Genomic DNA, 57,671 nt, shown 5'->3' with positions numbered 1-57,671 from the left:
CGCCGGGCAGCCAGATGTTGGTCAGCTCGACGATGATGCCGATGATCAGCGAACCGACCAGGGCCCCGAAGGCCGTGCCGAGGCCGCCGAGGGTGACGGCGGCGAAGATCAGCAGCAGGATCTGCAGGCCGGTCATCCAGTTGACGCCGTTGAGCACGAGGCCGAGCATGACGCCCGAGAGGCCGGCCAGGCCGGCGGCCAGCGTCCAGACCAGGCGGATGATGCGGTCGACGTCGATGCCCGAGGCCGCGGCGAGGGCCGGGTTGTCCGACACGGCGCGGGTGGCGCGGCCGGTGCGGGTCTTCAGCAGGAACAGTCCCGTGCCGACCAGCACGACCACCGAGATCGCCATGGCGACGTACGACTGGACGGTCAGGGTCACGCCGAGGAAGTCGACGGTGGTCGGGTTGTCGCGGTCGATGCGCACGGTGCCGGCGCCGTAGAAGTACTGGAATGCGTACTGCAGGGCGATCGAGAGGCCGATGGTCACGATCATCAGCTGGGTGAGGCTGAGTCGGCGCTTCCGCAGCGGTTTCCAGATCGCGAGGTCCTGCAGGTAGCCCGTCGCCGCACAGATCACCGTGCTGAGCACCGCGGCCAGGATCAGCGGCACCCCGATCGAGGTGAACGAGTAGGCCAGCAGACCGCCGAGGGTCACCTGCTCGCCGTGCGAGAAGCTGCTGAGGCCCGTCGTGCCGTAGATCAGCGACAGGCCGATGGCGGCGAGGGCGAGCAGCAGGCCGAGCCGGATGCCCGAGGCGAACTGCTGCGCGAAGCGGTCCCAGTTGAAGCTCGACGCGGTCGCGGCGCCGCTCGTGGCGCCTTCCTCGGCGGTGAGGGCGAACAGGGCGCTCGCCGTGGCGCCGAGGTTCACGGTCACGGTGCGCTCGGCGTTGTCGGCGTTCACCAGGAACTGGCCGTCGGGCAGGGTGTCCTGGTCGACCGTCACGGTGTAGCTGCCGGCCTCGGTCACCGCGATGCTCCACCGACCGGTGTCGTCGGTGGTCGCGGTCTGCTCGTCGCCGGTCGCGTTCGTCGCGATCACGTCGACGCCCGAGGCGGGCTCCCGCTCGCTGTCGTTGATCGTTCCCTGGATGCAGCCGGTCGTCGCGTCGGTGGTGCAGGCGGCGGCCGCGGCGTGGGCGGCCGTCGGGGCGAAGGCCCCCATGAAGGTCGCCAGGAGTCCGAGCAGTACGGCGGAGGCCGTCACGATCAGGGACTGCCGCAGCCGTGGCCGCGACGCGATGGTCGTCGAGAGTCTCACAAAACCTCCTGGTGGGAAGCGCCCCGTCGAGATTCGGGCGGTCTCGTTCTGCTCCCGGGGCGTCGTCGTCGCTGACAGTAACTCCGCTGAGTGTCGAGCATGTTTCAGGTGCGCGACGGAGTGGAGTCGGTACAGAATCCCCCATGTCGAGCGAGAATCACGAATCTTCCGTGTGTCGGATCGGTAACGGTGCCGTTCCGTTGCGTCCCGGGGGGCCGCGCGCGCCTCCTCGGCGATGCGGCGGGTGCGCCGCCGAGAGGAATGCAGGAGGCGCGGGCTGGGTTAATATCGACTACCGGGCTCGACGGCGATCCGGTGCCAACCCACTCACCCTCATCTCGCTCCTTCGAAGGGGACTCATGGACCAGCCGGACCCGTTCGGATTCATCGGACTCACCTACGACGACGTCATGCTGCTTCCGGGCCGCACCGACGTCATCCCGAGCGAGACCGACACCTCGTCGCAGCTCACCAAGCGCATCCGGGTCGCGGTGCCGCTGCTCTCGGCCGCGATGGACACCGTGACCGAGTCGCGCATGGCCATCGCGATGGCGCGCCAGGGCGGCATCGGAATCATCCACCGCAACCTCTCGATCGCCGACCAGGCCGCGCACGTCGACAAGGTCAAGCGCAGCGAGTCGGGCATGATCACCAACCCCGTCACGACGACGCCCGACGCCACGGTGGCCGAGGTCGACGCGCTCTGCGGGCAGTTCCGCGTCTCGGGCCTGCCGGTCGTCGAGGGCGACGGCACGCTGGTCGGCATCATCACCAACCGTGACATGCGATTCGTCTCGCCGTTCGAGATGTCGACGACGCTCGTCCGCGACGTCATGACGAAGGCGCCGCTGATCACCGCGCCCGAGGGCGTCGACCCCGACTCGGCGATCGCCATCTTCGCGCAGCACAAGATCGAGAAGCTTCCCCTGGTCGACGAGGCCGGGCACCTGCGCGGCCTCATCACCGTCAAGGACTTCGACAAGAGCGAGAAGTACCCCGACGCCACGAAGGACGACGAGGGCCGCCTGCGGGTCGGCGCCGCGATCGGCTTCTTCGGCGACGCGTGGGAGCGCGCCAGCGCCCTGCGCGACGCGGGGGTCGACGTGCTCGTGGTCGACACCGCCAACGGCGAGAGCTCGGGCGAGCTCGACATGATCCGTCGCATCAAGGCCGACCCGAGCTTCGCGCACATCGACGTCATCGGCGGCAACGTCGCCACGCGCAGCGGCGCCCAGGCCCTGATCGAGGCCGGCGCCGACGCCATCAAGGTCGGCGTGGGTCCGGGCTCCATCTGCACCACCCGCGTCGTCGCGGGCGTCGGCGTGCCCCAGGTCACGGCGGTCTACGAGGCGTCCCTCGCCGCTCGCGAGGCCGGCGTCCCGGTCATCGCCGACGGTGGGCTGCAGTACTCGGGCGACATCGCCAAGGCCCTGGTGGCCGGCGCCGACACGGTCATGCTCGGTTCGCTGCTCGCCGGCTGCGACGAGAGCCCGGGCGACCTGGTCTTCGTCAACGGCAAGCAGTTCAAGAACTACCGCGGCATGGGCTCGCTGGGTGCGATGCAGACGCGCGGCAAGAACACGTCGTACTCGAAGGACCGCTACTTCCAGGCCGACGTGCCGAGCGACGACAAGCTCATCCCCGAGGGCGTCGAGGGTCAGGTGCCCTACCGCGGCGCGCTCAACAACGTCGTGTACCAGCTCAGCGGTGGTCTCCGTCAGTCGATGTTCTACGTCGGGGGTCGCACCGTGGCCGAGCTCAAGGCGAACGGCAAGTTCGTCCGCATCACCGCCGCCGGCCTGAAGGAGAGCCACCCGCACGACCTGCAGATGGTCGTCGAGGCCCCCAACTACCGCCGGTGATGCCGCCGGGCCGGGGGCGCGACCCCCGGCTCCGGTAGGGTGGCACGGTGACTGAGGTAGAGATCGGCGTCTCCAAGCGAGCCCGCCGCGCGTACGCGTTCGACGACATCGCCATCGTTCCGAGCCGGCGTACGCGCGACCCGCGCGACGTCTCGGTCGGGTGGTCGATCGACGCGTTCCAGTTCGAGTCGCCGGTCATCGCCGCGCCCATGGACTCGGTGGTCAGTCCGGCCACGGCCATCCGCATCGGCCAGCTCGGCGGCCTCGGCGTCCTCGACCTCGAGGGCGTCTGGACGCGCTACGACGACCCCGAGCAGGTGCTGGCCGAGATCCGCGAGCTCTCCGACGACGACTCGGTCGCCCGCATGCAAGAGATCTACAGCGAGCCGATCAAGCCCGAGCTCGTCCGCGACCGCCTCGCCGAGATCCGCGCCGCCGGGGTCACCGTCGCCGGCGCCCTCAGCCCCCAGCGCACACAAGACCTGTACCAGACGGTCGTCGACGCCGGCGTCGACCTCTTCGTCATCCGGGGCACGACGGTCAGCGCCGAGCACGTCGCGAAGAACAGCGAGCCGCTGAACCTCAAGAAGTTCATCTACGAGCTCGACGTCCCCGTCATCGTCGGTGGCGCCTCGACCTATACGGCCGCCCTGCACCTGATGCGCACCGGTGCCGCCGGCGTCCTCGTCGGGTTCGGGGGCGGCGCAGCCAGCACGACCCGCGCCTCCTTGGGCATCCACGCTCCCATGGCGAGCGCCGTGGCCGACGTGGCGGGCGCGCGCCGCGACTACCTCGACGAGTCGGGCGGGCGCTACGTCCACGTCATCGCCGACGGGGGCCTGGGCACCTCGGGCGACCTGGTCAAGGCCATCGCCTGCGGCGCGGACGCCGTCATGCTGGGTGCCGCGCTGGCCCGGGCCGACGACGTGCCCGGCGGTGGTTACCACTGGGGCGCCGAGGCGCACCACCCCGAACTGCCCCGCGGTCGACGCATGCACGTGGGCACCATCGGCTCGCTCGAGAAGATCCTCTACGGTCCCGCCACGACGGTCGACGGCACGTCGAACATCATGGGCGCGCTGCGTCGTTCGATGGCGACCACCGGCTACAGCGATCTGAAGGAGTTCCAGCGCGTCGAGGTGGTTGTGGCCCCCTACCAGCCTCACTAGCGTTTGATGGGGTGGTCCGGTCGAGAGACCGGGCCGACCGAATCCAACGATGGAGGCTCGCATGGCCAAGTCCGCGTCCGTTTCGCTCTCCACGAAGCTCGGCCCCGACGAACGGGCCGCAGCCGTCGAGGCGTTGAAGACGAAAGAACTCGACATCCTCGTGATCGGGGGTGGCATCGTCGGTGCGGGTTCCGCGCTCGACGCCGTGACCCGTGGGTTGAGCGTCGGCATCGTCGAGGCCCGTGACTGGGGCTCCGGCACGTCGAGTCGCTCGTCGAAGCTCGTGCACGGTGGCATCCGCTACCTCGAGCAACTGAACTTCCGTCTCGTGCGCGAGGCACTGATCGAGCGTGGCTTGCTGCTGCAACGCCTGGCACCGCACCTGGTGAAGCCCGTGCGGTTCCTCTACCCGCTCAGCAAGCCGGTCTACGAGCGGTTCTACATCGGTGCCGGCATGGCGCTCTACGACATCTTCAGCTGGACCGGTGGTCGCCCGCCCGGCGTCCCCCACCACCGTCACCTCACCAAGACGCAGGTGCTCCGCGCCATCCCGAGCCTGTCGAAGGACGCGGTGGTCGGCGGCCTCACCTACTACGACGCCCAGGTCGACGACGCCCGGTACGTCTCGTCGTTGGTGCGCACCGCCTCGAGCTACGGCGCACACGCGGCGAGCCGCATCCGGGTCGAGGGCTTCGTCAAGGTGGGCGAGCGGGTCGTCGGCGTGAAGGCGCACGACTACCAGACCGGCGAGCACTTCGAGATCCGCGCCAAGCAGGTCGTCAACGCGACCGGCGTCTGGACGGACGACACGCAGGCCATGGTCGGCGAGCGGGGTCAGTTCAAGGTGCGGGCGTCGAAGGGCGTGCACCTCGTGGTGCCGCGCGACCGCATCCACTCCGACATGGGCATGATCTTCCGCACCGAGAAGAGCGTCCTGTTCGTCATCCCGTGGGGCCGTCACTGGCTCGTCGGCACGACCGACACCGACTGGGACCTCGACAAGGCCCACCCCGCGGCCACGGCGGCCGACATCGACTACATCCTCGAGCACGTCAACAAGGTCATGGCCGTGCCGCTCACCCGGGCCGACGTCGAGGGCGTCTACGCCGGTCTGCGTCCGCTGCTGGCGGGCGAGTCCGACCAGACGTCGAAGCTCTCGCGCGAGCACATCGTCGCCCACACCGTGCCGGGCCTCGTCGTCGTGGCCGGCGGCAAGTGGACGACCTACCGGGTCATGGCCGAGGACGCCATCGACGAGGCCGTCGCGGCCCTCGACGGCCGCATCCCGTCGAGCACCACGATGGAGATCCCGCTGATCGGCGCCGAGGGGTACCACGCGGCGTGGAACAAGCGCGGCAAGATCGCGAAGGCGTTCGGCGTCCACAAGGTGCGCATCGAGCACCTGCTCAACCGGTACGGCACCACGACGGACGAGATCCTCGATCTCATCCGCGACGACCCGTCGCTCGCCGAGCCCCTCCCCGGGGCCGACGACTACATCCGCGCCGAGGTCGTCTACGCCGCGAGCCACGAGAGCGCCCTGCACCTCGAGGACGTCCTCGCCCGCCGCACCCGCATCTCGATCGAGGCGTGGGACCGGGGTGAGTCCGCCGCGCCCGTCGCCGCCAAGCTGATGGCCGGCGTGCTCGGCTGGAGCGACGACGAGGCCGAGGCCGAGGTGGCGAACTACCTCAAGCGGGTCGCGGCCGAGCGGGCGAGCCAGCTCGAGCCCGACGACGAGTCGGCCGACCGCGTCCGCCTCGAGGCGCCCGACATCACCTTCGGCTTCGACGAGGACGACATGGTCGTCCCCGGTGCCGACCAAGGAGGCGCGCCCAAGCCGGGCGAGGAGGTCACCGAGCCCGCGGGCACGCCGGGCGACGACACCTCGGCGGGCAGCCCGGGCGGCCGCCAGGGCTGATGCCCGGTCGCTCGCGCGACCACCTGCAGGAGGCGCGGTGCCCGTTCGTCGGGCACCGCGCCTCCCGCGGTTCCTCCGTCCGCGGACGCGGGAACACCTGTGGAGGGTGACGGGTTGTCCCCACCGTGAGCAGCCCGGCTGCCGCGGCCGAACCCGCCGCTAGGCTGAGACGACTGCCCCCGAGTCCACTGGAGACGAACCATGGTTGACGTGCGTCGAGTCAAGCTCCCCGGCGTGGGTGTGCTGCACACCTTCATCACCGACGACGGCGGCAAGTGCGGTGTCATCACGCACCGCTCGGGTCACAGCGACCTCATCACGTTCAGCGACGACGTCGACGGCGACCACGTCAAGAAGGTCTCGCTGCGCCTCAGCGAAGACGAGGCGCACACGCTCGCCGAACTGCTCGGCGGCACGCGCATCACCGAGTCGCTCTCGGCCCTCGACCAGATCCCCGGCCTCAGCATCGACTGGTTCACGGTCGACTACGACGACCACATCGCCGGTCAGCCGCTCGGCGACCTCGGCGCCAAGGGCGTCGTCGGCCTGACCGTCGTTGCGGTCGTCCGGGGCGACGCGGCCAACCCGGCGCCGTCGGGCGACTTCAAGGTGTTCCCCGGTGACACGCTCGTCGTGGCCGGTTCACCCGAGAAGGTCGCCAAGGCGTTCTCGTTCTACCGCACGGGCGAGCTCAAGCACCGCTCGCCGGTCGACGCCCCGCCCGGGGGCTAAGCCGATGCACCTGGGTGAAGAGCTGATCGTCCTCGGCATCCTGCTGCTGATCGCGTACGTGCTCGGCCGCGCCGGCAAGCTGATCGGCCTGCCGTCGATCCCGATCTACATGATCGTCGGCCTGCTCGCCAGCACGAACACGGGGTGGTTCCCGCTCAGCTTCGAGTCCGACAACATCGAGTTGATCGCCATCTTCGGGTTGATCCTGTTGCTGTTCAACCTCGGCCTCGAGTTCGACCAAGACGAATTCTTCTCGAACGCGGGGCGGCTCATCGTCTCGGGCGGCAGCTACATCGCCATCAACATGGGCGTCGGGCTGATCTTCGGCTTCATGCTCGGGTGGGGCACGCGCGAGGCGCTGATCATCGCGGGCATGACGGCGACGTCCTCGAGTGCGATCGTCACCAAGCTGCTGATCGAGTTGAACCGCCTGGCGAACCGCGAGACGCCGATGATCCTCGGCGTCACGGTCGTCGAAGACATCTTCATCGCCATCTACCTCGCGATCGTGTCCGTCGTGCTCAGCGGCGAGACCGACCCCGGGCCGGTGATCCTGAAGCTCGGCATCGCCTTCGCGTTCCTCGTCGTGATGTTCGCCGTGGCCCGATGGGGTGGTCGCGTCGTCTCCCGGCTCATGCGCACGCGCGACGACGAACTCTTCACCGTGCTGTTCTTCGGACTGGCCGTGCTCTTCGCCGGCCTCGGCGAGGTGCTCGGGGTGACCGACGCGATCGGCGCGTTCCTCATCGGCCTGATCATCGGGGCCACGAAGTTCCGCAACCGGGTCGAGCAGTTCGCCCTGCCCATGCGCGACGTCTTCGGGGCGTTCTTCTTCCTGAACTTCGGCCTCGGGCTCAACCCGGCCCTGTTCCCGAGCGTGCTCGGCCCCGTGGCCATCGCCGTGGGCATGACCGTGCTGCTCAACGTGGGTGCCGGGCAGTTCGTCGCGTGGCTCAACAAGCTGGGGCCGCAGGCGGGCATCAACACCACGGTCATCCTGGTCAACCGGGGCGAGTTCGCGTTGATCCTGGCGACCCTGTCCGCGGGGGCGGGTCTCGACGAACGGTTGCAGCCCTTCGCCGGCCTGTACGTGCTGATCATGGCGGTGCTCGGGCCGGTCCTCGCCTCGAACAGCGAGCGCATCGGCTCGGTGCTGTTGCGGTCGCGCAAAAAGGCCGAGCGTGCCGAGGCCGAGGCCCGTCGTCTCGAACGCGAGGCGCGCAGCGGTGACGAGATCGCCCTGATGGAGGCCGCCCTCGCCGGTGACGACCTCGACCAGGCCGAGGTCACCGAGGACGACGACGAGCGCGAGACCGAGCGGGTCCGGGCCGGTGCGGCGCGGGCCGCCGCAGGCCGGGTCGACACCACGCGACACGGGGCCGACGGCGACGCCGACGCCGACGACGACCTGGACGACCTCGACGCGATGGACGCCGACGAGGCCCGCATCTGGGCCGAGCAGGCGGGCCAACAGAGCGACCAGCGGGCCACGCGCCGACGCGACCCCGAGTACTGAATCGTTCGCCGTCGTCCCAGCGGGTTCGTGGGCGACGCGAGGTACGATCGCCTCCGTGACCCAGACCGAGCAGCGCCCCGCCCTCCTCGGCGTCGACGGCGAACCGCTGCCCGCGACCATGTGGCACGTCGCCCGTCGACCCCGCTGGATCGCCCTGCTCGGCCTCGCCCTCGTCGTGGCGGCGATCTTCGCCTGGCTCGGGCACTGGCAGATCGAGCGCAGCGTCGAGAGCGTGCAGGTCGTCAACCCCGAGACCGAGACCAGCAAGGTGCTGTCGTCGGTCGCGACCCCGCAGACGCCCTTCGCCGATTCGCTCGGTGCCCAGCGCGTGTCCGTCACCGGTGAGTTCGACCCGGACGACTTCGCCGTCATCGGTGACCGCGTCAACGGTGGCGAGACCGGCTACTGGCTGATCGGCCGTTTCGTCGACGACGCCAACGGCGCCTCGCTGCCCGTGGGGCTCGGCTGGTCCGCGACCCGCGAGGGCGCCGAGGCCGCCGAGCCGTCTGTGGCCGCGACCTCGACCGTCACGGTCGAGGGCCGTTACTTCCCGTCCGAGTCGCCGACCGAGAGCGACTTCGAGAGCGGTGCGCAGACCGTCGTGTCCGTGGCCGCCCTGATCAACGAGTGGCCCGGCTTCGACGGCCAGGTCTACGGCGGCTATGTCGTCTCCGACTCCGCACCCGCGTCGCTGAGCGAGATCGACTCCGCGCCTCCGGCGTCCGACGTGCAGTTCAACTGGCTCAACGTCTTCTACGCGATCGAATGGGTCGTCTTCGCCGGCTTCGCCGTCTTCCTCTGGTTCCGGCTCGTCCGCGACGCGTTCGAGCGCGAGCACGAAGAAGCCGAGGAGGCGCGGGCCGAGGCGGACGCGCGCGGCGCGACTCAGCCGACCCGCGCCTCCTGACCCGCGCCTCCCGACCTGTCGACGTCGACAGGTGCCGTCCTGGCGCAGGGGTGGGCGCGGCTAGAATCGTCCCCATGCCTCTGAAGCCCCGGCAACGCGACATCCCGAAGATCCCGGGTGCCGTCAGGTTCTACAAGATCTCGGCGTACGTCACCGGCGTGATGCTGCTGCTGCTCATCTTCGAGATGCTGTTCAAGTACACGCCCCTGCAGCTCGAGATGCAGCTCGGCGGTCAGGGCGGGTTCCTCGTGCCGGTCGACTCGACCACGGGCTTCAACCTGTCGACCGCGATCCTCATCGCGCACGGTTGGCTCTACGTCGTCTACCTCTTCGCCGACTTCCGTCTCTGGAGCCTGATGCGGTGGCCGTTCTCGCGGTTCTTCCTCATCGCGCTCGGCGGCGTCGTGCCCCTGCTCTCGTTCTTCGTCGAGAGCCACATGACCAAGCTCGCGACGCGGCAGTACGAAGCCCTGACCGCCGAGACCACCCCCACGACCGAGGGAGCCCCCGCGTGACCGACGCACCCGAGACCGCCGAGGCGTCGGCGACGACCGCCGCCACGGCCCCCGCACCGGCCGACCGCGCGCCCGAGACCGCGCAGAGCCCCGTGCTCGTGGTCGACTTCGGCGCCCAGTACGCGCAGCTGATCGCCCGGCGCGTGCGTGAGGCCAACGTCTACAGCGAGATCGTGCCGCACACGATCACCGCGGCCGAGATCGCCGAGAAGAACCCCGTGGGCATCGTGCTCAGCGGCGGTCCGTCGAGCGTCTACGAAGAAGGCGCGCCGAGCATCGACGCGGGCATCTTCGACCTCGACATCCCCGTGCTGGGCATCTGCTACGGCTTCCAGGCCATGGCCAAGGCGCTCGGCGGCGAGGTCTCGCAGACCGGCCAGCGTGAGTACGGCGCCACCGACGTCACGCTCGCCGAGGGCGACAGCACGCTGTTGTCGGGCCAGCCGGCCTCGCAGACGACGTGGATGAGCCACGGCGACTCGGTGTCGAAGGCCCCCGAGGGCTTCGACGTGCTGGCCTCGAGCGCGTCGACCCCCGTCGCCGCGTTCTCGAGCGACGCCCGCAAGCTCTACGGCGTCCAGTGGCACCCCGAGGTCAAGCACTCGTCGTACGGCCAGGCCGTGCTCGAGAACTTCCTGCACCGCGCCGCCGGCATCCCCGCCGACTGGAACAGCGGCAACGTCATCGCCGAGCAGGTCGCCCGCATCCGCGAACAGGTCGGTGACTCTCGCGTCATCTGCGGCCTCTCGGGCGGGGTCGACTCGGCCGTCGCGGCCGCCATCGTCCACGAGGCCGTCGGCGACCAGCTGATCTGCGTCTTCGTCGACCACGGTCTGCTGCGCGCCGACGAGCGTCGTCAGGTCGAAGAGGACTACGTCGCCTCGACCGGTGTGCGACTCGTCACGATCGACGCCGAGCAGCAGTTCCTCGACGCCCTCGCCGGGGTGACCGACCCCGAGCAGAAGCGCAAGATCATCGGCCGAGAGTTCATCCGCAGCTTCGAGGCCGCCGCCGAGGCGCTGGTGCTCGAGGCCGCGGCCGAGGGCGACTCGGCCGTCAAGTTCCTCGTGCAGGGCACCCTCTACCCCGACGTCGTCGAGAGCGGTGGCGGTACGGGCACGGCGAACATCAAGAGCCACCACAACGTGGGCGGCCTGCCCGAAGACCTGCAGTTCGAGCTCGTCGAGCCGCTCCGCACCCTCTTCAAGGACGAGGTTCGGGCCATCGGGCGTGAGCTCGGTCTGCCCGAGGTCATCGTCGGGCGTCAGCCGTTCCCCGGCCCCGGTCTCGGCATCCGCATCGTGGGCGAGGTGACGCACGAGCGACTCGAGTTGCTGCGTGCGGCCGACGCGATCGCGCGGGCCGAGTTGACCGCGGCCGGCCTGGACGACGAGATCTGGCAGTGCCCCGTGGTGTTGCTCGCCGACGTCCGCTCGGTGGGTGTGCAGGGCGACGGTCGTACGTACGGTCACCCGATCGTGCTGCGTCCGGTGTCGTCCGAAGACGCGATGACGGCCGACTGGACGCGTCTGCCCTACGACGTGCTGGCCCGCATCTCGAACCGCATCACGAACGAGGTGGACGGCGTCAACCGCGTCGTGCTCGACGTCACCTCCAAGCCCCCGGGAACGATCGAATGGGAATGACCGGGCTGTTTTCGATGCGAAGCATCGAGCCCGGTCATTCCGGGGGAGCCTGCGACCCCGGTGCCCACCAGTAGCCGCGAACGCGAAGTGAGGGAGACCTCCCGCGAAGCGCAGTGACGCGAAACCCCCTCCGGCAGACACCTGCCCGAGGGGGTTTCGTCGTCTCCGCGGGATGTCGTCGTTCCTGGATCTCGGCGTGGTCTCGGGCCAGGGTACGAACGAGCGGGCAGAACGTGCTCTTCATCTGCCCACGAGCAGCACCTTCTGCCCCCTCGGCCATCGACCCCCACCCCCTCGGCCGTCGACCCCCACCCACACAGAAGCGGGGCCCGTCCCGGTCGGAACGAGCCCCGCTTCGGGGTGGTGCGGGTGACGCCGCGCTGGCTAGTCGCTGCCGCGCAGGATGGCGAGCATGCGCAGGATCTCGACGTAGAGCCAGATCACGGTCATGACGATGCCGAAGGCGGCCGACCAGGCGTAGATGCGGGGTGCGCCGCGCTCGACGCCGGTCTTGACCTGGTCGAAGTCGAGGACCAGCGAGTACGCGGCCATGATCACGACGAGGATGCCCAGGATGAAGCCGAGCGGGATGCCGAAGATCTCCATGCCGCGGAGGCCCCAGGGGTTGCTGTTCGCACCGAAGATCATCAGACCGAAGTTGATCAGCGAGAAGACGCCGTAGCCGATCATCGCGATCATGAAGACCTTGGTGGCCTTGGCCGACGCGCGGATCTTGCCACTCTTGAAGAGCAGCAGGGTCGTGGCGAACACCGCGACGGTGCCGATCAGGGCCTGGGTGACGATGCCGTCCCACTGGCTCTCGAAGATCGACGAGATGCCACCGACGAAGAGACCCTGTGCCGCCGAGTAGGCGAGCACGAGCCCGGGGGAGGGCTTCTTCTTGAAGATGTTGACGAGCGCCAGCACGAAGCCGGCGATGGCCCCGACGAAGGCGAGGGCCGGGATGAACCATCCGATGGCCGCACCGACGAGCACGACACCGAACGCGAGCAGCGTCTTGGTGATGGTGTCTTCGTAGGTCATCCGGTCGGTCTGCGTGGGGCCGGCGGCGGGCTGCGAGTAGAGCTGCTGCAGCTGCTCGGCGGTCATGCCGTTGTACTCGACCGGCTGGGCTGCGCCCTGCTGCTGACGGATGACGGGCCCGCCGTTCTTCGAGAAGGCCGGCGACTGACTGAAGCCGGGATTCGAGAATGCCAAGGGGTTCCTCTTCTGATCGCTAGGGATGTGTGGACCGCCCGCGCAGGTGCACGAAGGCGTTTCCGTACCCATGAGGCTAACGCCTGTCGTGCAACGAATGGCTGAAGATCCGCCTGATGAGAGCCGTATTCTCGCAGGGCGAACGTGCATGGCGTGCATGTTTTGCGTCCGGCGCGCGCGAGACGCTTCATCCCCCGCTGCTACTACTGCTCGGGTCGCGTACGGGCGCGCCGGTTAGCGTGGCCGGGTGTCCACCTCGCCTCTCGTCATCGCCCATCGCGGCGCCAGCGGTCACCGACCCGAGCACGGCGAGGACGCCTACCGTCTCGCGATCGAACTCGGGGCCGACGCCATCGAGCCCGACCTGGTCGCGTCGAGCGACGGCGTGCTCGTCCTGCGGCACGAGAACGAGATCTCGGGCACGACCGACGTCGCGGACCACGACGAGTTCCGGCACCGCCGCACGACCAAGACCATCGACGGCACGAAGGTCACGGGCTGGTTCACCGAGGACTTCACCTGGGACGAGCTCAGCACGCTGCGCATCCGCGAACGGCTGCCCGAGCTTCGGCCCGAGAGTGCGGCGCACGACGGTGAGGGGCGCATCCAGCGGCTGGGCGACCTGCTCGACCTGCTCGACGCGGCGGATCGGCCCGTCGGGCTCGTCGCCGAGGTCAAACACGCCACCTACTTCGACTCGATCGGCCTGCCGCTCGGCGAGCTGCTCGCCGACGAGCTGCGGCAGCGGCGCTGGGTCGACGACCCGCGGCTGACCATCGAGTCGTTCGAGCAGACCGTGCTCGGTCGGCTCGCCGACCAGCGGCTCGGTGCCCGGCTCGTCTACCTGCTCGAGAAGGCCGGCGTCGCAGCCGACCTGGTCGCCTCGGGCAGATCGTCGGTGGGCTACCGCGACCAGCTGCACGCCGAGTCGCTCGAGTCGTTCGTCGACGCCGGGTTGCACGGCGTCAGCCTCGACAAGCACACGCTCGTCGACGCGCAAGGGGCGACCGACGGTCGGGTCGTCGACCGGGCGCACGCGGCCGGACTTGACGTCTTCACCTGGACGCTCCGTGCCGAGAACGCCTTCCTGGCCAAGGCCCACCGCGGCCCCGGTGGCAAGGCGGCCTTCGGCGACTGGCAGGCCGAGTTCACCTCCCTCATGGCGCTCGGCGTCGACGGAGTCTTCGCCGACCAGCCCGAGCTCGCCGAGGAGGCGCGGGTCGCCTTCGCGTCCCGCTGACCCCGCGCGACGCCGCCTGCGACCGTGGTCGCCCCGCACCCTCTCGCCATGTCGGTGGTCGCGCTTAGACTCGAGGGGCCATGACGATCGTGCTCGAGCCCTCTGACGCTGCCGGCGGTTCCGGCGACCCCCTGACCGCCGGTCTCAACCCCCAGCAGAAAGAGGCGGTCGAGTACCGCGGGCAGTCGCTGCTGATCGTGGCCGGTGCCGGCTCGGGCAAGACCAGCGTGCTGACCCGTCGCATCGCGGGCCTGCTGGCGACGCGCGAGGCGTGGCCCAGCCAGATCCTCGCCATCACCTTCACCAACAAGGCCGCGGCCGAGATGCGCGAGCGCGTGGCGCACCTCGTCGGTCAAGCAGGCGAGGGCATGTGGATCAGCACGTTCCACTCGGCGTGCGTGCGAATCCTCCGGCGCGAGGCCGAGCAGTTCGGCTTCACAAAGAGCTTCACGATCTACGACTCCGCCGACTCGAGGGCCCTGCTCAAGCGCATCCTGAAAGAGCTCGACGCCGACCAGCTCGGGCTGACCGTCAGCATGGCCTCGGGCAAGATCTCCAAGCTCAAGAACGAGCTCAGCGACGTCGAGTCGTACTCGCGCCAGATCAACATGAACGACCCGCAAGAGGTCATGTTCCTCGAGATCTTCCGTCAGTACACCCGCGAGCTGCAGCGGGCCAACGCCTTCGACTTCGACGACCTCATCGCCCAGACCGTCTACCTGTTCCGCGCCTTCCCGCACGTGGCCGCCCAGTACCAGCGGCGGTTCCGGCACATCCTGGTCGACGAGTACCAAGACACCAACCACGCGCAGTACTCGCTCATCCGCGAGCTGACCCGGCCGGTGCAGGCCGACCTCGTCGACGAGCTCGAGAGGGGCGGTCAGTTCGTCCAGTCGATGCGCGACGGCAGTGGCGGCATCCCCGGGGCGTCGCTCACCGTGGTGGGTGACTCCGACCAGTCGATCTACGCGTTCCGGGGCGCCGACATCCGCAACATCGTCGAGTTCGAGCGCGACTTCCCGAACTCGAAGGTCATCCTGCTCGAGCAGAACTACCGCTCGACCCAGAACATCCTCGACGCCGCCAACGCGGTCATCTCGAACAACTTCGACCGTCAGGCCAAGAACCTGTTCACCACGGTCGGCGCCGGCAGCAAGATCGTCGGGTTCACCGGCTACACCGGTCACGACGAGGCCCAGTTCGTCGCCGACGAGATCGCGGCGCTGCACGAGTCCGGCACCGACTACAAAGACATGGCCGTCTTCTACCGCACCAACTCGCAGACGCGTGCACTCGAAGAGATCTTCATTCGCTCAGCCATCCCCTACCGCGTGCTCGGTGGCACCAAGTTCTACGAGCGTGCCGAAATCAAGGACGCCATGGCGTACCTGATCACCGTCGCCAACCCGGCCGACCCGCTCGCCCTGCGACGCATCATGAACGTGCCCAAGCGCGGCATCGGTCCCGCGACCGAGACCGCGATGCAGCGCTGGGCCGACACCAACGAGGCGCCGCTGCGTGACGCGATGCGCAACGCCGACCAGCTCGGCCTCGGGCCGAAGGTCACCGGCGCGATCACGGGCTTGGCGAAGCTGCTCGACGACGTGCAGGCCACGGCGGCGACCGCGCCCGTCCACGAGATCCTGTCGGCCCTGATCGCGGGCAGCGGCCTGGTCGAGGTGCTGCGGGCGTCGCGTGACCCGCAAGACGAGGCCCGCGCCGAGAACATCGACGAACTCGTCGCGGTGACGAAGGAGTTCCAGAAGAACAACCCCGACGGCACGCTGCTCGACTTCCTCACCGAGGTCACGCTGGTCGCAGCCGCCGACGACCTCGACGACACGAGCGGCACGGTGTCGCTGATGACCCTGCACACCGCCAAGGGGCTCGAGTACGAGGCCGTGTTCCTCACCGGCGTCGAAGAAGACCTGTTGCCGCACCGCATGTCGGCGAACGAGCCCGGTGGTCCGTCCGAAGAGCGACGACTGTTCTACGTCGGCATCACTCGCGCTCGACAGCGGCTGTTCCTGTCGCTCGCGATGACGCGGGCGCAGTTCGGCGAGGTCAACGTGGCGATGCCGTCGCGGTACCTGCAAGAGATCCCCGTCGAGCTCATCGATTGGAAGCAGTCGCCCGGCATGGCCACCAGCCGCGGGGGCACACAACCGCGGGCGCTCAACGCCCGTCGCGAGGGTGGCGACGGCAACCGCGGAGCGACGCCGCGGGCGTCGGGCGGCTATGGCTCGGGCAGTTACGACCGGGCCACGGCGGCGGCGAAGACGAAGCCGAAGACCGAGTGGGCCAACCGGGTCACGGGCACCGTCCGCGACAACGGCGACATGGAGCTCGAGGCCGGCGACCGCATCTCGCACGTCGACTTCGGCGAAGGCCGTGTCATGGCCGTCACCGGCATCGGCGCCCGTCGCATCGCCGAGGTGCTCTTCGACGCCGCCGGCCGCAAGAAGCTGCTGATCAAGGTCGCACCGATCGAGAAGATCTAGCCCCCTTCCGCGCCCCTCCGCGCTCGAGCGGCCCCGATGCGCCCGGGAAGTCGGCTAGGCGTCGGTCGTGCAGTCCGCCGGCAGGTGCCTGACGACCGTCACCCTGTGGTCGCCGATCGACAGCACCGATCCGACTCGTGCGCGGTTCGGCGTGTGTGCGTCGAGTTCGGTGGTCTCGCCGCTGGGAGACACGACGGTGGTGCCGTTTCCCGAGCCGAGATCGGTGACCCAGACGGCCGCGTCGGTACCGATCACGATCGAGACGTGGTGGCGAGACAGTGATCGGCCGGCGTCGTCGAGCGCCACGACATCGGCGTCGGTCGGAGGGGGCAGGGGGCGGTCGGTTCGACGCCCGACCACGATCGCGCGTCGTGTGACGGGGACGACGCTCTCGTCCGGGAGGCGCAGGCCGTAGTGCCGAGGGCGCAGCGTCGTCGCCTCGAGATCGGGAACGGACGGCACCGCGTCACGGCCGGCGGGCTGATCGGGGGCTGACCGCCTCGGGGTGGTGGCGGCAAACCGCGGCGCGTGAGGGATCGCGGCGGCGAGGGGCGCGAGGGGCGCGAGGGGTGCGACCGCGGACGGTGCCGTGCTCTCCGGAATGACGGGAGCGTGCTGCGCCGACTCGCTTCGACGCTCCTCGACGACGAACCCCGAGGAGGCGCGGGTCGGCGGGGGAGGGGACGTCACGATCGGCGCGGGCGGCCGGAGGGGCAGGGTGGTGACGCGCGAGAGCAGCCCTTCGGCACGTTGCTCACGAATCGTCTCGGCGGTGATCACCGGAGGTGGCGTCGGGTGTTGCTCGCGCCTCCTGGGCTTGTCCTTCTTGCGACGCATGTCGACTCCGATCTGTGGAGAACCGTTACGCAAACTATCAGGCATGACATATTGGTCGAGTCCGACCGACCGGTCGGCACCACCAACGAGAGGGACCACCTCATGGCCAATGTCACCGTCACCTACGACGACCTGCGCACGCAGGCCACCCAGCTGCGCAACGGGCAGCGTGCGATCGAAGACCAGCTGGGTCAGATGAAGTCGCAGATCGACAACCTCGTCGGCTCGGGCTACGTGACCGACAAGTCGTCGAAGGCATTCGACGCGACGTACACCGAGTTCACGACCGGGGCGTCGAAGACGATCTCGGCGGTCGAGAGCATGGCGACGTTCCTCGAGAACGCGGCCAGCACCCTCGAGGGCGCCGACCAGCAGCTCGCCAGCAGCCTGGGCTGACCGACCACACACAGGGACGGCCGGGGCGGGTCGCGGTGAGACGCGACGCGCTCCGGCTTCCGGCACGAGGGGAGGACCTCATGGCTCGAACGAGCCTCAACATCGACGGTGCGGGTCTCGAGGCGTTGCTCGCCGACCTGGCCACCGTGAAGACCGAGTTCGAGTCGAACGACTCCTCGGTGTCGGCCACGGCCGAGGCTTGCGGGCACGTCCGGCTGGCGGCGAAGGTCACGTCGTTCGCGACGAACTGGAACGACCGGCGGGCGAAGCTCGCCGAGCAGATCACCGAGCTGGGCACGGCGTTGTCGACGATCGACGAGACCTTCACCGAGGTCGACGGAGAACTTGAAGGCGTCCTGATCGGGGGCGACAAGTGACGGCCGGCACGCTCGCGGGGGTGGCGGCCGATTCGCTGGTGGGGGTGTCGGGCGACCCGGTGCTGTTGAACTCCATGGCGAGCCACTACGAGTCGGTGGCGGCTTCGATCCGAGGTGCGGCAGCCAAGCTGAGATCGCTCGAGACGGGGTCGTCCTCCAGCGACGCCCTGGACGCGTTCGTGGTCAAGGCCGAGGCGGTCTCCGCAAGTCTCGGCAAGGCCGAGGGACGATACGGAGAAACGGGGGCTGCGCTCAAGGCGTACTCGTCTGAATTGTCGCTGGCACAAGAGGCAGCCGCGCCGGCCCTGGCGAACCACCGCGACGCCGTCGACGACCTCGCCGCAGCCGAGAAGCTGGTCGAGCGCTACGAGCACTTCGCGCTCGTGGCCACCGATGAGGTGACGAAGCAGGAGCACCTCGACCAGGCCGCGGCGCAGCGCACGAAAGCCGAGGAGGCGCGGGGCCGGGTCACCCTCTACGCGCGCCGCGTCACCGACGCACACACGTCCGTCGAGACCGCCGCGACGGCTGCCATCGCGAGGATCGACGACGCCACCGACGACGGCCTCGCCGACACCCTCTGGGACGACCTCGGAGGCGCGTGGGACGCCGGCTTCGCCGGCTTCCAGAAGTGGATGGAGGAGAACGACTCGTGGATCAGCGAGCTGATGAATGTGCTTACGATCATTGGCGGACTCCTAGCCGCTCTGGCCTTCATCGTTCCTGGTTTGAATATCGTCGCGGCAATTGTGGCCGTCCTGGCTTTCGCCATCACGGCAGCTCGAGCGAGCGCAGGCACAGCCACTCTTGGAGATGTCCTTCTGGCCGGGTTGTCCTTGGCGACCATGGGGATAGGAGGCGCTGCGGTCGCCTCGGCTCGCGCAGGGATCAAAGGCATCGCTGCCGCGCGAGCCGCGGGCCTCGTGTCCCACAGCGGAGTTTCTCGTGGATCTGCGATGGCGTGGGTTAGTAGGAGTTGGTCGAGGGCTCAACCTGGGTTGGGGGATTGGACGCTCGTGAAAGCGCTCGGCGACAGTGAAGTGGCAAGGATGTTGCACTTTCTCCGGACCAGCAGGCCGGGCGCATTCGCGGATGACGCCGATGAAGTCGCTCGCATCATGCGCAGGTTGAACGTCGCGCGCACCGTCCAGGCGCTTGACCACGCTCTGACGGCACACGGACTTGCGGGGGTGGGAGTTTCGCGTGTGACATCTCGGGAATCGAACACTGCGACCTGGTCGACTGCCGCTGGAGGTGCCCTTTGAGCTCCGGCCGCCGCGCTGCTCCGGTTTCTTACCGATCCCTGGCTTTGAGGGGTCTTCCTCTCTTCGCGGGGATCGCCGGGATCGCATCGCCGCTCTACATGCAGTTGTCACGACTTGTCTTCGGATCTCTGGCTTTACCTAAGGGAGGAGGGTTTCGAACAAACCCTGCGGGTGATGTTCTCTTCCAGGCCAGCGAGGGGTGGCCCCCGTTCGTCTTGCCGTCCGGCATCTTTTGGTTGGTGAGCGCAGCGATGCTGACCTTGGTCGTGATCGTGTACCGAAAGAGAACGGAATCACTCGACTTCGCACTTCAACCTTGGGTGTTGGCGTTCTGGTGCGGACTAGCTGCTTTCTACGGCTGGCTTCATTCGCAGTTCTTCATCGAGCTCGCGGAGTGGCCGCGCGATTCGTTCGCTGCAGCGCTCGTGCTGGCGGCCGAGTGTCTCGCATTCTTCGCGTTGGGAGCCGAAAGGGCGGTCCGATCCATCGTCGTTCGGCGCGAACACGCAGCTGCCCGAAGAGGTGACGGCCCCCGTCTTGCGAGGGCCGGGCTTCGCCCCGAGGACCAGTCGTGAGCGGCCCGGGGCACGTGGGGCGGACGGCCGGGACGGTGGCGGCGTCGTATTCGATCGTCGTGCCTCCGGGGTTCGTCCGGGTGCCGGGTGGAATGGACGCGCCTGACGCAGCGGCGTTCGTCGCCGAGCAGCTGGGAGACCAACCCGCCCCCGGAACCGGGACGGCCCCCGACGACTGGCGACTGCGGTTCGGGTCGGCACTCGGGCGTGCGCTCGTGGCCGACGTCAACGGCCGTGTGCTCGACTCGTACCTCAGTGCGGGCCCGCTGCCCGGCACCGACATCGTGTGCTCGATCGTCGTCGCGTCCGTGCCCGTCACCCGGACTCCGCATGCCGACCTCGACCGGCTGCTGCTGCGACGCGTCGCCACCCACGGGGCGGCTCCGATCGTCCTCGCCGGCGACCCGGCCGTTGTCTGGACCGACCTCGCAGCTGAAGCCCCGGCACAGGACGGCCATGCCGCACCCGACGAGGTCGCCGACCTCACGCCTCTCCGCCGTCGGACCGTCCTCACACGAGTCGCCGGTCATGACGACCGGCTGCTCACCCTCGTCCTCACCATCGGTTCAGCGACCGATGCGTCGGCCGCGCCGGGCGACACCGGGTCCGACATCGACGCACGAACCCGCATCGTCGACGCCGTCAGCGACGTCTTCGACGCCATGCTCAGCACCTTCCGATGGCGTGACGCCGAAGGGCGCCTCGTCACCGACCGGCCCCTCGCCTGAACCCCCTCGACCGCCACAGAAAGCGACCTGCGCCATGAGCGAAACCGACACCGATGCCACCACTGACTTCGACATCCTCATCGGGCACGACCCCGAGACCTGGGTGGCCCTTCCGACCTCTTGGCCGCATGACGGTCACCGCGCGCCGCGATCGTGGATCAAGGCGACCGTGCGCACCGTGGCCGAGCGGTCCGAAGTGTCGACCCGCGCCTCCCGGTCCTGGCTGACGGAGGTGCTCTCGGCCCTCGCGCGCTGGTCGCCCGAGGACGAACGCCGGTACCTCTACCTGCCGGACATCGCGACCCCTCCGTCGCTGCTGCGCGTCCAGTACGGGTTCGTCGGAGGCGATCGTGATGTCGCCCTCCGGGCCATGGTCTTCGACAGCGACGTGGCCGCGGTCGAGCCTCCCGTCGTCGAGCAGGTCGAGGCGAGCGGTCTCGGGCAGGGGCTCCGAGGCGTGCGGTACGCGGCCGTCGACGGCGACGCCGGCCTCCACGCCACGCTCGTCTACGCCTTCCGGGCCGAGCCGTACGACCTCCGCGTCACCTGCCAGGTCGGCGGGCCGGAGGGCGTCCTCGGCATGATCGACGAAGTCGACGTGTTCGTGGACGACATCAGCGTGGTGCCCGCCGCGTGAGGCTGAGCGTCACCGTCCTTCACGTCCCGACGGGCCACCGGGCGGACCGCTCGGTCCTGGTCGATCCGGACACCACCGTCGACGCCGTGGCGCGGCACCTCGCGTCGTCGCTGGGTCACTCGGGTCACGCCCCGCCCGCTGAGGCCGGGAGCATCACGGTCGACGGGGTGCCGGTCGACCCGACCGCGCGCATGAGTTCGGGAGTCCTGCTCGACGGCGCCGTCGTCGGCTTCGGCGGCCCCGCGACGCACCTCCGTTCGCCTGCCGATCTGCCCACCATCCGCATCATCGGAGGCCGCGGGGCAGGGACGATCCACGTCGTCGACGTCGGGCTCGTGCACCTCGGAAGCGATCCCGACGCAGGCGTGAGGCTCGACGACGCGCGGGTGCCGCCGATCGTCGCGACGATCGAACTCGACGGCGCCGGACGCTTCACGCTGACCCCCACGGCAGACGCCTTCCCCGAGTCCGACGACGAAGCGCGCGGGCCACTCGTCCTCGTCGACCGGGTTCCCGCCCTCGGCACGGCCGTGGTCGACGAACACTGCGTCATCACGATCGGCGACGTCCTCCTCGCCGTCGCACCGGCCGGGCGGCCGTCTGCCGCCATCACCGTGAGCGAGGGGGGAGGCACCCTCGACCACGCACGCCCACCGCGCCTCCTGCCGGAACCGCCGACCACGACGTTCCGGTTCCCCGCCGAACCCCAACAGGGTGCGAAGCGGCCCCTGCCGATCGTCGCGGCGCTGGCGCCGATGCTGATGGCCGTCGTCATGGTCAGCGTGTTCGGGAACGTCGCCTTCCTCGCCTTCGGGCTCATGTCGCCGGTGGTCATGATGGGCAACCACCTCTACGACAAGCGCAACGGGAAGGTCTCGCACCGGCAACGCCTCGCCGACCATCAGGCCACGAAGGAGGCGGTGGCGGCGGATGCCGAGAGCGCCGTGCGGCAGCTGCAGCGCGAGTTGCGACACCTCAGTCCCGACGCCGCCACCGTGCTCGACATCGCCGCCCGGCGTCGCTCACGGTTGTGGGAACGCCGTCGTGACGATCCGGACCACCTGCGCGTTAGGATCGGCACGGCAGATCTGCCCTCGGGTGTCACCATCGAGGACCCGGCCGAACTCGAGCACCGTCGGACCGTCGCTCGCCCCGCGGTCGACGTGCCCGTCACCGTCGATCTGGCCGACCACGGGGTCGTCGGGGTGGCCGGCCGATCCGAACACGCCAGACCTCTCGTCGCGTGGATGCTGGCTCAGCTCGCCGTCGCCCAGAGCCCCCGCGACGTGCGGTTGGTCGTCCTGACCGAACACGCTGCGGGCGACGACTGGTCCTGGCTGGCCCATGTCCCCCATGCCCGTCCCGAGAACGGTCGTCCAGCCGTCGCCTGGGTCGGCAACGACGCCGAGACCGTCGCCCGCCGCATCGCCGAGCTCGGGGCCGAGATCGACTCTCGCCGGCGGGCGGTGCGGGAGTCGCAGGGGACCCTCCGTGCGGCCACCGACATCGTCCTCGTCGTCGACGGTGCGCGGCGGTTGCGGGCACTGCCCGGGCTCGTCCGCGTCCTGCGGGACGGGCCCTCCGTCGGCGTCTACGCCGTGTGCGTCGACGCCGAACGCCGATCCCTTCCCGAGGAGTGCGTCGCCGTCGTCACCTGCGGCCTCGCGCGGCATTCCCTCGACGTGCACCGCACCGCCGACGTGCGCGAGGTCAAGGCCGACCTGCTGCCCGTCGGTTGGTTCGAGGCCGTCGCCCGGGCCGTCGCCCCGGTGGTCGACGTCGACGACGGCGACGGAACGGGCGGGCTCCCGGCGCGTTCCCGGCTGCTCGACGTGCTGCAGCTCGAACCCCCCACCGTCGAGGCCGTACTCGACCGATGGGCTCGCACGGGCCCCACGACCGAGGTCGTCATCGGAGACAGTCTCGACGGCCCGTTCGCATTCGACCTCCGCAGGGACGGTCCGCACGGTCTCGTGGCAGGCACGACCGGCTCCGGCAAGTCCGAGTTGCTGCAGAGCATGGTCGCGTCGCTCGCCGCCGCGAACACCCCCGAGTGGATGACGTTCGTCCTCGTCGACTACAAGGGTGGTGCCGCGTTCCGGGACTTCGCGCCGCTGCCCCACACCGTCGGGATGGTCACCGACCTCGACACGCACCTCGTGGAGCGGGCGTTGCACTCGCTCGGGGCCGAGCTGCGACGCCGCGAGCACCTCCTCGCCGACGCCGGAGCGAAGGACCTCGAGGACTACGTGGAGGGCGCGGTCGGTGACGATGCGAGGCCTCCCTTGCCGCGCCTCCTGATCGTGATCGACGAGTTCGCCAGCATGGTCCGCGAGTTGCCGGACTTCGTGACCGGCCTCGTCAACATCGCCCAGCGCGGGCGTTCTCTCGGAATCCACCTCGTGCTCGCGACGCAGCGGCCGACGGGCGTCGTCACCGGCGACATCAAGGCGAACACGAACCTGAGGATCGCCCTTCGCGTGACCGATGCAGGTGAGAGCAGCGACGTCATCGACGCGGGTGACGCGGCCGGCATCTCCAAGTCGACACCGGGTCGCGCCTTCGTCCGATTGGGGGCCAGTGCACTCGTCCCGTTCCAGGCAGGCCGTGTCGGTGGCCGACGCCCCGGGGCGGTGGCCGAGGTCGTGCCCGAGGTGTGGTCGAGTCCGCTCGACTGGCAGGACCTCGGGCGGGTCGTGGCCGAGCCGCCGCCACGGACGACGACCGAGTCCGTCGGTCGCACCGACCTGGCCGAGCTCGTCGACGCGCTCGCCGCGGCCTCCACCCGTCTCGGGATTCCTCGCCCGCATCGTCCGTGGCTCGACGCCTTGCCCGACAGGCTCGTGCTCGACGACCTGGCAGGGTCCCGGACGGGCTCGGACGTCGACGCGTGCGTCCCCGGCGACGTGGCCGTGCTGCCCTTCGGTCGGCAGGACTTCCCGGCCGAACAGCACCAGGCCCCGGCCGCGCTCGACCTGCAGACCCTGGGGCATCTCTTCGTCGTCGGCGCCCCGCGGACGGGACGCTCGCAGGTGCTCCGCACGGTCGCGGCCTCCCTCGCCGACCGGACGAGCTGCGCCGACGTGCACCTCTACGGCATCGACTGCGGCAGCGGTGCCCTGCTGCCGCTCGAGAGCCTTCCGCACGTCGGAGCCGTCGTCCAGCGGACCCAGCTCGACCGGGTCCGGCGCCTGCTGACGAAGCTCGTCGACGAGACCTACCGGCGGCAACAGGTGTTCGCAGCGGGAGGTCATGCGGGCGTGGTCGAGCAGCGACGAGCCTCTCCCGAGGGGGACCGCCTGCCGCACCTGGTCGTCATGATCGACCGGTGGGAAGGGTTCACGGGCAGCTTCGCCGAGATCGAGCACGGCAAGCTCGTCGACCAGGTGGGGGTGCTCTTGCGTGAGGGTGCCGCGGTCGGGCTCCACGTGCTCGTCACGGGTGACCGGCAGCTCGTCGCGGGCCGGCTCGCCGCCCTGGTCGACGACAAGCTGCTCCTGCGCCTGACCGACCGGGCCGACTACGCCCTCGCCGGTCTGAACGCGCGGGCACTGCCCGACGTCCTGCCCCCAGGGCGGGGCTTCACCGCCGAGACCTCGATCGAGACGCAGGTCGCCTTGATCGATGCCGAGGCCACGGGGCAGGCGCAGGCCGAGGCGCTGAGACGGCGGGCGGCGTCGGCGGCTCACCGTGACCGTGATGTTCCTGCCGCGCGTCGGCCCTTCCGCGTCGACGAACTGGCGGGCCCCATCTCGTTCGACGACGCCTGGTCCCGCCGGGGAGCGGCTGACCCGGCGAGCGTCTTCGCCTTGATCGGCGTCGGTGGCGACGACCTCGTTCCGTGGGGTCCCGACCTCGCCGACGGCCCGGGCAGCTATGTCGTGACGGGCCCCCCGAAGAGCGGGCGCAGCACCGTCCTGGTAGCCGTCGTCCGGTCGCTCACGGCCCAGCGCATCGGAGTGGTCGTCGTCGCCCCACGGCGATCGCCGCTGCGGGCGCTCGAGGGGTTGCCCGGCGTGGTCGCGGTGATCACCACCCGGACCGTCGAGGAGGCCCTCCTCGCGCCCTTCTTCGCAGACGCCGACGGCCCTCGCGTGCTCGTCATCGACGACGGCGAACACCTCAAGGACTGCCCCGCGGGCGAGTGGCTCGCGGAGTTCCTCAGGTCGTGCCCCGACACCGGTCGCGCACTCGTCGTGGCCGGGACGACCGGCGAGGTGTTGTCCGGGTGGGCCGGCTGGCAGGTCGACGTGAGGAACAACCGGTGCGGCGCCGTGCTCAGCCCACAGCTGCCCAACGAAGGTGACCAGGTGGGGCTCCGGCTGACGAAGTCCGACCTCGCCGACCGGCCGACGCCCGGGTTCGCCCTCGTGGACGACGGCAGCGGTCGAGCCGTCCGGGTGCAGGTGCCGTTCGACCGGGCCGGTTGAGCCCGGGCCGCTTCGGGGCACCTGCACCCGGGGGCTCATCGCTCCTCGCCCAGGCCGAACGACGACAGGGCGTCGGTCTCGACCGCACGGCAGGCAGTCTCCGAGCCCCGGTCCGGGCGGCGCCTCCGAAGGTGCAGCGCACCTGCCGCCGTCACGAGCACCAAGCCGGTACCCATGATGCCGAGGGCGACGAGCAACGGTTGCCCTCCACCGGTCGAACCGGTGAAGGCCAGCCTCGCCGGAGGCGCGGGGGCATCGGCCGGCGCCGGTTGTCGGACGGTCGTCATCTCGCTCCGGTAGACGGTGGTGTCGGCGAAGGCCGGCACGATCCTGCTGCCGTCCTCGGCGGCCGCCGACCCCTCCGACGAGAACAGGAAGACGTACGTGCCGGGTCGCTCGAGCGTGACGCAGGGCGTGGCGTAGGTGCCGTCCTCGCTGGTGGCGACGGTCTCGCGGGCCACGATCAGGTCCGGGTCGAGGCGGCCGATCTGTCCGAGGTCGCTTCCCACCTCGGGGGCCTCGGCGAACGGTCCGACGAGCACCGACTCGACGTCGACCCCGCCGGGCACGTCGGGGTGGAGGTCGACGACGGTGAGTTCGTCGCTGACGCAGGCACCGGGGTCGATCTCGGCGTCGGACACCACGGTCGAGATGGTCGGCGTCCAGGGCACGAACGTCGTCTCGGTCGCCGTGCCGAAGGGAGAGCGCCAGGAACCCACCCGGTCACGCCCCGCTTCGACCGGAGTGTCCGCAGGATCGATGGTCTCGACCCACGTGTAGTAACCGCCGGCGGGCAGCTCGCAGCCCGGCGTCGAGTAGGTGCCCGGACCGTCGACTACCTCGAGGGCGACCTCGCAGACCAGCGGGGCGTCGTCCGGCCACGCGGCGGCCTCGACCACCGGAGCGAGGAAGGGCCCCAGCAGGCGGCTCCGCACCGTGACCGGTACGGGACGCCAGCTCCCCGCGTCGTCGTATCGACCCCACTCGGACAGGAGCCCGTCTCCGGGCCGCACGCCGAGCGTCACCTGGTCGGTGACGACCGTCCCGGTCTCGGCCACGGTGTCGCTGGTGACGGTCGACACCGTGGGCTGGAACGGCAGGGGCGACAGCTGCTCGACACTCGCGGCTTCGGAGGCGGAGGCCGCGACCCCGCCCGAGAAGAGGATCATCTGTGAGCCCGCGGGACTGTTCCCCACCGTGGTCACCCGTCCGTACGGCAGGTCGACGAACTCGACCGAGGCGTTCACGGTGACGTGGGCAGCGTCACCGGTGGCGACGACGGACACGCTCTCGCCGTTGCGGACGACGGCCGTGGTCGAGCCGTCCGCGAACACGGCGCCGTCCAGGGTGACCGTGCCTGCATGTGTCGGTTCGAGGCTCGTCGGCCCGCCCGCCACACGGTCGACCGTGAGGTCGGGGCGGATCAGCCCGGTGCCGTCGTCCGAGAGTTCGACGGTGATCGATGCCGCGACGGATTTCGACGCGGCCGACGAGGCCTCGGCGAGCATCTGGTTCGCGCGTTCGAGCACGATCGGCCACCGCTCGTTGGCACGGCCGGCGTAGTACCGCTGCGTGTGGCCGTTCAGGCCGGTGATGGTCCAGACCGCGAGCTGTCCCGCGGCGGCCGTGTCGGCGTCGGTCGTGCCGCCCCAGGTGCGGGCGATGTACGCGAGCCGCGCGTGGTCGTCGGTCGAGACGCCGATCACGTCACCACCCGTGGTCGTGTCGTAGTGGTTGCCGACGGGCGAGCTCTTGCCGGCTTCGAGGCAGAACGCCTGGGTGCCGTCGTCGAGTCGGTAGGTGCCGAGCCACGAGACGTTGTCGCCGCGCCAGAGGTGGCCCGGGCCGAGTCCCGTGCCGGTCACGGCGGCGGCCGGGGCTTGGCTGAGCAGGCCAACGACGACGGAGAACAACAGGGCGAGCGCGAGGCGTCGTCTGGGGGGATGGAGGGCGCTGTGTGGTGAAGTCATGCACCGACGATCGGGCAGCCACCCCGGCTGCCGAGGCCGGCACCGCGCCTCCTGTGCACGGTTCCCGCTGACGCAGGCCGGGGGAGGAGCCGTGACGCGACGACGCCCCCGCCGCGAGGTGCGGCGGGGGCGTCGTCAGACGGTGGTGACCGAGGTCACTCGGTCTCGTCGAGGTCGATCTCGTCGCCCTCGAGGTCGTTCGAGGCGTACTCGGGCGAGCCCTCGCGGGGCGCGCCACCGGTGGGGCCGTCGTTGCCCTCGCCGACGCCGGGGAAGACCGTCTCGCCGGCGACGGCGTCGTTGGTCGCGATCTGCTCGGACTCGGCGAACTCGTCGGCCTGGTCGTAGGGCTGCTCGCCCGATGCTGCGGGGGTGTTCGTGTCGCTCATGGTGTGTCCTCTCGAAGGCGGTGCGGGGTGGTGGGGGAGCGGCTCAGGCCAGACCGAGTTGCTGCTTCATGCCGGCCTCGTCGGTGGCGCCCCAGCGCTCGACGAGCAGGCCGTCCTCGTCGAACCGGCCGACCTGGATGCCGCGCACGGTGAACGACTTGCCCGTGGGCTCCGCGCCCTGGAACGTGCCGGTGTGCGTGCCCGAGATCGTGAAGACGGCGGTGACGTTCTCGTCGTCGGCGACGAGGGTCTCGACCGCGAGGTCGGCGTCGGGGAAAGCCGCGAAGAACTCGGTCCAGAAGGCCTGGATGCCGGCGAGGCCGGCGGGTGCGTCGGGGGCCGGGTCGTGGTCGACGACGTCGGCGTGGAAACCCTCGCCGAGGCGGTCGATCTCACGGGCGGTCAGGATCTCGCCGAGGCGCTCCTGCGTGGCGAGGTTTTTCTCTTTCGACATGCGTGTCTCCGTCTTCTGGTTCTGTCGGGGTGTCTCTCGTCTACTCCCCAGGCGGCAGCTGGCCCCCGATGCTCACAGCAGACGCCACGCTCGGCGTACCCCTGGGGTCGCCCGCTAGGCTGACCGCGGCCCATATGTCTTCATGTCGAGATGGCTCGATGTCGAGACGGATCATGGTGAGACGACGCAGCGATGCGGATTGGAAGAACAGCGTGGATCTTTTCGAGTACCAGGCCAGAGACCTGTTCGAGCAGTACGGCGTGCCCGTGCTGCCGGGCATCGTGGCCGACACCCCCGAGGAGGCGCGAGCGGCGTCCGAGAAGCTGGGTGGCGTCACCGTCGTGAAGGCCCAGGTCAAGGTCGGCGGCCGAGGCAAGGCCGGCGGCGTCAAGGTGGCGAAGACCCCGGACGACGCCGAGGCCGCGGCGAAGGACATCCTCGGGCTCGACATCAAGGGCCACGTCGTCAAGCGCGTCATGATCGCCGGCGGCGCCCAGATCGCCCGCGAGTTCTACTTCTCGGTGCTGCTCGACCGTGCCAACCGTTCGTACCTGTCGCTCTGCAGCGTCGAGGGCGGCATGGAGATCGAGCAGCTCGCCGTCGAGAAGCCCGACGCGTTGGCGCGCATCGAGGTCGACCCCCGAGCGGGCATCGACCTCGCGAAGGCCACCGAGATCGCGAAGGCCGGCGGGTTCCCCGACGAGCTCGTCGAGAAGGTCGCCCCCGTGCTGGTGAAGCTCTACGCCGTCTACGAGGGCGAGGACGCGACCCTCGTCGAGGTCAACCCGCTCGTGCTCACCGAGCAGGGCGACATCGTCGCCCTCGACGGCAAGGTCTCCATCGACGAGAACGCCGAGTTCCGTCACCCCGGCCACGCCGAGCTCGAGGACGCCGACGCGGCCGACCCGCTCGAGGCGAAGGCCAAGGCCGCCGGCCTCAACTACGTGAAGCTCGACGGCGAGGTCGGCATCATCGGCAACGGTGCAGGTCTCGTCATGTCGACGCTGGACGTCGTCGCGTACGCCGGCGAGGCGCACGGCGGCGTCAAGCCCGCCAACTTCCTCGACATCGGCGGCGGAGCGAGCGCCGAGGTCATGGCGGCGGGGCTCGACGTGATCCTGGGCGACGCCCAGGTCAAGAGCGTCTTCGTCAACGTCTTCGGTGGCATCACCGCCTGTGACGCGGTCGCCAACGGCATCGTCGCCGCCCTCGGCATCCTCGGCGACGCGGCCACCAAGCCGCTCGTCGTGCGACTCGACGGCAACAACGTCGACGAGGGTCGACGCATCCTGGCGGAGGCGGCGCACCCGCTGGTCACCGTCGTCGCGACCATGGACGAGGCTGCCGACAAGGCCGCCGAGCTGGCTTCGAAGTAAGGACTGCACAGAACAATGTCGATCTTCCTCAACAAGGACAGCAAGGTCATCGTCCAGGGCATCACCGGCGGCGAGGGCACCAAGCACACCGCGCTCATGCTCAAGGCGGGCACGAAGGTCGTGGGCGGCGTCAACGCCCGCAAGGCCGGCACGACCGTCACCCACGGTGACGTCGAGCTCCCCGTCTTCGGCACCGTCACCGAGGCCGTCGCCGAGACCGGCGCGGACGTCTCGATCGTCTTCGTACCGCCGGCGTTCGCCAAGGACGCCGTCGTCGAGGCCATCGAGGCCGAGGTGCCGCTCGTCGTCGTCATCACCGAGGGCATCCCGGTGCAGGACAGCGCCGAGTTCTGGGCGCTCGCCAAGGCCAAGGGCGGGACGACCCGCATCATCGGCCCGAACTGCCCCGGCATCATCACGCCCGGCGAGTCGCTGGTGGGCATCACGCCCGCCTCGATCTCGGGCTCGGGGCCCATCGGCCTGGTCTCGAAGTCGGGCACCCTGACCTACCAGATGATGTTCGAGCTGCGCGACCTCGGCTTCTCGACCGCCATCGGCATCGGTGGCGACCCGGTCATCGGCACGACGCACATCGACGCCCTCGAGGCGTTCGAGGCCGACCCCGACACCAAGGCGATCGTCATGATCGGCGAGATCGGCGGCGACGCCGAAGAGCGTGCCGCCGACTACATCAAGGCACACGTCACCAAACCCGTCGTCGGCTACGTCGCGGGCTTCACCGCCCCCGAGGGCAAGACGATGGGCCACGCCGGTGCGATCGTGTCCGGCTCGGCCGGCACCGCCCAGGCGAAGAAAGAGGCGCTCGAAGCCGCCGGCGTCAAGGTCGGCAAGACGCCGAGCGAGACCGCGGCGCTGCTCCGCGAGGTCTACGCCTCCCTGTAGGGGCCGACCCGCGCCTCCTCGACGGGCGTGTTCGTCACGGCTGGTCGTCCTCGGACGCCGGCCACGACGGACACGCCCGTCGTCGTGCGGGCGGGCCAACGGGTGCGGAGCGGCGTCGTCGTCGCGGGCGGCGGGGCAGCAGGCCGGCCCCGGTCGGCACCGGTACAGTCGCTCGCGATGAACCGCCCAGTCACCGCTCTCTTCTCCGCGCTCGAAGCCCTGCTCGTCGTGGCCATCGGCGTCGGCATCCCCCTCGTCGTGCTGACGTCGCTCTGGGCGTTCCAGTACGGCCTGCAGATCGACTGGGTCGTCTTCTGGCGCGCAGCCGTCGACTCGTGGCTCGTCGGGCACGGCGCCGACCTGACCGTCCAGCTCAGCGCCGACGCGGCCGCGGCGACCGGCATCCCCGGGGCGGACGCCCCCATCGTCATCTCGCTGGCCGCGCTCGGCTTCGCCCTGCTCACGGTGCTTATGGGCATCCGCGCCGGCCGCGCCGCGGCCGAGACCGCGCACCGCCTGACGGGCGTGCTCGTGACCATCGGCACCTTCGCCCTGCTGTCCCTCGCCCTGGCGGCCTCCGCGCAGCACGAGCTCGCACGCCCGTCGTTGTGGCAGGGCACGCTCCTGCCCGCGCTCGTGTACGCCGTGCCCGTCGTGGCCATGGCGGAGGTCACGCGCCGGCGTCGGGGTGAGGCCGCCGACCCCGTGACCGGTGCCGTGATCGGCCTCCTGTCGCGACTGCCCCGACAGGTGACCGGCATCGCGGCCGCCGGACTGCGGCTCGGGACCGTGGCCGCATCCGCCGTCCTGGCCGTGTCGGCCCTGATCGTCTCGGTGCTGATCGTGACGAACTACGCCCAGATCATCACCCTGTACGAAGGCGCGCACGGTGGGTTCCTCGGAGGGCTCGCGTTGACGCTCGGTCAACTCGCCCTGCTCCCCGACGTCGTCGTGTGGGCGGCGTCGTGGCTGGTCGGCCCCGGCTTCGCCATCGGCACCGGGTCGTCGATCTCGCCCCTGGGCACCGCCGTCGGCCCGATGCCCGCGATCCCCTTCCTCGGCGCGCTGCCCACCGCCGACCTGACGTTCGGTTTCGTCGGGCTGCTGGTCCCGGTCGTCGCCGCGTACGTCTGCGCGACCCTCCTGAGGCCGCGGCTGCAACGGATGCTCGCCGGGTACGGGGTCGACGACCTGGTCCGTCGCATCGTCGTCGCGGTCGTCGGCGGGGTCGTCGGGGGAGCGCTGCTCGGCCTGCTCGCCTGGGCGGCCTCCGGCTCGGCCGGGCCCGGACGCCTGACCGACGTCGGACCCGACCCGCTGCTGGTCGGCGGGTTCGCGGCGCTCGAGTTCGCCGTCGCCGGCGTGCTCGCGATGGTCGTGACGCCACCGAGGTTCGCGGGTGATCGAGCCGAGACGACGCCGGACGGCTCCGGTGCGAAGTGGCACGACGACCCGGTCGTCGACGACACCACGCCGACGGGCCCTGTGCCCGTGACCACCCTGCGGCGCGACGGCGACGACACCGAGCGCATCGAGGGCATCACGCGCTGACGCCGTCGTCCGACGGACCGCCGACCGCCCCCCCCCCGGTGCGCGTGCCCGGGCCGCTAGGCTTGCCGGGTGCTGAAGCTCGTGGTGCTCATCTCCGGTGGCGGCTCGAACCTCCGGGCTCTGCTCGAGGCCGCGAGCGACGCCGAGTACCCCGCCCGGGTGGTCGCCGTCGGCGCCGACCGCGAGGCCGACGGCTTCGAGCACGCCGAGCACTTCGGGGTGCCGACCTTCTCGGTCGCCTTCTCGAACTTCGCCGACCGTGCCGCCTGGGGTGACGAGCTGTTGGCCCAGATCGAGCAGTGGCAGCCCGACCTCGTGGTGCTCAGCGGTTTCATGCGGCTCGTGCCGCCACGGGTCGTCGCCGCCCTCGCGCCGAACCTCATCAACACGCACCCCGCCTACCTGCCCGAGTTCCCCGGCGCGCACGGCGTGCGCGACGCGCTCGCGGCGGGCGTCGAGCAGACGGGCGCGAGCGTCATCGTCGTCGACGAGGGCGTCGACAGCGGCCCGATCCTCGCCCAGCGTCGCATCCCCGTCCTGCCCGGCGACGACGAGTCGTCGCTGCACGACCGCATCAAGGTCGTCGAGCGCGAACTGCTCGTCCAGACCGTGCTCGACATCGCCAACGGAACGACCACACTCGAACAGGAGCCCACCGCATGAGCGGCCACGCCATCGACCCCAGCCTCTACCGCGACCGTGACGCCGTGACCGTGCGTCGTGCCCTGATCAGCGTCAGCGACAAGACCGGCCTGCTCGACCTGGCCGCCGCCCTCTCGGCCTCCGGCGTCGAGATCGTGTCGACCGGCTCGACGGCCCAGACCATCCGCGACGCCGGCCACGCCGTCACCGAGGTCAGCAGCGTCACCGGGTTCCCCGAGTCGCTGGACGGCCGCGTCAAGACGCTGCACCCCGCGGTGCACGCCGGCATCCTCGCCGACCTGCGGCTCGAGTCGCACGAGGCGCAGCTGGCCGAACTCGACATCGCCGCGTTCGAGCTCGTCGTCGTCAACCTCTACCCGTTCGTCGAGACCGTCGCCTCGGGTGCCGACGTGCCGACCGTCATCGAGAACGTCGACATCGGGGGGCCCGCGATGGTCCGGGCCGCCGCGAAGAACCACGCCAACGTCGCGATCGTCGTCTCGCCGACGAACTACCCGCAGATCGAGAAGGCGCTCACGCTGGGGGGCACGACCCTCGCCCAGCGTCAGCGCCTGGCCGGCGAGGCCTTCGCCCACACGGCCGCGTACGACACGGCAGTCGCGGCGTACTTCGCCGCACACGTGGGTGTGCGCGCCGAGGCCGACGCGTCCGCCGCGGCGACCCGCGCCTCCTCGTCCGTCGTCGACGAGCAGGAGGCGCGGGCCGGCTTCGAGCCCACGGTCACCGTCTCGGCCGAGCTGCAGGACACCCTCCGCTACGGCGAGAACTCCCACCAGGCCGCCGCGATCTACGCGACGCCCGGCGCGCACGGCATCGCGCAGGCGACGCAGCTGCACGGCAAGGAGATGTCGTACAACAACTACGTCGACGCGGACGCGGCCCTGCGCGCCGCCTACGACTTCGACGAGCCCGCCGTCGCGATCATCAAGCACGCCAACCCGTGCGGCATCGCCGTGGCCTCGCCCGACGCCGTCGACGCCATCGCCGACGCGCACCAGCGGGCGCACGCCTGCGATCCCGTCTCCGCGTTCGGCGGCGTCATCGCGGCCAACCGCCCGGTGACCCGCGCCATGGCCGAGACCGTCGCGGACATCTTCACCGAGGTCGTCATCGCCCCGGCGTTCGACCCCGAGGCCGTCGAGATCCTCAGCGCGAAGAAGAACATCCGCCTGCTGACCCTGCCCGCCGACTTCACCCGCGACGCGCGCGAGGTCAAGCAGATCTCGGGTGGCCTGCTCGTCCAGGACGCCGACCGGTTCGACGCGTTCACGTCCGACGGCTGGACGCTGGTGGCCGGCGACGAGGCCGACGCCTCGACGAGAGCCGACCTCGAGTTCGCCTGGAAGGCCTCACGCGCCGTCAAGTCGAACGCGATCCTGCTCGCCTCGGGCGGCGCGTCCGTCGGGGTGGGCATGGGCCAGGTCAACCGCATCGACTCGTGCCACCTCGCGGTCGACCGCGCCGGTGCGCGTGCCGCCGGGTCGGTCGCGGCGTCCGACGCGTTCTTCCCCTTCGCCGACGGCCTGCAGGTGCTGCTCGACGCCGGCGTGGCAGCGGTCGTCCAGCCCGGCGGGTCGATCCGCGACGACGAGGTCGTGGCCGCGGCGAAGGCTGCCGGCGTGACCATGTACTTCACGGGCGAGCGCCACTTCTTCCACTAGGTCGCCGTCGGCCGGGGCCCCGGAGGCGCGCGTCGCGTCGTCCACGATTCCGAACCGTTCCGTCTTGCGGCGGAGTCGACGGCACGCATATCCTGTAAGGCTGCTCACAGCCGGTCGGACACGACCGCACGGACGGATGACGACACTCAGGAGGACATGATGACGACGACGACACTGACCACGGTGGGCACGGCCACCGACGGTGCTCGCGTGGGTCGCGCCTCCTCGGCGTCTCCGAGCCCGGCGCCGATCGTCTAGACGAGACGGTCCGCCGCCCACCGGCACCCCTCCGACACATCGCCCGCCGACGTCTCCGGGCGCGACCGCGGCGACCGCGCGTCCTCCCCGGACGGTCGCCGCACCACCTTCTCCACCACGGGTCACCGCTCCGTTCGGTCGCCCGTGCCAGATCACGACACTTGGATCACCCATGTCTCAGAAGTCCTCGTCCGCACGCCCGCCCGACCCGGCGAAGCGCCCCTCGACGGTGCAGTCGCTCGTGCGGCTCCACCCCTACGTCAAGCCGGCCCTGCCCCGCATCGTGCTGGGCATGGTCGCGGCTCTGCTCGCCGCCGTCGTCGCCCTGCTGATCCCCCTCGTCCTGCAACTGCTCGTCGACGGCCCACTGTCGAGCGGTGACCGATCGCAGGTCTGGCCCGCGTTCGCCGTCGTGCTGGGCCTCGGAGTGGCCGAGGCGATCCTGATCGGTGCCCGCCGTCGCCTGGTGCTCACACCGAGCACGCACGTCGAGGCGACCATGCGCAACGCCCTCTACGCCAAGCTGCAAGACCTGCCGGTGGCGTTCCACGACCGCTGGCAGAGCGGTCAGCTGCTCAGCCGGTCGGTCAGCGACCTGAGCCTCATCCGCCGCTGGCTCGCGTTCGGTGTCGTCCTGCTCGTCGTCAACGTGCTCACGATCGTCGTCGGCTTCGTCGTCCTGTTCTCGTACAGCTGGGTGCTCGGCCTCGTCTTCCTCGTGGCGTCGCTGCCCGTCTTCTTCGTCAGCTTCGCGTTCGAGAAGCGCTACTCGGTCGTCGCCCGCCGCAGCCAGGACCAGGTCGGCGACCTGGCGACCAGCGTCGAGGAGAGCGTCCACGGCATCCGCGTGCTCAAGGCCTTCGGTCGCGGCAAGCACTCGCTGCGCGAGTTCGCCAAGCAGGCCGAGGACCTCCGTGGGACCGAGATCGAGAAGGCGAAGGCCATCTCGAAGCTGTGGCTCTGGCTGCTGCTCGTCCCCGACGTGGCCTTCGCGCTCTGTCTGCTCGGCGGCGTCTGGTTGGCCGCCGACGGCCAGCTGACCGTCGGCCAGCTGTTCGCCTTCTTCGCGACGGCGACCGTGCTGCGCTGGCCGGTCGAGTCGATCGGCTTCCTCCTCTCGATGACCTTCGACACCCGCACGGCCGTCGACCGCTACTTCGAGGTGATGGACAGCGAGAACACGGTGACCGACCCCGAGGAGCCGGCGACGATCGCCGAACCCCACGGTCGACTCGAGTTCAAGGGCACGCACTTCCGGTACCAGGACTCGCCGGCCCAGTTCTCCGACCTCGTCAACGGGGTCGACCTCGTCGTCGAGCCCGGCGAGACGATGGCCCTCGTCGGTCTCACCGGTTCGGGCAAGACGACGCTCCTGTCGCTCGTGTCCCGGCTCTACGACGTCACCGGCGGGCAGGTCCTGATCGACGGTGTCGACGTCCGAGACCTCAGCCGTGAAGAGCTCCGCCGTCACATCGGCATGGCGTTCGAGGACGCGACGCTGTTCAGTGCGTCCGTCCGTGACAACGTCCTGCTCGGTCGCCCCGACCTCGCCGACGACGCCGACGAGGCCGACCGGGTGATGCGCGAGGCGCTCGAGATCGCGCAGGCCGACTTCGTCGAGCGGCTGCCCGAGGGCGTCGACACCCGCGTGGGTGAAGAGGGCCTCAGCCTGTCCGGCGGCCAGCGTCAGCGCCTCGCGCTGGCACGCGCCATCGCCGCGCGCCCGGCCGTGCTGGTGCTCGACGACCCGTTGTCGGCCCTCGACGTCGACACCGAGGCGCGGGTCGAGGCCGGTCTGCGACGCGTGCTCGCGTCCACGACCTCGCTGATCGTCGCGCACCGGCCGTCGACGGTCACCCTGGCCGACCGGGTCGCGCTGCTCCAGAACGGCACGGTCACCGCGGTGGGCCGGCACTCCGACCTCATCGCGAGCAACGAGCACTACCGCTACGTCATCTCGTCGCTCGACGACGACTCCACCACCACCCGAGAGGAGGTGCTCGCATGACCGACACGACACTCGAGGACGACCGTCCCGATCGCCCGGCGGTCGCCGACGGCCCCGTCGAGCGCGAGGCGTTGGACGGCCGCACGCCGGCCGAGAAGCGCGCCGAGCAGGGCTCGACGACGCAGGGCGTCCGCGGCGAGGAGCGCGAGAACTTCACCAAGGACGAGAGCAAGAGGCTCCGCCGTCGGTCGCTGCGCCTCCTCGGCTCGCTCGTACACCCGCTGCGCTGGCGACTCGCGTTGATGGGCGTCGTCGTCGTGATCAGCACGGCCTCGCAGGTCGCGGGGCCGGCCCTGATCGCGATCGGCATCGACACCGCCCTGCCGGCCCTGATGGACGACCAGGACTGGGCACCGGCGATCCTCGTCGTGGTCGCCTACCTGGTGACCGGCGTGATCGGTGCGGTGCTGATGGCGCAGTACACGGTGCTGTCGGCGCGGATCAGCCAGGCGATCCTGTTCGACCTGCGCAAGCGGCTGTTCCTGCACACGCAGCGGCTCAGCCTCGAGTTCCACGAGACGTACACGTCGGGCCGCATCATCTCGCGCCAGACGAGCGACCTGGACTCGATCCGCGAGCTGCTCGACTCGGGCATCAACCAGCTGGTGTCGGGCCTGCTGTACATGGTCTTCACCGCCGTCGCCCTGGTCGCGCTCGACCCGCAGAGCGGCCTCGTCCTCGCCGTCGCCCTCGTGCCGCTCGTGGCGTTGACCCGGTGGTTCCAGGTGCGCTCGCAGAAGCTGTTCCGGGCCACGCGCGTCACGAGCGCCCGCGTCATCGTGCACTTCGTCGAGACGATGACGGGCATGCGTGCCGTGCAGGCCTTCCGCAAGGAGGCGCGCAACGAGAAGGAGTACGCCGGTCACGTCGAGGACTACCGGCAGGCCAACTCGAAGGTGTTCACGCTGTTCGGCACCTTCGACCCGGGCCTGGTGCTCATCGGCAACGCGACCCTCGCGGCGGTCGTGCTGTTCGGCGGCTTCCGGGTGATCGACGGCTCGCTCGAGATCGGCGCCCTGCTGGCGGTGGCGCTGTACGCGAAGCGGTTCTTCGACCCGGCCGAAGAGATGGCCATGTTCTACAACGGCTACCAGTCGGCGTCCGCCGCGCTCGAGAAGATCTCGGGCGTGCTCGAGGAGCAGCCCAGCGTGCCCGACCCGACGCGCCCGGTCGACCTGTGGGACGCCAAGGGGCAGGTGCACTTCGACGACGTCGAGTTCGCCTACAACGCCGACACGGTCGTGCTGCCCGGCTTCGACCTCCACGTGCCGGCGGGGCAGACCATCGCCCTCGTCGGGTCGACGGGGGCCGGCAAGTCGACGTTGGCGAAGCTCATCTCGCGCTTCTACGACCCGACGCGCGGTGCGGTGACGCTCGACGGCGTCGACCTGCGCGACCTGCACCCGAAGGACCTCCGCCGCGCCATCGTCATGGTGACGCAGGAGGCGTACCTCTTCTCGGGTTCGGTGGCCGACAACATCTCGCTCGGCAAGCCCGACGCGACGCGCGACGAGATCGTGCGGGCGGCGAAGGCGGTCGGGGCGCACGAGTTCATCGAGGCCCTGCCCGACGGGTACGACACCGACGTGAACAAGCGCGGCGGCCGGGTGTCGGCCGGACAACGCCAGTTGCTGTCGTTCGCCCGGGCGTTCATCGCGAACCCGAGCGTGCTGATCCTCGACGAGGCGACCGCGTCGCTCGACATCCCGTCCGAGCGCATGGTGCAAGAGGCCCTGCAGACGCTGCTCGCCGACCGCACCGCGGTCATCATCGCGCACCGCCTGTCGACGGTCGCGATCGCCGACCGGGTGCTCGTGATGGAGCACGGCAAGATCGTCGAGGACGGCACCCCCGACGACCTGATCGCGGGCACCGGCCGCTTCGCGCAGCTCCACGCCGCGTGGCGCGACTCGCTCGTGTGAGGCGGGGCCCGGACGGCGGGCCCCGCCTGCCGTCCGGGCTCGGCTAGCGTGGCCTCGATGACCGACGCGACGAGCTACCTGCAGGCCTACGACGAGCAACTCCGCACCGACGCCGAGACGCCGAGCGCGATCGCGGTCACCCGCCACGGTCCGTTGCGGCTCGTCACCTTCGCCGATGGTCGCGGGTTCGTCACCTACCGCGACCTCGGCGACGCGGACGCCGACGCGGTCCGCGCGCTGGTGGTGGCCGCCGTCGAGCACTTCGACGCCGACGACGAGATCACCCGGGTCGAGTGGAAGACCCGCGGGCACGACCGTGCCCCCGGGCTCCACGACGCGCTCGTGGCCTCGGGCTTCGAAGCCGGCGAGCCCGAGTCGATCATGATCGGGCCGCTCGCCGCGCTCGCGGACCTCGGCGAGGTGCCCGAGGGCGTGACGGTGCGTCGGGTAACCACCGAGGCGGACGTGCGGGCGATGAGTGCGATGGTCGACGAGGCGTTCGGCGAGGCGGTCGACGCGCGGATGGCCGACGCGCTGCTGTCCCGGTTGGGCCGTGGCGACGGCATGGAGCTCTGGGTCGCCGAGGTCGACGGCCGGATGGTCAGCGGAGGCCGACTCGAACACGTCCCCGGCACGGACTTCGTCGGCATCTGGGGCGGCGCCACGCTCGAGGCGTACCGCCACCGGGGCATCTACCGGGCGTTGACCGCGGCGCGCGCGCGTTCCGCCCTCGCGCAGGGCAAGACCCTCGTGCACAGCGACTCGACCGACGACTCGCGTCCGATCCTCGAGCGATCGGGTCTGGTCGCCGTCTCGACGACGACCCCCTACGACCGGACGCGCTGAGGCGACCCGGGCGACGGCGGGCGGCGCCGGGGGAGGCGGGCGGTCGTGACCGACCGTCGTCGTCGAACTCGCCCGTTCCGGCCACGAGCCGTCGGCCCGGCCCTGAGTCTCGGCCCGGTCAGGGACGGTGGGAGGCGCGCTCCAGATCGACGCGGAAGGTGCCCGACCGGCTCCACAGCAGAGGCGTGCCCTCGACCCGGTACTGCTCGAGGGCGCGCTGCTCGTGGTCGCGCGGAGCGTGGCCCGAGGCGCGGATCACCCGCCACCAGGGCAGGTCGGCCCCGGCGTACGCCATCACCTGGCCGACGGCACGGGAGGCCCGCGACCCGAGGGCGGCGGCGACCGACCCGTAGGTCATCACGCGGCCCGGCGGGATCGACTCGACGACGGCGACGACCTGCGAGACGAAGTCGTCGGGGTCGGGGTCGGGGTCGGGGCCGGGGCCGGGGGCCAGGCCGGGGTCGGGGCCGGGGTGCGGCGCGGGCTCGCCGCCGCGGGCGGAGGCGCCCGAGGTCACGACGTCGACCTCACGCGGTGCCGGCTCAGACCTGTGACGACGCCAGGGTCAGTCCCGCGACGTGCTCGCCGTAGGGCGTCTCGCCGATGACCTCGAAGCCGATGTGGTGGAAGAAGTCCTCGGGCCCGTCGTCACCCGGCTCGTAGATGACGGTGACCCGGTCGAAGCCGCGGCTGCGGGCCTCGTCGGCGAGGGCGTGCACGGCGAACCGGCCGATGCCCCGGCCCTGGGCGTCGGCCTCGACGTTGATGCGCCAGATGCAGCTGCGCAGCGCCTCGTCGTCGGCCTCGGCGTCGAAGTTGCCCATGATGAAGCCGACCACCGTGCCGTCGTCGTCGACCACGACGCGGGGCCAGGCGGTGGTCGGGTTGACGTACGCCTCGGCGATGGAGTGCGAGACGGGGGCGACGAACTGCTCTTGCCCCGGCTTGAGGGTGAGGTTGTTGGCCGCGACGACGGTGGCGGCGGACAGTTCTTCGAGGCGCAGTCCAGACATGCGTTCAGGGTAACGGGGCGTTCCGACGGGCACCACCGTCGGGCGGATGACCGGGAGTGGTGCGCGCGCGACCCCCCGACGTCGTGGATGATGACGAGAATGAACCGCGGGACGAACCTGCCGGCGATCGGCGGCTACAACCGGTCGGTCGTGCTCGACGCCATCCGGCGGGAGAGCGCGGGCCTCAGCCGGACCGAGATCGCCGGGCGCACCGGACTCAGCCCCCAGGCCGTGACGAACGTCTCGCGCCGACTGATCGAGGCGGGGCTCATCCGCGAGAGCGGCACCGTCATCAGCGGTCCCGGCAAGCCCCGCACCATGCTGCAGCTCGAGTCCCGCGGGCGGTTCGCCGTGGGCGTGCACATCGACCCCGCCGTGCTGACGTTCGTCCTGCTCGACCTCGTCGGCACGGTCGTCGCCCACGCCCGAGAGTTGACGCCCTCGGCCAGCGAACCCGACGAGGTGGTGGCCCTGATGGCACGGGCCATCGACGGACTGGTCGTCACGAGCGGCGTCGACCGCGACCTGCTGCTGGGGGTCGGCATCGCCTCGCCCGGCCCGGTCGACATCGGGCCCGGCCTCGTGCTCGACCCCCCGATGATGCCCCTCTGGCGGCACGTGCCGTTGCGTCGGGCGCTCAGCGAGGCGACCGGCCTGCCGGTGCTGCTCGAGAAGGACGTCACGGCCTGCGCGGTCGCCGAGCTCTGGCTCAGCGACGGAGGCGCGGGTGAGCGCAGCGACTTCGCCTTTGTCTACTACGGCACCGGTTACGGCACCGGGCTCGTGCTGGGCGGCGACGTGCTGCGCGGGGCCAGCGCGAACGCGGGGGACTCGGGGCACGTGATGGTCGACGACCACGGCCACCGCTGCACCTGCGGGCGCATCGGCTGCGTCGGGGAGCTCATCACGCCGCACGCCCTCGTGCGGGAGGCCGCGGCCACGGGAGTGCTGGTCGAGGGGGACGTCTCGGACGAGGCGCTCGCCGAGGCGGCTCGCAGCGGGGACGACGTCGACATGCGCCGCATCGACGAGGCGTTCGGCGCCCTGGTCGGCAAGGCCGACCTGGGAGACGCGGGCGCCCTCGGGGTGCTGCACGGCGCGGGCCGACACCTCGCGCGTGCCCTCGTGACCATCGTCAACCTGCTCGACCTCGACGAGGTCGTCTTCGGCGGCCCGTTCTGGGCGCCGCTGTCGCGGCACGTCCTCGCGGTGCTGCCGGCCGCGCTCCGCGACGACCCGGCGCTGATCCCGAAACACCCGATCCGGCTCGTCGAATCGTCGATCGGCATCGACGTCGCGGCCGTCGGAGCCGCCTGCCTCGTGCTCGACCAGACGTTCTCGCCGCGACCCTCCGCCCTGCTGATCCGCGCCTGACGGGGCCGACCCGCGCCTCCTCGGGTCCCGACCCGCGCCTCCTGCGGTCCCGACCCGCGCCTCCGGGGCTACCGACCCGCGCCTCCCCGGCTCGTGCGCCGTTACCGGACCGATGCGGTCCGGCGTCTTGACACGAGTTACTCCATACGATGTAGTAATCGCATCGCGGTCGGGCAGAGCAGCCCGGCGCCGACGCGACTGGAGCAAAGGAGCACCATGTCACGCACGTTCACCTCGGTCCGGGGGCGCAAGCGCGCACTGGCCGTCGCCGCCGCAGCGGTCGCCACGGCCCTGCTGGCCTCGGGTTGCTCGGGGGGCGCCGGCAGCGGCGACTCCGACACCATCAAGGTCGCGTACCAGAAGTTCGGGACGTTCACGCAGATGGACGCCCACATGAAGGAGACCGCGAAGACCTTCGAGGCGGCCAACCCCGGCATGAAGGTCGAGTTCGTGCCCATCGCGGCGCAGAACGACGACTACTTCACCAAACTCGCGCTGATGAACCGGTCGGCGGCCACCGCGCCCGACGTCATGTACGAGGACACCTTCAAGGTCAAGAGCGACGCAGCCGCCGGCTACCTGCTGCCGCTCGACGAGTACACCGACGCGTGGGAGGACTGGGACGCGTTCTACGACAACGCCAAGGAGGCCGGCGTCGGCGAGGACGGCAAGACCTACGGCATCCCGATGGGCACCGACACCCGGGCGCTCTGGTACAACAAGGACCTCTTCGCGCAGGCCGGCCTGCCCGTGCCGTGGGAGCCGAAGACCTGGCAGGACGTGCTCGACGCGGCCGAGACGGTCAAGGCGAAGGTGCCCGACGTGGTCCCGCTCAACGTGTACTCGGGCAAGCCGCAGGGCGAGGGCGCGACCATGCAGGGCTTCGAGATGCTGCTGTACGGCACGCCGACCGGCACCCTGTACGACGACGAGACCGGCAAGTGGCTCACCGACTCGCAGGGCTTCGTCGACTCGCTCGGCTTCATCGAGGACGTCTACCAGGGCGGCATCGGACCGAAACCCGAGGAGGCGCTGGACACCAACATCGCCACCATCGTCGGTGGGGAATGGCTCCCGCAGGGCAAGCTCGCGATCGCCCTCGACGGATCGTGGATGAGCGGCACCTGGCTCGAGACCGGCACCAACCCGTGGCCCGAGTGGAACGACGTGATGGGCCAGGCGCCCATGCCCACCCAGGACGGTGCGAAGCCGGGTGCGACGAGCATGTCGGGCGGCTGGACGCTGGCCGTCGGCTCGAAGACGAAGAACCCCGACAAGGCGTTCGAGTTCATCGCCGACGCCCTCGACAAGGACGGTTCGCAGAGCTACGACATCGCCGCCAGCCAGATCGCAGTGCGCAGCGACGTCGCCGAGGACCCCGAGTACGTCGGCAGCAACCCGACCTTCGAGTTCTTCTCGTCGATCGTGCCGGTGACGCACTTCCGTCCGGCGACCACCGACTACAGCCGCATCTCGAACGAGATCACCGTCGCGATGGAGGCCGTCATGACGGGCCAGCAGAGCCCCGAGGAGGCGGCCGCCGCCTTCGACGACCAGCTGGTCGGCATCGTCGGTGAGGACCAGACGCAGAAGGCGGGGGACTAGCCACATGGCGACCATCGCCCCCACCCCGGTCGGCCGTGAGAGCGGCCGACCGGGGGCCTCCGGGCCCGGCCCCGGGCCCCACGGCGAGAAGCCGGGTCGCCGGGCGGGGGCGTCGAAGGCGCGCGCCCTGCGCACCGGCGCCCGCACCCTGCCGCTCGTCCCGGCCTTCGTCCTGCTGGCCCTGTTCCTGCTGGGGCCCGTCATCTCGAGCTTCTACGGCTCGTTCACCGACGCGTCGCTGACCGGCTACGCCGCCGGCGGCTCGGAGTTCATCGGCCTGCGCAACTACACCGAGCTGTTCGCCGACCCGGACTTCCCGAAGTCGGTGCTGCTGACGCTCGCCTTCGTCTTCTTCTCGGCCGTGGTGGGCCAGAACGTCGTCGGCCTGGGGCTCGCGCTACTGATGCGGAACGGCCACAAGGTCGTGCGCTCGATCGTCGGCACGTTCGTCATCGCCGCGTGGGTGCTGCCCGAGATCGTCGCCGCCTTCGCGGCGTACGCGTTCTTCAACGACGCGGGCACGCTCAACACGGTCCTGTCGTGGTTCGGCATCACGGGCGCCAACTGGCTCTACGCGATGCCGATGCTCTCGGTGATCCTCGCCAACATCTGGCGTGGTGCCGCGTTCTCGATGCTCGTCTACTCGGCGGCGGTGCAGGAGGTGCCCCCCGAGATCACCGAGTCGGCGGAGGTCGACGGCGCCACCGGTTGGCAACGCCTGGTCTTCATCACGCTGCCGGTCATCCGACGGAGCATCTCGACCAACCTCATGCTGACCACGTTGCAGACGCTCTCGGTGTTCACCCTGATCTACGTGATGACCGGCGGCGGGCCCGGCGTCAACAGCACGACCCTGCCGATCCTGGCCTACCAGGAGGCGTTCCAGTTCTCGCAGCTCGGCTTCGGGACCGCCATCGCCACGATCATGCTGCTCGTCGGCGCGGTCTTCTCGATCATCTACATCAGGGCCCTCAAACCGGAGGTCGACTGACCATGGCCATGACCTCACCCAGCGGCCGCAGCATGAAGGCCGTCTCGAACGCCGTGCTGATCGTCATCGCGATCTGCTTCGCCGTCCCGCTCGCCTGGCTGCTGCTGGCCTCGTTCGACCCGTCGGCCACGCTGTCGGCGAAGGTGCCGTCGCAGTTCACGCTCGACAACTTCACCGCCGTGCTGACGCCCGAGATCTCGTTCGTCCCGCTCGCCAACAGCCTCATCGTGTCGGGCGGCTGCGCCCTGGTGACCGTCGTCGTGGCGATCCTCGCGGCGTACCCGCTCTCGCGGTACCGGATGCGAATCAACAAGCCGTTCCTCTACGGCATCCTCTTCGGCACCGGCCTGCCCATCACCGCGATGATGGTCCCCGTCTACAGCCTGTTCGTCTCGCTGAACCTGATCGACTCGATCGGCGGCACGGTGTTCTTCCTGGCCGCGACCAGCCTGCCGATGGCGATCTGGATGGCGAAGAACTTCATGGACTCGGTGCCGATCTCGCTCGAAGAGGCCGCGTGGACCGACGGGGCCTCGATGTTCTCGACCCTGACGCGCATCGTGGTGCCGCTCATGCGGCCGGGCATCGCCGTGGTGTTCATCTTCGTGTTCATCCAGGCCTGGGGGAACTTCTTCGTGCCGTTCGTCCTGCTGCTCAGCCCCGACAAGCAGCCGGCGGCCGTGAGCATCTTCAACTTCTTCGGGCAGTACGGCTCGGTGGCGTACGGCCAGCTGGCGGCGTTCTCGATCGTCTACTCGGTGCCCGTCATCGCGTTGTACGTCCTCGTCTCGCGGACCCTCGGCGGCTCGAACGCGCTGGCCGGCGCCGTGAAGGGGTGAGGCGCCTCCCCACCAGTGCCCCCGCCGCCCTCCCGGTCCACAGAACGACCCGCCCCACCGTGCGCCCCGGCGCGCCCGTCAGGAGACTGATCCCATGCACGACAACACCGTCCTCGTCGAGGCCCGCATCGACCGCTTCGTCCGCGACCGCATCACCCCGGCGGTCTACCGCCGGGCCGTCCCGCTGACGATCACGGCCTGGGAGGCACCGGGTGAGCCGGTCCCCTTCGCCGAGGCCGTCTCGCAGACGTTCGCGCCGTTCGCCGTCGGCTCGCCGTGGAGCAGGCCGTGGGGCACCACGTGGTTCCACGTCACGGGGACGGTGCCCGACGATCTCGGCACCGACCCGGCGACCGCCCTCGAACTCGTCGTCGACCTGGGCTTCAGCATCAGGCAGCCCGGGTTCCAGGCCGAGGGCCTCGTCTGGCGACCCGACGGCACGATCGTCAAGGCCATCGAGCCGTACAACGGCTACGTGCCGCTGACGGCGATCGGCGCGGGCGTCACCCCGGGCAGCACGATCGACGTCTACGTCGAGGCCGCGTCGAACCCCGACATCGGTGGCGACGACTTCCACGGCGAGACACCGCTCGGCGACCCCGAGACCGCGGGCGACGCCCCGATCTACGCCCTGCGCAGCATCGTGCTCGCCGAACGCGACGAGGTGGTCGCCGAACTCGACCGCGACGTCTGGACCCTCGTCGGGCTGATGCGCACCCTCGCGCTCACGTCGCCGCGACGGCACGAGATCCTGCGGGCGCTCGACCGGATGTGCGACGTCGTCGACCACGCGGACGTCGCGGGGACCGCGGCAGCCGGGCGTGCCGCGCTCGCCGACGTGCTCGCGGCACCGGCGAACGCGAGCGCGCACCGGGTCGTCGCGACCGGCCACGCGCACATCGACTCGGCCTGGCTCTGGCCCGTCCGCGAGACCCAGCGCAAGGTCGCCCGCACCTTCTCGAACGTCGTCGCCCTGATGGACGACGACCCCGACTTCGTGTTCGCCGCCTCGAGCGCGCAGCAGTACGCCTGGTTGAAGGAGCGCTACCCCGAGCTCTACGCGCGGGTGCGCGAGAAGGTCGCCGAGGGGCGGTTCGTGCCCGTCGGCGGCATGTGGGTCGAGTCCGACACGAACATGCCCGGCGGCGAGGCCCTCGCCCGGCAGTTCGTCGCGGGCAAGGGGTTCTTCCTCCGGGAGTTCGGCATCGACAACGACGAGGTGTGGCTGCCCGACTCATTCGGCTACACCGGGGCGATGCCTCAGATCGCCCGAGCGGCCGGCGCCAGCTCGTTCTTCACGCAGAAGGAGTCCTGGAACGAGACGAACCGCATGCCGCACCACACCTTCCTGTGGGAGGGCATCGACGGCAGTCGCGTGTTCACGCACTTCCCGCCCGTCGACACGTACAACTCCGACCTCTCGCCGGCCGAGCTCGCCCACGCCGAGAGCGGTTACGCCGAGAAGGGGTTCTCGAACGTCTCGATCGTCCCGTTCGGCTGGGGTGACGGCGGCGGCGGCCCGACCCGCGAGATGATGGCGGCCGCGCGCCGGGCCGGCGACCTCGAGGGCTCGCCCCGCGTGACCGTCGGCACCCCCGCCTCCTTCTTCGCGCAGGCACGGGCCGAGCTGGCCGACCCGGCCGTGTGGTCGGGCGAGATGTACCTCGAGTTCCACCGCGGCACGTACACGTCGCAGGCCCGCACCAAGCAGGGCAACCGTCGCAGCGAACACCTGCTGCGCGAGGCCGAGCTGTGGAGCGCCACGGCGACCGCCCGCGGCCTGCTCGACTACCCCTACGACGAGCTCGAAGAGATCTGGCACGTCGTGCTGCTCCAGCAGTTCCACGACATCCTGCCCGGGTCGTCGATCGCCTGGGTGCACCACGAGGCCGAGCGGCACTACGCGCGGGTCGCCCAGCAGCTCGAGGCGATCATCGGTTCGGCCCAGCGGGCACTGGCGGGGACGGGGTCGGCGACGACCACGTTCAACGCCGGGCCGGTCCCGTCGGCCGGGGTCGACGCCGCGGCCGGGTCGGCCGCGGGACGGGCCCAGGAGGCGGGGGTCGGGTCGGTGGCACCGGTGGCCTCCGACGGCGGCTGGGTGCTCGACAACGGGTCCGTGCGTGCGGTGTTCGACGGTGACGGCCTGGTCGCCTCGCTCGTCGACGCCACGTCGGGACGCGACCTCGTCGCCCCGGGAGCCCGGCTCGGGCTGCTGCAGCTCTTCCGCGACACCCCCAACCAGTGGGACGCCTGGGACGTCGACCAGGCCTACAAGAACGTCCGCACCGACCTGGTCGAGGCCGAGTCGGTCGTCGTCGACGGCGGCGCGCTCGTCGTCACCCGCCGCATCGGCGACTCGACCATCGTGCAGCGCTGGTGGCTCGACGACGGCGAGGGCGAACTGCACGTGCAGACCGAGGTCGACTGGCACGAACGGCAGAAGCTGCTCAAGCTGGCGTTCCCGCTCGACGTGCACGCCGACCGGGCGGCCTCCGAGGTGCAGTTCGGTCACGTGCAGCGCCCGACCCACCAGAACACGTCGTGGGACTTCGCCCGGTTCGAGACCGTCGCACACCGCTGGGTGCACGTCGCCGAGCCCGGCTTCGGCGTGGCCGTGGCGAACGACGCCACCTACGGCCACGACATCACGCGGAGCACCCGCGACACGGCCGAGGGCGGCGACGGCGGCACGACGACGCTCGTGCGCCAGTCGCTGCTGCGGGCACCGACGTTCCCCGACCCGCACGCCGACCAGGGGCGGCACGTGCTGCGCTCGTCCGTGCGGGTCGCGCCCGACGTGCTCGACGCCGCGACCGCGGGCTACCGCATGAACCTGCCCGTCCGACGGGTCGAGGGGTCGTCGGGCGCCGGGGTCGCTCCGCTGGTGTCGTCGTCGTCGCCGGCCGTGCTGATCGAGGCGGTCAAGCTGGCCGAGGACCGGTCGGGCGACCTGATCGTGCGGCTCTACGAGGCTCGCGGTGCTCGGGCGGCCACCACCGTCACGGTCGACGCCGACAGCGGGTTCGGCGAGGCGTGGCGCACCGACCTCATCGAGCGCGAGCTGGCGTCGGGCACGGCCGGGGCCGGTCGGTGGGCGTCGGGCTCCGCGGTCGAGTTGACGCTGCGCCCGTTCGAGATCGTGACGCTGCGGGTGGCCCGGGCGTAGCGCGGCACCGGCGGACACCGCACCGCGAGATGGTCACAGCACCAGGTTTTCTCCTGGTGCTGTGACCATCTCGTGGCGGTGTGGCGGTGTGGCGGTGTGGCGGTGTGGCGGTGTGGCGGCGTGGGGCGCAGGGTCGTGGTGGCGGTCAGAGGGCGGCGGCGACGGCCGTCGCGGGCCCGCGGGCGCCGATCGTCGCGGCACCGACGGCCGCCACGGGGAACCCCGGCGGCAGCAGCTCGATGCGCGACGACAGCTCGAGCGAGGCGAGGAACGGCGACCCCGCCGCCCACCGGTCGAGCACCCCGGCGACGTCGTCGAGCAGGGGGCGACCCAGGTTGCTGAGCCCGCCGCCGATCACGACGGAGTCCACGTCGGTCGTCAGGACGAGGAGGCGCACCGCGGCCGCCACCCCCGCCGCGAGGTCGGCACGCACGCGGACGGCCTCGGGGTCGCCGGCGTCGGCCGCCGCGAACAGCGCCACGGCCGGGTACGCCCCCTCCGTCGGCCAGTGACGGGACACCGCGGCACCGGCCGCGACGGTCTCGAGGCAACCGCGCTGCCCGCAGGGGCAGAGTTCGCCCCCGGGGTCGACGGGGACGTGACCGATCTCGCCCGAGACGCCCCGCGAGCCGCGCCAGAGTTCGCCGTCGACGACGAGGCCGGCAGCGAGGCCGGTGCCGAGGTTGAGGTAGCCGACGGACCCCGACAGCGACATGGCGAGGTACGCGCCGAGCGCGGCCGCGTTGACGTCGTTCTCGACCCGGACCGGGACCCCGAGCCGGGCGCTCAGCGTCGGACCCACGGCGACGTCGTCGAAGCCGATGTTCACGGCGTGCCGCACGCGACCCGTCGTGCCGTCGACGAGGCCGGGGATGCCGACGCCGACCGACTCGAAGGCCTCGACGGCGACGCCGGAGCGGTCCGCCAACGAGGCGACCGCCGTGGCCGCGTTCGTCAGCACGGCATCGGGGCCGAACCCCGTGGGCAGGCGGAGGCGATGGACGGGGGCTCCGGACCCGTCGACGACGACCGCGTCGATCTTGGTGCCGCCGATGTCGAGGCCGACCCTCACGGCCACTCCGTCGACCCGGCTGCGGACGGTCCCGCCGGCGCACCGCCGACGGCGCCGTGAGGCGCGGCGACGGACACGGTGGCGAGCGTGGACATGTTTGTTAGTAAAGCTTACGAACCTTGTCGCGGCAAGGGGTCGCGGCTCGTGGGTCGCCGTGTTTCGGGTGTTGACCGCCGGTGTTTCGTGTGCGTAAACTCGCCGCCACGCACCTTGACACGTGTTTGTAAGGCCCATTTACTAACGGCACGCCACCACGGCGACGCCACCCGGCACCGCTGCCGACGGGCCCTCTCACCGGGTCCGAGGTCGGCGACGATGCCGAGACGAGAGGACGCGCCCGTGACCAGCACGACGATCACCCGGCAGCAGCAGCCGCCGGTCCGCGCCCACAACCGGTCCCTCCTCCTGCAGGCCCTGTACCGCGACGGCTCCATGAGTCGAGCCGACCTCGCGCGTCGCTCGGGTCTGACGCGCCCCACCGTCTCCGCCCTCGTCGCCGAACTCATCGACGACGGCATCGCCCGCGAGCTCGGCGTCCGCGACGACGCGCGGGTCGGCAAGCCGGCGACGCTCGTCGGCATCGAGTCGGACGCCTTCCACATCGTCACGGTCGACCTGTCGAGTGCCGAGCGTTTCGTCGGGGCCGTCGTCGACCTGCGGGGCGGGGTCGTCGAGCGCGCCGGGGTCGAGCTCGACGGGGCCGTCGGCGAGGCCGCCGTGAGCCTGGTCGAGCGGCTCGTCGACGACCTCGCCTCGCGGACGACCCGCCGGCTGCTCGGGGTCGGCGTCGCGACCCCCGGCATCGTCGACCACGACGGCGTCGTGCGCACGGCCGTCCACCTCGGTTGGTACGACCTCCCGCTGCGGTCCCGACTGTCGGCCCGCACCGGTCTGCCCGTCCACGTGGGCAACGACTCCAACGCCGCGGCGATGGGAATCCGCACCTTCGGCGAGGAGGTCGGGAACGATGAGACCGGGCGGGGCGCGACCGGACCGGGCGCGACCGGACCGGCTGCAGCCGGGCAGAGCGGCGACGGGCGGTCTCCGGCGGGCCAGAGCCTCATCGTCGTCACGATCGACCACGGTGTCGGGGTCGGGCTGATCGTCGCCGGTGCGCTCGTCGAGGGCGACCAGTTCTCGGCCGGCGAGATCGGGCACGTGACGGTCGACGAGAACGGCGACGTGTGCGCGTGCGGCCGACGCGGCTGCCTCGAGGAGGCCATCGCCGCCCCGCAGCTGAGGGCGCGCCTCCGACAGCACGACGAAGGATCGCGCGGCGCCGTCCTCCACGAGGCCGGTCGCGCGCTCGGCATGGTGCTCGCCCCCATCGTCAGCGCGCTCAACATCGACGAGGTCGTGCTGTCGGGCCCGGCCGACCTGGTCGAGGGCGCGATGCTGCGCGCAGCCCGCGAGACCGTCCGGCAGCGCACGCTGTCCGCCGTCAGCAACGGCCTGACGATGCGGATCGCGGGCAGCGGCACCGACCTCGCCCTGCGAGGCGCCGCGTCGTTCGTGCTGCAGGCCGAACTGGGGTTGACGTGAGCCCGGCGTCGGCACGCCCGGCGTCGGCACGCCCGGCGTCGGCACGCCCGGTGCCCGGCTCGCCCGGGGCGACCGCCCCACCACAGACCTCGGGGGTCCACCCCCGGAGGCGGCGAGGGCCTCGGCCCGTGCCGCATTCCCGACCCGACGCTTGTGCGAGCGCGGGCCGGGACCACAGCGATGCGGCATCCCCGCTTCGAGAACGAGGAGATGAAATCGCGAATCCAACGCTACACGGCGGTCGGGGCCCTGGGCCTGGCCGCGGCACTCGCCCTGTCCGCCTGCTCGAGCTCGGGCACGGGCGGCAGCTCGTCCGACGAACCCCAGGCCGTGCCCACCACCAAGGGTGACGGCAAGACCCTGACTGTCTGGGTGATGACGGGCGACTACACGCCCGAGACCATCGATGCCGTCAACGAGGAGTTCACGAAGCAGACGGGCGCCGACGTCGACGTCCAGATCCAGCAGTGGGACGGCATCACCACCAAGATCAGCACGGCACTCGCCACGAGCACCCCACCCGACGTGCTCGACCTCGGCAACACGCAGGTCGCCAGCTACGCGGCCAACGGTGCACTCCTCGACCTGACGTCGTACCGCGACGACCTCGAGCAGGGTCAGACCTGGTTGACGGGCCTCGAGGAGCCCGCGACCGTCGACGACTCGCTCTACGCCGTGCCCGGCTTCGCCGGTGCCCGCGCCGTCATCTACAACAAGACGATGTGGGCCGAGGCCGGCGTGACCGAGGCGCCCACCACCTACGACGAGCTCACCGCCGACCTCGACAAGGTGAAGGCCGCGAACACGGCGTCCGACTTCTCGGCGTTCTACCTGCCCGGCCAGTACTGGTACGCGGGCATGCAGTTCGTCTGGGACGCCGGCGGAGAGATCGCCACGTCGAGCGACGGCACCTGGAAGGCGGGCCTGGCGAGCGACGAGGCGCAGCAGGGACTGGCCGACTTCACCGAGTTCCAGAACGCCTACTCGACGCCCGCCTCGCAGACCCTCGACACCGACGCCCCCGACCAGACGCAGGTCTTCGCGGACGGCAAGACGGCGACGATCCTGCACACCAACGGCTCGATCGACCTGATCCAGAAGGCCAACCCCGCCCTGACCGACGACGACTTCGGAACGTTCCCGATGCCGGGCAAGTCGGGCGAGACGCAGCCGGTCATGCTCGGCGGCTCGGACTGGGGCATCGCGGCCAAGAGCCAGAACTCCGACCTGGCCCTGCAGTGGACCAAGATCGCCACGAGCCCGGACATCCAGAGCGAGTGGGTCGTGGGCAACGACGGCTGGATCCCGAACAGCGAAGAGGGCATCGAGGCGGCCGGCAGCGTGGTGACGCCGATCCAGAAGGGCTTCTTCGACGCCGCCCTCAACTCGAAGGCCACCCCGGCCAGCGCGAACTGGGCGGCCCTCGAGGGCGACAAGAGCATCAACCAGCTCTTCTCCTCGGTGGTCTCGGGCTCGAAGTCGCCCGAGGCGGCCGCGAAGTCCTTCGACGAGGCCACCGACGAGGCGCTGAACGACTAGCACCGAGCCCTCGGCAGCACCCCGGGGGCGTCACGCGACCACCTGATCGCGCGACGCTCCCGCCCCCTCGACCCGCACCTCCTGGACTCGAACCGAAAGAGGAACCGTGGCCCTCTCGATCGCCCCCGGTCTCACCGAGACCCCGCCCGGCGCGGCACCCGACCAGAAGGGCGGCCGGCGCCCGAAGGCCGGACGGAAGGCCCCGGTGCGCCCCGGCGGGAAGCGCCAGCTCGCCCCGCTCTGGCTGCTGTCGCCCGCGGGCATCGTGCTGCTCGCCGTGACCGTCGCGCCCATCGTGTTCCTGGTCTTCACGTCGTTCACCGACTACGACCAGCGCTCGCTCTTCACCGGCGCGTACGACTCGGTCGGCGTGCAGCAGTACGCGACCCTGCTGGCCGACACCGACTTCTGGTGGTCGCTCGTCCGCACGCTGGTCTTCACGGCCGCGATGGTCGGCGGCAGCGTCCTGATCGGCACGGGCGTCTCGCACCTGCTCACCCGACTCGGCACGCCGATGCGCTACACGGTGACCGTCGTGCTGATCCTCGCCTGGGCGATGCCCAACGTGGCGTCGTCGATCGTCTGGAAGTGGCTGTTCCAGCCCGGCTACGGCGTCGTGAACTGGCTGTTGACCCGGACCGGCCTGGTGGGCGACATGACCAACGTCGACTGGTCGAACGACGCGGCCCTCGCCTACACGAGCATCTGGCTGCTGATCGTGTGGCAGGCGGTGCCCTTCATCGCGCTGACCATGTACGCCGCCGAGACGCAGATCCCGCTCGAGTACAAAGAGGCCGCGCGGCTCGACGGGGCGAGCGAGTGGCGCGTGTACCGGACCGTCACCCTGGTCTTCCTCAAGCCGACGCTGCTGCTGATCACGATCCTGTCGATCATCTGGGACTTCAACGTCTTCAACCAGATCTGGCTCGTCTCGGCCGGCGGCCCCGACGACGCCACCTCGACCCTCGGCGTCTTCACCTACGTCACCGCGTTCGTCGGCTTCGACATCGGGCAGGGCGCCGCCATCTCGGTGGTCACCACCCTGCTGCTCGTCGTGTTGACCGCGTTCTACGTCCGCAACCTCGTCCGATCCGGAGAAGACCTGTGACCACGACCGCACCCGCCGGCGTCGGCACCACGACGACCGAGACCGTCGCGCGCGACGAGAGAAGCAAGGAGGCGCGCTCGGGCCACGGCACCGGCCGCCCGTCGCCCGCCCGCCCGACCCGTCGCCGCCGGAAGCCCCGCTGGGTCAGCAACGCGATCGCGATCGTCTTCAGCCTCGTGTGGCTGTTCCCCGTCTACTGGATGGTCAACACGGCGTTCAAGCCGCGCCCCGAGGTGATGACGGCGACCCCGCTGTTCTGGCCGCAGAACCCGACCCTCGACAACTTCGTCGTCGCGGTGACGCAGTCCGACTTCTTCACGAACCTGCGCAACAGCGTGATCGTCGTGGTCGGGGCCGTCGTCTTCTCGATCGTGCTCGGACTGTTCGCCTCGGCCGCCCTGTCGCGGTTCCGGTTCCGGGGGCGGCGCACGATCATGGTGTTCATCCTGATCGTGCAGATGCTGCCGGCGACGGCCCTGTTGATCCCGCAGTTCCTGATCTTCAACAGCCTCGGGCTGCTCGGCACCTACGGCGGGCTCATCCTGGCGTACGTCGCGTCGACGCTGCCCTTCTCGATCTGGGTGATGCGCGGGTTCTTCCTGGCGATCCCGGTCGAGGTCGAGGAGGCCGCGCAACTCGACGGCGCGAGCACCTGGCAGGTGCTGACGCGGATCATGTTCCCGCTCGTGCTGCCCGGCATGATCGCGACGAGCATCTTCGCCTTCATCGCCGCGTGGAACGACTACCTCGTGGCCTACACGTTCATGAAGGACCAGTCGATGTACACGCTGCCGGTCTGGCTGGCCTCGTTCAGCACGCCGACCAGCGGCACCGACTTCGGCGGACAGATGGCGGCCTCGGTGCTGTTCTCCCTGCCGGTCGTCGTCTTCTTCATGATCATCCAACGCAACCTGGTGACCGGCATGTCCGCCGGCGCCGTGAAGGGCTGACCCCGTGACGACCGACTCCTCGACCCCCTCGACCACCAAGCGGGCCGGCACCGCGACCCCCGAGACCGCACCGGTCGCGATCGTGCCGCGTCCTGCCCGGCTGACCCGCGCCTCCGGGGCGTTCCGGCTCGACTCCGCGACACGCGTCTCGGCGCCCGACGAGCTGGCCGGCGTCGTCGCCTGGCTGCAGCAGGCGCTGCGCCCCGCGACCGGCCTGCCGCTCCGCGAGGGCAGCGCCGACGGAACCGGCATCTCGTTCGACCTGGACGCCTCGCTCGGCGCCGAGGCCTACCGGCTGGAGGCGCGACCCGCGGGGGTGCGCATCACCGGTGGCGACGCGGCCGGCGCGTTCCACGGGGCACAGGTGCTGCGACAGCTGCTGCCCGCGGCCGCCTACCGGACGGCCCTCGTGCCCGGGGTCGACTGGGTCGTGCCCGCCGTCGACGTCGAGGACCGACCACGTTTCGGCTGGCGGGGTACGCACCTCGACGTCGCCCGGCACTTCCTGCCCAAGCACGACGTCCTGCGGTTCGTCGACCTCATGGCCCTGCACCGCCTCAACACGCTGCACTGGCACCTCACCGAGGACCAGGGCTGGCGCATCGAGATCACGAAGTACCCGCGCCTGACCTCGGTCGGCGCGTGGCGGGGGTCGTCGCAGGTGGGGGCGGGGCCGGACGCGACCCAGGACGGCCGACCGCACGGCGGCTTCTACACGCAGGACGACATCCGCGAGGTGGTCGCCTACGCCGCGGCCCGCCACATCACGGTCGTGCCCGAGGTCGACGTGCCCGGCCACTCGATGGCGGCGATCACGGCGTACCCGCACCTCGGCGTCGGCGCCGTCGAGGTCGGCGGGACGCCCGTGGCGTCGCCCCGGCAGATCGCCGTGGGGACCGAGTGGGGCATCTTCGAGGACGTCCTCAACACCGAGCAGACGACCGTCGACTTCTACACCGACGTGCTCGACGAGGTGATGGAGCTCTTCCCGGGCACCTGGATCGGCATCGGCGGCGACGAGTGCCCCAAGGCGCAGTGGCGGGCCGACCCGCGCACGCAGGAGCTCATGCGGGACCGCGGCCTCGCCGACGAGGAGGAGCTGCAGGCGTGGTTCATCGGGCGGCTCGACGCGCACCTCACCGCGGCCGGGCGCCGCACCTTCGGGTGGGACGAGATCCTCGAGGGGAACGCCACGATGTCACCCGGCGCGACGGTCGCGTCGTGGCGGGGCATGACCGGCGCGATCACGGCGGCACGACGCGGCTACGACGTCGTGGCGTGTCCCGACGACCAGGTCTACCTCGACTACCGGCAGTCGGACGGGCCCGACGAACCGATCCCGGTGTCGATCCCGCTCACCCTGGCCGACGTGTTCGCGTTCGAACCGGTGCCCGCGCAGCTCACCGAGGACGAGGCCCGTCACGTGCTCGGAGGCCAGGCCAACATCTGGACCGAGCACATGGACTCGCCCCGCACCGTCGACTTCTTCGCGTTCCCCCGGTTGTGCGCCGTCGCCGAGGCGCTGTGGACGACCGAACCACGGGACTTCGACGACTTCTCCACACGGCTGGCCGTGCACCTCGGACGCCTCGACGCCCTCGGCGTCGAGTACCGGCGGGAGTCGGGGCCGCTACCGTGGCAGCAGCGTCCGGGCGTGCCCGGGCGGCCGGCCTCACGCGAAGAACGCGAGGCGTACATCGCGTCGGTCGTGGCCAACATCGTCTGACGCCTCGGCAGCAAGGAGCCCCATGGAGATCGTCATCGTCCGCGACGCCGACGAGGTCGGCCGTGTCGCCGCCCTCAAGATCGCGTCCGTCGTCCAGCGCGACCCCGAGGCCGTGCTGGGCCTCGCGACCGGGTCGTCGCCCACCGGCATCTACGCGTCGCTCGCGGCCCGGGTCGCGGCGGGCGAACTCGACTTCGGCCGCGCCTCCGGGTTCGCGCTCGACGAGTACGTCGGCATCCCGCTCGAGCACCCCGAGAGCTACGCCTCGGTGATCGAGCGCGACGTCGTCGTGCCCCTGGGCATGGACGCGTCGAAGGTCCACGTGCCCGACGGGCGGGCCTCCGACGTCGAGGCCGCGGTCGTCGAGTACGAGCGGGCCATCGCCGACGCGGGCGGCATCGACATCCAGATCCTCGGCATCGGGGCGAACGGGCACATCGGCTTCAACGAGCCCACCTCGTCCTTCGCGTCGCGCACCCGCATCAAGACGCTCGCCCCGCAGACCCGGGCCGACAACGCCCGGTTCTTCGACGACCCGTCGCAGGTGCCCACGCACTGCCTGACGCAGGGGCTCGGCACCATCCTCGACGCGCACGAGGTCGTGCTCGTGGCGCAGGGGTCGTCGAAGGCGTCGGCGGTCGCGGGCATGATCGAGGGGCCGCTCGGCGCGATGTGCCCCGGCAGCGCGTTGCAGTTGCACCGGCACGCCACGATCGTCGTCGACGAAGCCGCGGCGTCGCAGCTGCAGCTGGCGGACTACTACCGCTACACCTACGCGAACAAGCCCGTGTGGCAGCGCTTCGAGTAGCGCACCCGTCCTGGCGACGACCGCGGTGCTCCCGTGACGGCGGCGTCCGTGTGACGACGGCGTCCCCGTGACGACGCTGGTGCTCGCGGGCGGGACGGTCTGGGACGGGTCCGGAGGCGCGGGTCGCGTCGCGGACGTCGTCGTGCGCGACGGCGTGGTCGCGGCCGTGGGGCCCGGGGCCGCGGCGTCCGTGGGCGA

The 57,671-nt window shown here is 70.7% G+C and carries 44 protein-coding genes (1 of these 44 running past the window's edge); 35 read left to right on the top strand and 9 right to left on the bottom strand.

Annotation, left to right across the window (positions count from 1 at the left end; translation table 11 throughout):
* Nucleotides 1–1,264, bottom strand: partial view of a branched-chain amino acid ABC transporter permease gene (locus tag IFT36_RS03760; RefSeq protein ID WP_233568456.1) — the 5' portion only. Its footprint begins 92 nt before the window's first position; 1,264 of the gene's 1,356 nt are visible here — the first part of the coding sequence; it begins with the start codon at nt 1,262–1,264; its stop codon lies beyond the left edge, outside the window.
* A 359-nt stretch (nt 1,265–1,623) separates the two neighbouring features.
* Here IFT36_RS03760 and guaB point away from each other — a divergent pair, with 359 nt between their 5' ends.
* From guaB to guaA, 8 genes are all read left to right on the top strand, one after another.
* On the top strand, nt 1,624–3,126 hold the full coding sequence (guaB, locus tag IFT36_RS03755; RefSeq protein ID WP_123571262.1) for an IMP dehydrogenase: 1,503 nt from the start codon (nt 1,624–1,626) through the stop codon (nt 3,124–3,126).
* Nucleotides 3,127–3,173: 47 nt separating this feature from the next.
* A complete protein-coding gene (locus IFT36_RS03750) occupies nt 3,174–4,295 on the top strand; it encodes a GuaB3 family IMP dehydrogenase-related protein (protein WP_056043439.1) in 1,122 nt (373 codons plus the stop codon).
* A gap of 61 nt (nt 4,296–4,356) precedes the next feature.
* Entirely contained in the window at nt 4,357–6,216 is a 1,860-nt protein-coding gene (locus IFT36_RS03745) for a glycerol-3-phosphate dehydrogenase/oxidase (RefSeq protein WP_200412450.1), read from the top strand.
* A gap of 201 nt (nt 6,217–6,417) precedes the next feature.
* Nucleotides 6,418–6,948: a cation:proton antiporter regulatory subunit gene (locus IFT36_RS03740; RefSeq protein WP_043595745.1), complete on the top strand. Its 531-nt coding sequence runs from the start codon at nt 6,418–6,420 to the stop codon at nt 6,946–6,948.
* A gap of 4 nt (nt 6,949–6,952) precedes the next feature.
* Nucleotides 6,953–8,464: a cation:proton antiporter gene (locus IFT36_RS03735; protein WP_200412449.1), complete on the top strand. Its 1,512-nt coding sequence runs from the start codon at nt 6,953–6,955 to the stop codon at nt 8,462–8,464.
* 55 nt (nt 8,465–8,519) lie between these two features.
* Complete coding sequence (locus IFT36_RS03730) at nt 8,520–9,371, top strand: SURF1 family protein (RefSeq protein WP_056043434.1); 852 nt, start codon at nt 8,520–8,522, stop codon at nt 9,369–9,371.
* Nucleotides 9,372–9,445: 74 nt separating this feature from the next.
* Nucleotides 9,446–9,886, top strand: coding sequence for a DUF3817 domain-containing protein (locus IFT36_RS03725; RefSeq protein ID WP_043595742.1), 441 nt, complete (start codon nt 9,446–9,448; stop codon nt 9,884–9,886).
* Nucleotides 9,887–9,978: 92 nt separating this feature from the next.
* Nucleotides 9,979–11,532 (top strand): glutamine-hydrolyzing GMP synthase, encoded by a 1,554-nt coding sequence (gene guaA / locus IFT36_RS03720; protein ID WP_200412454.1) that lies wholly within the window; start codon nt 9,979–9,981, stop codon nt 11,530–11,532.
* 384 nt (nt 11,533–11,916) lie between these two features.
* On the opposite strand, the gene IFT36_RS03715 is transcribed toward guaA, so the two are convergent.
* On the bottom strand, nt 11,917–12,750 hold the full coding sequence (locus IFT36_RS03715) for a Bax inhibitor-1/YccA family protein (protein ID WP_123571259.1): 834 nt from the start codon (nt 12,748–12,750) through the stop codon (nt 11,917–11,919).
* Nucleotides 12,751–12,997: 247 nt separating this feature from the next.
* Here IFT36_RS03715 and IFT36_RS03710 point away from each other — a divergent pair, with 247 nt between their 5' ends.
* Together IFT36_RS03710 and IFT36_RS03705 are read left to right on the top strand one after the other, a co-directional pair.
* Nucleotides 12,998–13,990, top strand: a complete 993-nt coding sequence (locus IFT36_RS03710) for a glycerophosphodiester phosphodiesterase family protein (protein ID WP_200412448.1) — start codon at nt 12,998–13,000, stop codon at nt 13,988–13,990.
* An 80-nt stretch (nt 13,991–14,070) separates the two neighbouring features.
* Complete coding sequence (locus tag IFT36_RS03705) at nt 14,071–16,491, top strand: ATP-dependent helicase (RefSeq protein ID WP_200412447.1); 2,421 nt, start codon at nt 14,071–14,073, stop codon at nt 16,489–16,491.
* A 54-nt stretch (nt 16,492–16,545) separates the two neighbouring features.
* On the opposite strand, the gene IFT36_RS03700 is transcribed toward IFT36_RS03705, so the two are convergent.
* Complete coding sequence (locus IFT36_RS03700; RefSeq protein WP_200412446.1) at nt 16,546–17,328, bottom strand: FHA domain-containing protein; 783 nt, start codon at nt 17,326–17,328, stop codon at nt 16,546–16,548.
* Nucleotides 17,329–17,430: 102 nt separating this feature from the next.
* Here IFT36_RS03700 and IFT36_RS03695 point away from each other — a divergent pair, with 102 nt between their 5' ends.
* From IFT36_RS03695 to IFT36_RS03670, 6 genes are all read left to right on the top strand, one after another.
* Nucleotides 17,431–17,724, top strand: a complete 294-nt coding sequence (locus IFT36_RS03695) for a WXG100 family type VII secretion target (protein ID WP_043594286.1) — start codon at nt 17,431–17,433, stop codon at nt 17,722–17,724.
* 80 nt (nt 17,725–17,804) lie between these two features.
* Nucleotides 17,805–18,101, top strand: coding sequence for a hypothetical protein (locus tag IFT36_RS03690; RefSeq protein WP_200412445.1), 297 nt, complete (start codon nt 17,805–17,807; stop codon nt 18,099–18,101).
* Entirely contained in the window at nt 18,098–19,366 is a 1,269-nt protein-coding gene (locus tag IFT36_RS03685; RefSeq protein WP_200412444.1) for a putative T7SS-secreted protein, read from the top strand. The genes IFT36_RS03690 and IFT36_RS03685 overlap by 4 nt, the downstream gene beginning before the upstream one ends.
* Before the next feature lie 571 nt (nt 19,367–19,937).
* Nucleotides 19,938–20,669 (top strand): hypothetical protein, encoded by a 732-nt coding sequence (locus IFT36_RS03680; protein WP_192122940.1) that lies wholly within the window; start codon nt 19,938–19,940, stop codon nt 20,667–20,669.
* Between the two features lie 34 nt (nt 20,670–20,703).
* The gene (locus IFT36_RS03675; protein WP_192122939.1) at nt 20,704–21,306 is read left to right on the top strand and encodes a hypothetical protein; all 603 of its coding nucleotides are present in this window, start codon (nt 20,704–20,706) and stop codon (nt 21,304–21,306) included.
* Complete coding sequence (locus tag IFT36_RS03670) at nt 21,303–25,736, top strand: FtsK/SpoIIIE domain-containing protein (RefSeq protein WP_200412443.1); 4,434 nt, start codon at nt 21,303–21,305, stop codon at nt 25,734–25,736. Before IFT36_RS03675 ends, IFT36_RS03670 begins: the two co-directional genes overlap by 4 nt.
* 35 nt (nt 25,737–25,771) lie before the next feature.
* Here the strand turns inward: IFT36_RS03670 and IFT36_RS03665 are convergent, their stop codons facing one another.
* From IFT36_RS03665 to IFT36_RS03655, 3 genes are all read right to left on the bottom strand, one after another.
* Nucleotides 25,772–27,706 (bottom strand): thioester domain-containing protein, encoded by a 1,935-nt coding sequence (locus tag IFT36_RS03665; protein ID WP_200412442.1) that lies wholly within the window; start codon nt 27,704–27,706, stop codon nt 25,772–25,774.
* Nucleotides 27,707–27,861: 155 nt separating this feature from the next.
* Complete coding sequence (locus tag IFT36_RS03660) at nt 27,862–28,095, bottom strand: hypothetical protein (protein ID WP_056043406.1); 234 nt, start codon at nt 28,093–28,095, stop codon at nt 27,862–27,864.
* Nucleotides 28,096–28,138: 43 nt separating this feature from the next.
* Complete coding sequence (locus IFT36_RS03655; protein ID WP_056043403.1) at nt 28,139–28,549, bottom strand: ester cyclase; 411 nt, start codon at nt 28,547–28,549, stop codon at nt 28,139–28,141.
* A gap of 212 nt (nt 28,550–28,761) precedes the next feature.
* Between IFT36_RS03655 and sucC the strand changes: the two genes are divergently transcribed.
* The 8 genes from sucC to IFT36_RS03615 all read left to right on the top strand — a co-directional run bounded on the left by sucC (nt 28,762) and on the right by IFT36_RS03615 (nt 39,737).
* A complete protein-coding gene (gene sucC, locus IFT36_RS03650; RefSeq protein ID WP_056043401.1) occupies nt 28,762–29,925 on the top strand; it encodes an ADP-forming succinate--CoA ligase subunit beta in 1,164 nt (387 codons plus the stop codon).
* 15 nt (nt 29,926–29,940) lie between these two features.
* Nucleotides 29,941–30,828, top strand: coding sequence for a succinate--CoA ligase subunit alpha (gene sucD / locus IFT36_RS03645; RefSeq protein ID WP_056043398.1), 888 nt, complete (start codon nt 29,941–29,943; stop codon nt 30,826–30,828).
* Nucleotides 30,829–31,005: 177 nt separating this feature from the next.
* Nucleotides 31,006–32,379: a cell division protein PerM gene (locus IFT36_RS03640; RefSeq protein WP_233568454.1), complete on the top strand. Its 1,374-nt coding sequence runs from the start codon at nt 31,006–31,008 to the stop codon at nt 32,377–32,379.
* Nucleotides 32,380–32,448: 69 nt separating this feature from the next.
* A complete protein-coding gene (purN, locus tag IFT36_RS03635) occupies nt 32,449–33,042 on the top strand; it encodes a phosphoribosylglycinamide formyltransferase (protein WP_054147430.1) in 594 nt (197 codons plus the stop codon).
* The gene (gene purH, locus IFT36_RS03630) at nt 33,039–34,703 is read left to right on the top strand and encodes a bifunctional phosphoribosylaminoimidazolecarboxamide formyltransferase/IMP cyclohydrolase (protein ID WP_200412441.1); all 1,665 of its coding nucleotides are present in this window, start codon (nt 33,039–33,041) and stop codon (nt 34,701–34,703) included. The genes purN and purH overlap by 4 nt, the downstream gene beginning before the upstream one ends.
* A 430-nt stretch (nt 34,704–35,133) precedes the next feature.
* Nucleotides 35,134–36,969 carry an ABC transporter ATP-binding protein gene (locus tag IFT36_RS03625; protein WP_173153352.1) on the top strand — a complete coding sequence of 612 codons (1,836 nt, stop codon included), beginning with the start codon at nt 35,134–35,136 and terminating at the stop codon, nt 36,967–36,969.
* A complete protein-coding gene (locus IFT36_RS03620; RefSeq protein ID WP_082460047.1) occupies nt 36,966–38,891 on the top strand; it encodes an ABC transporter ATP-binding protein in 1,926 nt (641 codons plus the stop codon). The genes IFT36_RS03625 and IFT36_RS03620 overlap by 4 nt, the downstream gene beginning before the upstream one ends.
* Before the next feature lie 57 nt (nt 38,892–38,948).
* Nucleotides 38,949–39,737, top strand: coding sequence for a GNAT family N-acetyltransferase (locus IFT36_RS03615; protein WP_200412440.1), 789 nt, complete (start codon nt 38,949–38,951; stop codon nt 39,735–39,737).
* A 118-nt stretch (nt 39,738–39,855) separates the two neighbouring features.
* On the opposite strand, the gene IFT36_RS03610 is transcribed toward IFT36_RS03615, so the two are convergent.
* Nucleotides 39,856–40,254 (bottom strand): MGMT family protein, encoded by a 399-nt coding sequence (locus IFT36_RS03610; RefSeq protein ID WP_307785015.1) that lies wholly within the window; start codon nt 40,252–40,254, stop codon nt 39,856–39,858.
* Nucleotides 40,255–40,279: 25 nt separating this feature from the next.
* Entirely contained in the window at nt 40,280–40,750 is a 471-nt protein-coding gene (locus IFT36_RS03605; protein WP_159825071.1) for a GNAT family N-acetyltransferase, read from the bottom strand.
* Between the two features lie 99 nt (nt 40,751–40,849).
* Here IFT36_RS03605 and IFT36_RS03600 point away from each other — a divergent pair, with 99 nt between their 5' ends.
* The 5 genes from IFT36_RS03600 (at nt 40,850) to IFT36_RS03580 (ending at nt 48,728) form a co-directional block, all read left to right on the top strand.
* On the top strand, nt 40,850–42,124 hold the full coding sequence (locus IFT36_RS03600) for an ROK family transcriptional regulator (RefSeq protein ID WP_200412439.1): 1,275 nt from the start codon (nt 40,850–40,852) through the stop codon (nt 42,122–42,124).
* A gap of 216 nt (nt 42,125–42,340) precedes the next feature.
* Entirely contained in the window at nt 42,341–43,729 is a 1,389-nt protein-coding gene (locus IFT36_RS03595) for an extracellular solute-binding protein (RefSeq protein ID WP_056043385.1), read from the top strand.
* A 4-nt stretch (nt 43,730–43,733) separates the two neighbouring features.
* Nucleotides 43,734–44,720: a carbohydrate ABC transporter permease gene (locus IFT36_RS03590; RefSeq protein ID WP_200412438.1), complete on the top strand. Its 987-nt coding sequence runs from the start codon at nt 43,734–43,736 to the stop codon at nt 44,718–44,720.
* 2 nt (nt 44,721–44,722) lie between these two features.
* On the top strand, nt 44,723–45,559 hold the full coding sequence (locus IFT36_RS03585) for a carbohydrate ABC transporter permease (RefSeq protein ID WP_043594260.1): 837 nt from the start codon (nt 44,723–44,725) through the stop codon (nt 45,557–45,559).
* Nucleotides 45,560–45,653: 94 nt separating this feature from the next.
* A complete protein-coding gene (locus IFT36_RS03580) occupies nt 45,654–48,728 on the top strand; it encodes an alpha-mannosidase (protein WP_200412437.1) in 3,075 nt (1,024 codons plus the stop codon).
* Between the two features lie 145 nt (nt 48,729–48,873).
* On the opposite strand, the gene IFT36_RS03575 is transcribed toward IFT36_RS03580, so the two are convergent.
* Nucleotides 48,874–49,800: an ROK family protein gene (locus IFT36_RS03575; RefSeq protein ID WP_159825065.1), complete on the bottom strand. Its 927-nt coding sequence runs from the start codon at nt 49,798–49,800 to the stop codon at nt 48,874–48,876.
* A 339-nt stretch (nt 49,801–50,139) separates the two neighbouring features.
* On the opposite strand from IFT36_RS03575, the gene IFT36_RS03570 reads away from it, so the two are divergent.
* From IFT36_RS03570 to nagB, 6 genes are all read left to right on the top strand, one after another.
* Nucleotides 50,140–51,342: an ROK family transcriptional regulator gene (locus IFT36_RS03570; RefSeq protein WP_200412436.1), complete on the top strand. Its 1,203-nt coding sequence runs from the start codon at nt 50,140–50,142 to the stop codon at nt 51,340–51,342.
* A gap of 210 nt (nt 51,343–51,552) precedes the next feature.
* Complete coding sequence (locus IFT36_RS03565; RefSeq protein ID WP_200412435.1) at nt 51,553–52,881, top strand: extracellular solute-binding protein; 1,329 nt, start codon at nt 51,553–51,555, stop codon at nt 52,879–52,881.
* A 106-nt stretch (nt 52,882–52,987) separates the two neighbouring features.
* Nucleotides 52,988–53,989: a carbohydrate ABC transporter permease gene (locus IFT36_RS16335; protein ID WP_200412434.1), complete on the top strand. Its 1,002-nt coding sequence runs from the start codon at nt 52,988–52,990 to the stop codon at nt 53,987–53,989.
* Nucleotides 53,986–54,939, top strand: coding sequence for a carbohydrate ABC transporter permease (locus IFT36_RS03555; RefSeq protein WP_199736328.1), 954 nt, complete (start codon nt 53,986–53,988; stop codon nt 54,937–54,939). Before IFT36_RS16335 ends, IFT36_RS03555 begins: the two co-directional genes overlap by 4 nt.
* A 4-nt stretch (nt 54,940–54,943) precedes the next feature.
* On the top strand, nt 54,944–56,665 hold the full coding sequence (locus tag IFT36_RS03550) for a beta-N-acetylhexosaminidase (RefSeq protein WP_200412433.1): 1,722 nt from the start codon (nt 54,944–54,946) through the stop codon (nt 56,663–56,665).
* Between the two features lie 22 nt (nt 56,666–56,687).
* Nucleotides 56,688–57,473: a glucosamine-6-phosphate deaminase gene (nagB, locus tag IFT36_RS03545; RefSeq protein WP_123571241.1), complete on the top strand. Its 786-nt coding sequence runs from the start codon at nt 56,688–56,690 to the stop codon at nt 57,471–57,473.
* Nucleotides 57,474–57,671: the final 198 nt, after the last annotated feature.

The organism is Frigoribacterium sp. CFBP 13605, assembly GCF_014839405.1.
In the GTDB taxonomy this organism is placed as follows: domain Bacteria; phylum Actinomycetota; class Actinomycetes; order Actinomycetales; family Microbacteriaceae; genus Frigoribacterium.
The sequence above is the reverse complement of the archived record's forward strand: the minus strand, read 5'-3'. Positions and strand labels throughout refer to the sequence as shown.

Bases quoted from the DNA above. Each gene is read 5' to 3' on its own strand.
- guaB (WP_123571262.1), top strand. From the start codon at position 1,624: ATGGACCAGCCGGACCCGTTCGGATTCATCGGACTCACCTACGACGAC.
- IFT36_RS03745 (WP_200412450.1), top strand. From the start codon at position 4,357: ATGGCCAAGTCCGCGTCCGTTTCGCTCTCCACGAAGCTCGGCCCCGAC.
- IFT36_RS03740 (WP_043595745.1), top strand. From the start codon at position 6,418: ATGGTTGACGTGCGTCGAGTCAAGCTCCCCGGCGTGGGTGTGCTGCAC.
- IFT36_RS03735 (WP_200412449.1), top strand. From the start codon at position 6,953: ATGCACCTGGGTGAAGAGCTGATCGTCCTCGGCATCCTGCTGCTGATC.
- IFT36_RS03725 (WP_043595742.1), top strand. From the start codon at position 9,446: ATGCCTCTGAAGCCCCGGCAACGCGACATCCCGAAGATCCCGGGTGCC.
- IFT36_RS03705 (WP_200412447.1), top strand. From the start codon at position 14,071: ATGACGATCGTGCTCGAGCCCTCTGACGCTGCCGGCGGTTCCGGCGAC.
- IFT36_RS03700 (WP_200412446.1), bottom strand. From the start codon at position 17,328: ATGCGTCGCAAGAAGGACAAGCCCAGGAGGCGCGAGCAACACCCGACG.
- IFT36_RS03695 (WP_043594286.1), top strand. From the start codon at position 17,431: ATGGCCAATGTCACCGTCACCTACGACGACCTGCGCACGCAGGCCACC.
- IFT36_RS03690 (WP_200412445.1), top strand. From the start codon at position 17,805: ATGGCTCGAACGAGCCTCAACATCGACGGTGCGGGTCTCGAGGCGTTG.
- IFT36_RS03675 (WP_192122939.1), top strand. From the start codon at position 20,704: ATGAGCGAAACCGACACCGATGCCACCACTGACTTCGACATCCTCATC.
- IFT36_RS03665 (WP_200412442.1), bottom strand. From the start codon at position 27,706: ATGACTTCACCACACAGCGCCCTCCATCCCCCCAGACGACGCCTCGCG.
- IFT36_RS03660 (WP_056043406.1), bottom strand. From the start codon at position 28,095: ATGAGCGACACGAACACCCCCGCAGCATCGGGCGAGCAGCCCTACGAC.
- IFT36_RS03655 (WP_056043403.1), bottom strand. From the start codon at position 28,549: ATGTCGAAAGAGAAAAACCTCGCCACGCAGGAGCGCCTCGGCGAGATC.
- sucD (WP_056043398.1), top strand. From the start codon at position 29,941: ATGTCGATCTTCCTCAACAAGGACAGCAAGGTCATCGTCCAGGGCATC.
- IFT36_RS03640 (WP_233568454.1), top strand. From the start codon at position 31,006: ATGAACCGCCCAGTCACCGCTCTCTTCTCCGCGCTCGAAGCCCTGCTC.
- purH (WP_200412441.1), top strand. From the start codon at position 33,039: ATGAGCGGCCACGCCATCGACCCCAGCCTCTACCGCGACCGTGACGCC.
- IFT36_RS03625 (WP_173153352.1), top strand. From the start codon at position 35,134: ATGTCTCAGAAGTCCTCGTCCGCACGCCCGCCCGACCCGGCGAAGCGC.
- IFT36_RS03620 (WP_082460047.1), top strand. From the start codon at position 36,966: ATGACCGACACGACACTCGAGGACGACCGTCCCGATCGCCCGGCGGTC.
- IFT36_RS03615 (WP_200412440.1), top strand. From the start codon at position 38,949: ATGACCGACGCGACGAGCTACCTGCAGGCCTACGACGAGCAACTCCGC.
- IFT36_RS03605 (WP_159825071.1), bottom strand. From the start codon at position 40,750: ATGTCTGGACTGCGCCTCGAAGAACTGTCCGCCGCCACCGTCGTCGCG.
- IFT36_RS03600 (WP_200412439.1), top strand. From the start codon at position 40,850: ATGAACCGCGGGACGAACCTGCCGGCGATCGGCGGCTACAACCGGTCG.
- IFT36_RS03595 (WP_056043385.1), top strand. From the start codon at position 42,341: ATGTCACGCACGTTCACCTCGGTCCGGGGGCGCAAGCGCGCACTGGCC.
- IFT36_RS03590 (WP_200412438.1), top strand. From the start codon at position 43,734: ATGGCGACCATCGCCCCCACCCCGGTCGGCCGTGAGAGCGGCCGACCG.
- IFT36_RS03585 (WP_043594260.1), top strand. From the start codon at position 44,723: ATGGCCATGACCTCACCCAGCGGCCGCAGCATGAAGGCCGTCTCGAAC.
- IFT36_RS03580 (WP_200412437.1), top strand. From the start codon at position 45,654: ATGCACGACAACACCGTCCTCGTCGAGGCCCGCATCGACCGCTTCGTC.
- IFT36_RS03565 (WP_200412435.1), top strand. From the start codon at position 51,553: ATGAAATCGCGAATCCAACGCTACACGGCGGTCGGGGCCCTGGGCCTG.
- nagB (WP_123571241.1), top strand. From the start codon at position 56,688: ATGGAGATCGTCATCGTCCGCGACGCCGACGAGGTCGGCCGTGTCGCC.